The organism is Pluralibacter gergoviae ATCC 33028 = NBRC 105706 (genome assembly GCF_001598855.1).
GTDB classification, from domain to species: Bacteria; Pseudomonadota; Gammaproteobacteria; order Enterobacterales; family Enterobacteriaceae; genus Pluralibacter; species Pluralibacter gergoviae.
The window spans coordinates 1-55585 of the sequence record NZ_BCZS01000016.1 but is presented as its reverse complement, the minus strand read 5'-3'; the positions used below and the strand labels follow the sequence as shown (position 1 = coordinate 55585).

General features: G+C 59.3%; 54 protein-coding genes and 1 pseudogene (1 of these 55 cut by a window edge). 30 read left to right on the top strand and 25 right to left on the bottom strand.

The window, feature by feature from the left end; translation table 11 throughout:
* A protein-coding gene (locus ENGE1_RS16295) for an APC family permease (RefSeq protein WP_048273233.1) crosses the window boundary here: on the top strand, positions 1-765 show its 3' portion. The gene continues 714 nt to the left of window position 1, outside the view; only the last 765 of its 1479 coding nucleotides appear in the window; its start codon lies off the left edge, out of view; it ends in the stop codon at positions 763-765.
* A 15-nt stretch (positions 766-780) separates the two neighbouring features.
* On the opposite strand, the gene ENGE1_RS16290 is transcribed toward ENGE1_RS16295, so the two are convergent.
* Both ENGE1_RS16290 and ENGE1_RS16285 read right to left on the bottom strand, forming a co-directional pair.
* Positions 781-1461: a cache domain-containing protein gene (locus ENGE1_RS16290; protein WP_048254267.1), complete on the bottom strand. Its 681-nt coding sequence runs from the start codon at positions 1459-1461 to the stop codon at positions 781-783.
* Positions 1462-1476: 15 nt separating this feature from the next.
* Complete coding sequence (locus ENGE1_RS16285; protein WP_043083826.1) at positions 1477-2199, bottom strand: FadR/GntR family transcriptional regulator; 723 nt, start codon at positions 2197-2199, stop codon at positions 1477-1479.
* Between the two features lie 533 nt (positions 2200-2732).
* On the opposite strand from ENGE1_RS16285, the gene mdtJ reads away from it, so the two are divergent.
* From mdtJ to ENGE1_RS16270, 3 genes are all read left to right on the top strand, one after another.
* The gene (mdtJ, locus tag ENGE1_RS16280) at positions 2733-3095 is read left to right on the top strand and encodes a multidrug/spermidine efflux SMR transporter subunit MdtJ (RefSeq protein ID WP_043083828.1); all 363 of its coding nucleotides are present in this window, start codon (positions 2733-2735) and stop codon (positions 3093-3095) included.
* Positions 3082-3411 carry a multidrug/spermidine efflux SMR transporter subunit MdtI gene (gene mdtI, locus ENGE1_RS16275; protein ID WP_043083829.1) on the top strand — a complete coding sequence of 110 codons (330 nt, stop codon included), beginning with the start codon at positions 3082-3084 and terminating at the stop codon, positions 3409-3411. The genes mdtJ and mdtI overlap by 14 nt, the downstream gene beginning before the upstream one ends.
* A 108-nt stretch (positions 3412-3519) precedes the next feature.
* The gene (locus tag ENGE1_RS16270) at positions 3520-5712 is read left to right on the top strand and encodes a putative bifunctional diguanylate cyclase/phosphodiesterase (protein WP_048254268.1); all 2193 of its coding nucleotides are present in this window, start codon (positions 3520-3522) and stop codon (positions 5710-5712) included.
* On the opposite strand, the gene ENGE1_RS16265 is transcribed toward ENGE1_RS16270, so the two are convergent.
* The 3 genes from ENGE1_RS16265 to asr all read right to left on the bottom strand — a co-directional run bounded on the left by ENGE1_RS16265 (position 5669) and on the right by asr (position 7064).
* A complete protein-coding gene (locus ENGE1_RS16265) occupies positions 5669-6493 on the bottom strand; it encodes a trypsin-like serine peptidase (RefSeq protein ID WP_043083830.1) in 825 nt (274 codons plus the stop codon). The genes ENGE1_RS16270 and ENGE1_RS16265 overlap by 44 nt on opposite strands.
* Positions 6494-6594: 101 nt before the next feature.
* Positions 6595-6678 (bottom strand): small membrane protein YdgU, encoded by an 84-nt coding sequence (gene ydgU, locus ENGE1_RS29570; RefSeq protein ID WP_455657233.1) that lies wholly within the window; start codon positions 6676-6678, stop codon positions 6595-6597.
* A 74-nt stretch (positions 6679-6752) separates the two neighbouring features.
* A complete protein-coding gene (gene asr / locus ENGE1_RS16260; protein WP_043086585.1) occupies positions 6753-7064 on the bottom strand; it encodes an acid resistance repetitive basic protein Asr in 312 nt (103 codons plus the stop codon).
* Positions 7065-7535: 471 nt separating this feature from the next.
* Between asr and ENGE1_RS28510 the strand changes: the two genes are divergently transcribed.
* The 5 genes from ENGE1_RS28510 to hxsC are packed head-to-tail and all read left to right on the top strand — an operon-like array spanning position 7536 to position 11112.
* Entirely contained in the window at positions 7536-7853 is a 318-nt protein-coding gene (locus ENGE1_RS28510; RefSeq protein WP_127626262.1) for a hypothetical protein, read from the top strand.
* 42 nt (positions 7854-7895) lie between these two features.
* On the top strand, positions 7896-8240 hold the full coding sequence (gene hxsD / locus ENGE1_RS16250) for a His-Xaa-Ser system protein HxsD (protein ID WP_048254270.1): 345 nt from the start codon (positions 7896-7898) through the stop codon (positions 8238-8240).
* Positions 8241-8244: 4 nt separating this feature from the next.
* The gene (locus ENGE1_RS28505; protein ID WP_071198344.1) at positions 8245-8469 is read left to right on the top strand and encodes a hypothetical protein; all 225 of its coding nucleotides are present in this window, start codon (positions 8245-8247) and stop codon (positions 8467-8469) included.
* The gene (gene hxsB, locus ENGE1_RS16245; RefSeq protein WP_048254272.1) at positions 8459-9916 is read left to right on the top strand and encodes a His-Xaa-Ser system radical SAM maturase HxsB; all 1458 of its coding nucleotides are present in this window, start codon (positions 8459-8461) and stop codon (positions 9914-9916) included. The genes ENGE1_RS28505 and hxsB overlap by 11 nt, the downstream gene beginning before the upstream one ends.
* Entirely contained in the window at positions 9913-11112 is a 1200-nt protein-coding gene (gene hxsC, locus ENGE1_RS16240) for a His-Xaa-Ser system radical SAM maturase HxsC (protein WP_064360657.1), read from the top strand. The genes hxsB and hxsC overlap by 4 nt, the downstream gene beginning before the upstream one ends.
* Positions 11113-11164: 52 nt before the next feature.
* Here the strand turns inward: hxsC and ENGE1_RS16235 are convergent, their stop codons facing one another.
* Entirely contained in the window at positions 11165-12649 is a 1485-nt protein-coding gene (locus ENGE1_RS16235) for a carboxypeptidase M32 (protein WP_048254275.1), read from the bottom strand.
* A 105-nt stretch (positions 12650-12754) separates the two neighbouring features.
* Positions 12755-14020, bottom strand: a complete 1266-nt coding sequence (locus ENGE1_RS16230) for an MFS transporter (RefSeq protein ID WP_048254276.1) — start codon at positions 14018-14020, stop codon at positions 12755-12757.
* A gap of 106 nt (positions 14021-14126) precedes the next feature.
* On the opposite strand from ENGE1_RS16230, the gene ENGE1_RS16225 reads away from it, so the two are divergent.
* The 3 genes from ENGE1_RS16225 to bioD all read left to right on the top strand — a co-directional run bounded on the left by ENGE1_RS16225 (position 14127) and on the right by bioD (position 17180).
* Entirely contained in the window at positions 14127-15032 is a 906-nt protein-coding gene (locus ENGE1_RS16225; protein WP_043083842.1) for a LysR family transcriptional regulator, read from the top strand.
* A 117-nt stretch (positions 15033-15149) separates the two neighbouring features.
* Entirely contained in the window at positions 15150-16370 is a 1221-nt protein-coding gene (mlc, locus tag ENGE1_RS16220; protein ID WP_048254278.1) for a sugar metabolism global transcriptional regulator Mlc, read from the top strand.
* 126 nt (positions 16371-16496) lie between these two features.
* Entirely contained in the window at positions 16497-17180 is a 684-nt protein-coding gene (gene bioD, locus ENGE1_RS16215) for a dethiobiotin synthase (RefSeq protein ID WP_043083844.1), read from the top strand.
* Here the strand turns inward: bioD and clcB are convergent.
* From clcB to ENGE1_RS16175, 8 genes and pseudogenes are all read right to left on the bottom strand, one after another.
* Positions 17145-18440, bottom strand: a complete 1296-nt coding sequence (gene clcB / locus ENGE1_RS16210) for a voltage-gated ClC-type chloride channel ClcB (RefSeq protein WP_048254280.1) — start codon at positions 18438-18440, stop codon at positions 17145-17147. The two genes, bioD and clcB, sit on opposite strands and share 36 nt — an antisense overlap.
* Before the next feature lie 118 nt (positions 18441-18558).
* On the bottom strand, positions 18559-19707 hold the full coding sequence (gene osmV, locus ENGE1_RS16205; protein ID WP_043083848.1) for an osmoprotectant ABC transporter ATP-binding protein OsmV: 1149 nt from the start codon (positions 19705-19707) through the stop codon (positions 18559-18561).
* On the bottom strand, positions 19707-20354 hold the full coding sequence (osmW, locus tag ENGE1_RS16200) for an osmoprotectant ABC transporter permease OsmW (protein WP_043083850.1): 648 nt from the start codon (positions 20352-20354) through the stop codon (positions 19707-19709). The genes osmV and osmW overlap by 1 nt, the downstream gene beginning before the upstream one ends.
* A 9-nt stretch (positions 20355-20363) precedes the next feature.
* Positions 20364-21266, bottom strand: coding sequence for a glycine betaine ABC transporter substrate-binding protein (locus ENGE1_RS16195; RefSeq protein ID WP_048254281.1), 903 nt, complete (start codon positions 21264-21266; stop codon positions 20364-20366).
* A 19-nt stretch (positions 21267-21285) separates the two neighbouring features.
* Positions 21286-22008 (bottom strand): osmoprotectant ABC transporter permease OsmY, encoded by a 723-nt coding sequence (gene osmY / locus ENGE1_RS16190; protein WP_048254282.1) that lies wholly within the window; start codon positions 22006-22008, stop codon positions 21286-21288.
* Positions 22009-22320: 312 nt separating this feature from the next.
* Entirely contained in the window at positions 22321-22935 is a 615-nt protein-coding gene (gene dmsD / locus ENGE1_RS16185; protein WP_048273234.1) for a Tat proofreading chaperone DmsD, read from the bottom strand.
* Positions 22932-25309, bottom strand: a pseudogene (locus ENGE1_RS16180) (DmsA/YnfE/YnfF family dimethyl sulfoxide reductase). Before ENGE1_RS16180 ends, dmsD begins: the two are co-directional and overlap by 4 nt.
* Before the next feature lie 117 nt (positions 25310-25426).
* Entirely contained in the window at positions 25427-25678 is a 252-nt protein-coding gene (locus tag ENGE1_RS16175) for a DUF1161 domain-containing protein (RefSeq protein ID WP_043083859.1), read from the bottom strand.
* Between the two features lie 104 nt (positions 25679-25782).
* On the opposite strand from ENGE1_RS16175, the gene ENGE1_RS16170 reads away from it, so the two are divergent.
* Positions 25783-26493, top strand: coding sequence for a YnfC family lipoprotein (locus ENGE1_RS16170; protein WP_048254287.1), 711 nt, complete (start codon positions 25783-25785; stop codon positions 26491-26493).
* Here ENGE1_RS16170 and speG read toward each other — a convergent pair.
* The 3 genes from speG to ENGE1_RS16155 all read right to left on the bottom strand — a co-directional run bounded on the left by speG (position 26487) and on the right by ENGE1_RS16155 (position 27770).
* Positions 26487-27047: a spermidine N1-acetyltransferase gene (speG, locus tag ENGE1_RS16165; RefSeq protein WP_043083862.1), complete on the bottom strand. Its 561-nt coding sequence runs from the start codon at positions 27045-27047 to the stop codon at positions 26487-26489. The two genes, ENGE1_RS16170 and speG, sit on opposite strands and share 7 nt — an antisense overlap.
* A 53-nt stretch (positions 27048-27100) precedes the next feature.
* Complete coding sequence (locus ENGE1_RS16160; RefSeq protein WP_043083864.1) at positions 27101-27442, bottom strand: DUF1283 family protein; 342 nt, start codon at positions 27440-27442, stop codon at positions 27101-27103.
* Between the two features lie 118 nt (positions 27443-27560).
* Positions 27561-27770 carry a hypothetical protein gene (locus tag ENGE1_RS16155; RefSeq protein WP_048254289.1) on the bottom strand — a complete coding sequence of 70 codons (210 nt, stop codon included), beginning with the start codon at positions 27768-27770 and terminating at the stop codon, positions 27561-27563.
* Between the two features lie 97 nt (positions 27771-27867).
* On the opposite strand from ENGE1_RS16155, the gene ENGE1_RS16150 reads away from it, so the two are divergent.
* From ENGE1_RS16150 to ENGE1_RS16125, 7 genes are all read left to right on the top strand, one after another.
* Positions 27868-28194 (top strand): YnfA family protein, encoded by a 327-nt coding sequence (locus ENGE1_RS16150; RefSeq protein ID WP_043083867.1) that lies wholly within the window; start codon positions 27868-27870, stop codon positions 28192-28194.
* A 119-nt stretch (positions 28195-28313) separates the two neighbouring features.
* Entirely contained in the window at positions 28314-29597 is a 1284-nt protein-coding gene (locus tag ENGE1_RS16145) for an MFS transporter (protein WP_045288499.1), read from the top strand.
* A gap of 172 nt (positions 29598-29769) precedes the next feature.
* Positions 29770-30789 (top strand): Zn-dependent oxidoreductase, encoded by a 1020-nt coding sequence (locus ENGE1_RS16140; protein ID WP_048254290.1) that lies wholly within the window; start codon positions 29770-29772, stop codon positions 30787-30789.
* 36 nt (positions 30790-30825) lie between these two features.
* On the top strand, positions 30826-32205 hold the full coding sequence (locus ENGE1_RS16135) for an MFS transporter (RefSeq protein WP_048254292.1): 1380 nt from the start codon (positions 30826-30828) through the stop codon (positions 32203-32205).
* Between the two features lie 151 nt (positions 32206-32356).
* Positions 32357-33820 carry a mannitol dehydrogenase family protein gene (locus ENGE1_RS16130; protein ID WP_048254293.1) on the top strand — a complete coding sequence of 488 codons (1464 nt, stop codon included), beginning with the start codon at positions 32357-32359 and terminating at the stop codon, positions 33818-33820.
* Positions 33821-34531: 711 nt separating this feature from the next.
* Complete coding sequence (locus ENGE1_RS27075; protein WP_072065308.1) at positions 34532-35455, top strand: peptidoglycan-binding protein; 924 nt, start codon at positions 34532-34534, stop codon at positions 35453-35455.
* On the top strand, positions 35452-35913 hold the full coding sequence (locus ENGE1_RS16125) for a lysozyme inhibitor LprI family protein (RefSeq protein WP_043083880.1): 462 nt from the start codon (positions 35452-35454) through the stop codon (positions 35911-35913). The genes ENGE1_RS27075 and ENGE1_RS16125 overlap by 4 nt, the downstream gene beginning before the upstream one ends.
* 79 nt (positions 35914-35992) lie before the next feature.
* Here the strand turns inward: ENGE1_RS16125 and ENGE1_RS16120 are convergent, their stop codons facing one another.
* Entirely contained in the window at positions 35993-36406 is a 414-nt protein-coding gene (locus ENGE1_RS16120) for an FAD-dependent monooxygenase (RefSeq protein WP_048254295.1), read from the bottom strand.
* 190 nt (positions 36407-36596) lie between these two features.
* On the opposite strand from ENGE1_RS16120, the gene ENGE1_RS16115 reads away from it, so the two are divergent.
* The 8 genes from ENGE1_RS16115 (at position 36597) to ENGE1_RS16080 (ending at position 44883) form a co-directional block, all read left to right on the top strand.
* Positions 36597-37496: a LysR family transcriptional regulator gene (locus ENGE1_RS16115; protein ID WP_045288492.1), complete on the top strand. Its 900-nt coding sequence runs from the start codon at positions 36597-36599 to the stop codon at positions 37494-37496.
* A gap of 112 nt (positions 37497-37608) precedes the next feature.
* On the top strand, positions 37609-38766 hold the full coding sequence (locus tag ENGE1_RS16110) for an alpha/beta hydrolase family protein (protein ID WP_048254297.1): 1158 nt from the start codon (positions 37609-37611) through the stop codon (positions 38764-38766).
* A gap of 23 nt (positions 38767-38789) precedes the next feature.
* Positions 38790-39710 (top strand): VOC family protein, encoded by a 921-nt coding sequence (locus ENGE1_RS16105; protein ID WP_048254299.1) that lies wholly within the window; start codon positions 38790-38792, stop codon positions 39708-39710.
* Positions 39710-40081, top strand: coding sequence for a Rieske (2Fe-2S) protein (locus ENGE1_RS16100; RefSeq protein ID WP_048254300.1), 372 nt, complete (start codon positions 39710-39712; stop codon positions 40079-40081). The genes ENGE1_RS16105 and ENGE1_RS16100 overlap by 1 nt, the downstream gene beginning before the upstream one ends.
* Positions 40059-41042, top strand: coding sequence for a fumarylacetoacetate hydrolase family protein (locus ENGE1_RS16095; protein WP_043083889.1), 984 nt, complete (start codon positions 40059-40061; stop codon positions 41040-41042). Before ENGE1_RS16100 ends, ENGE1_RS16095 begins: the two co-directional genes overlap by 23 nt.
* Positions 41043-41055: 13 nt before the next feature.
* On the top strand, positions 41056-41847 hold the full coding sequence (locus tag ENGE1_RS16090; protein ID WP_043083891.1) for a cyclase family protein: 792 nt from the start codon (positions 41056-41058) through the stop codon (positions 41845-41847).
* Positions 41848-42077: 230 nt separating this feature from the next.
* Positions 42078-43280 carry an MFS transporter gene (locus ENGE1_RS16085; RefSeq protein WP_225823398.1) on the top strand — a complete coding sequence of 401 codons (1203 nt, stop codon included), beginning with the start codon at positions 42078-42080 and terminating at the stop codon, positions 43278-43280.
* Between the two features lie 292 nt (positions 43281-43572).
* Entirely contained in the window at positions 43573-44883 is a 1311-nt protein-coding gene (locus tag ENGE1_RS16080; RefSeq protein WP_053075602.1) for a carbohydrate porin, read from the top strand.
* Positions 44884-45012: 129 nt separating this feature from the next.
* On the opposite strand, the gene ENGE1_RS16075 is transcribed toward ENGE1_RS16080, so the two are convergent.
* Genes ENGE1_RS16075 through ENGE1_RS16065 form a run of 3 tightly spaced genes read right to left on the bottom strand, consistent with a single transcriptional unit; the run spans position 45013 to position 49167 of the window.
* Positions 45013-47457, bottom strand: a complete 2445-nt coding sequence (locus ENGE1_RS16075; protein WP_048254304.1) for a glycoside hydrolase family 3 protein — start codon at positions 47455-47457, stop codon at positions 45013-45015.
* A complete protein-coding gene (locus ENGE1_RS16070) occupies positions 47432-48052 on the bottom strand; it encodes an NADPH-dependent FMN reductase (protein ID WP_048254306.1) in 621 nt (206 codons plus the stop codon). Before ENGE1_RS16070 ends, ENGE1_RS16075 begins: the two co-directional genes overlap by 26 nt.
* A 20-nt stretch (positions 48053-48072) precedes the next feature.
* Entirely contained in the window at positions 48073-49167 is a 1095-nt protein-coding gene (locus tag ENGE1_RS16065) for an LLM class flavin-dependent oxidoreductase (RefSeq protein ID WP_048254308.1), read from the bottom strand.
* A 200-nt stretch (positions 49168-49367) separates the two neighbouring features.
* Here ENGE1_RS16065 and ENGE1_RS16060 point away from each other — a divergent pair, with 200 nt between their 5' ends.
* Positions 49368-50009, top strand: a complete 642-nt coding sequence (locus tag ENGE1_RS16060; RefSeq protein ID WP_048254309.1) for a TetR/AcrR family transcriptional regulator — start codon at positions 49368-49370, stop codon at positions 50007-50009.
* Positions 50010-50025: 16 nt separating this feature from the next.
* Here the strand turns inward: ENGE1_RS16060 and ENGE1_RS16055 are convergent, their stop codons facing one another.
* The 3 genes from ENGE1_RS16055 to ENGE1_RS16045 form a co-directional block, all read right to left on the bottom strand.
* Positions 50026-51267, bottom strand: coding sequence for an MFS transporter (locus ENGE1_RS16055; RefSeq protein ID WP_045288482.1), 1242 nt, complete (start codon positions 51265-51267; stop codon positions 50026-50028).
* Positions 51268-51513: 246 nt separating this feature from the next.
* Positions 51514-53013 carry a GMC oxidoreductase gene (locus tag ENGE1_RS16050; RefSeq protein WP_048254311.1) on the bottom strand — a complete coding sequence of 500 codons (1500 nt, stop codon included), beginning with the start codon at positions 53011-53013 and terminating at the stop codon, positions 51514-51516.
* 129 nt (positions 53014-53142) lie between these two features.
* Positions 53143-54603, bottom strand: a complete 1461-nt coding sequence (locus ENGE1_RS16045) for an MFS transporter (RefSeq protein WP_043083902.1) — start codon at positions 54601-54603, stop codon at positions 53143-53145.
* A gap of 223 nt (positions 54604-54826) precedes the next feature.
* Between ENGE1_RS16045 and ENGE1_RS16040 the strand changes: the two genes are divergently transcribed.
* Positions 54827-55585 (top strand): TIM barrel protein (locus tag ENGE1_RS16040; RefSeq protein ID WP_064360656.1); only part of this gene is annotated, 759 nt, incomplete at its 3' end.

Here is a 55585-nt window from a genome sequence, read left to right as displayed (position 1 = left end):
CAGAACCCGGGGCGCAAAATCCCGCTGGCGATGATCCTCAGCATCGTCTTCGGCGCCATTTCGGCGATTATTTCGGTGCTCGGCTATCTGCTGGCTTCGCCCAACCTGGTCAGCATCATTAACGGTAAAACCGCCGATCCGATCCCGACCATTCTCAATGAGGCGCTCGGCCCTACCGGGGCGACGGTGTTTATCGTGGTGGCGGTGATCGCCATGCTGTCGTGCATACTCTCCCTGCAGGCGGCGCTGAGCCGGCTGATTTTCTCCTTCTCCCGCGACCAGATGCTGCCCGGCAGCGCCTGGATGTCCACGCTTTCGAAAAACAGCGTGCCCGATAATGCGATGATCGTCAGCTGTCTGCTGCCGGTGCTGATCTGCGTCTGGGTCTGGTTCCAGCCGGATAACCTGGCGCGCATTACCGCCTTTGCGGTGATCGGCATCTATATCTCTTTCCAGATGGTGGTGCTGGCGGCGCTGCGCCAGCGGCTGAAGGGCTGGAAGCCGGCGGGCGAATGGAGCGTCGGCGGCTGGGGGATGCTGGTCAACCTGCTGGCGCTGGCCTACGGCGCGTGCGGCATCTGGCTGCTGGCGCAGCCGGCGGACAGCAGCAGCTTTATCGACCGCTGGACGGTGCTGGTGGGACTGGCGGTGGTGGTCGGCAGCGGATTGATCTATATGGCGCTGGCGCGGCCCTTCGGGCGCTCAAGCGCGCCGGAAAATGATGCAATTGAATATGCGCGCCGGCTGAGAGCGGGCCAGCCGTAGCGCGCCGCGTGAGGCTCAGGCCGCGTAAAGCCGGAAGTAGCTGTTGTGGAAAAGCGGCGCCGGCGGATCGGTTTCCAGCAGATCGCCGATGCGCCGCCGGGGGCAGGTCGTGACGATGATGCGCCCTTCGTGATTGGTCAGCACCACCGCCGGGGCATCCGCGCAGGCCAGCAGCTCCTGCTCCAGGCGGCTGACCAGGATATCGACGGCGGCAACGCCCAGAAACACGCCCCGCACACTGACCGGCGCGGCGCAGGTCAGCGTGTAGGCGGTATTGCAGATATAGTCCACGTAGGGGCCGTGGATCCACGCTTTACCTTCGCCCGGCGGCTGGCTGAACCAGGCGAAGGTGCGGAAGTCGAGGCGCTGCTGCGTCGCCTGGTCGAGCTCAAGGCTGGCCTGCTCATCGCCGCCCTCGCGGCGATACCACCACTCCAGCAGCCAGTACGAGGTGCTGTCGATGTGGCTGGCAAATCCGGCCCCTGAGCAGTAGTCGGTCTGGCTGAGAACGGTTTTAATATGCCGGCGCAGATAATTTTTTACCGCGCTTTGCAGGAACATATCCGGCGCGCACTCCGCCTGGCCCGCCGCCGTCTGCTCAATCTCCTGTGCCAGCAGGACGGTGGCGTTGACGATAGTGCGGGTAATGTCCTCGATTTTGCTGATTATCGCCCTGATGGCGTCGGGTGAGCTCACGTTGCCTCTGCTTCTCTACTGGCTGTGCTTTAATTTATTTTCAATAAGATACGATGTCAGGGCATCAATAAGGCGGGCGCTGATCTGTACCGCGAGGGGGGCATCGCGCGCGGCCAGCGCCTCCGTCAGCCGCGCATAATGGTCAACTACCTCGCGGTGTACTGCATCGCAGCGGTAAACATCGGCCGCCAGCGACGCCCACTCGGTTTGCAGCTGCAGCTCATGGCTTGCCAGCCGCGTCGAGTGCGAACAGGCCGCGAGGGTCAGCAGGCAGCGGAGGTCGGTCTGTGCTCTCAGCTCCGGTGTGACCGCGGCGGTAAACATGGCCACGCACTCGCGAAAGCGGGTAATATCCGCCACCGTCATGCGCCGCGCCGCCAGCCTTGCGCTGTGGCTGACGACCGCGCAGTGCATCTCGCCGAGATCGGCAAGATACTCGGTGCCAATTGCGTCGAGCGGGTGCAGGCCGTCGTTTTGCGCTCCGGCGTTTTCGCACACGAAGCTGCCCCCGTTGCGTCCGCGCACGGTGTGGATCAGGTTGTTTGCTCTTAACGTATTGAGGGCCTCACGAATCGTGATATGAGATACGCCCATCATTTTCGCCAGGTCGGCCTCGTTGGGGAGTTGCTCATGAGGTTCCAGCAGACCGGTAATGATGGCGTTGGACAAGCGCTGAACTATCTGATCTGAGCGGCTGATCTGACCGATAGGCGCAAAAATAACGGCATGAGTAATCATAGTTTTCTGTCAGTGTCTCCCTGAAACAGCCTTCATTCTTAACACAGGCAAGGGGCACAAGGCGAGGGGATATTAGCAAGATCCTCCATTCATCCGCGCAGGCTGATGTATATTCTGAGGACTCTAAACCGTTCCTGAACAATGTCAGAAATAATTTTGCGGTATACCGTATCGTGCTGATTAATTGTCCATTCTCATGCAACATCACATTCTGAGCGTAAAGAAGTGCAAATACTTTGAGTTCCCTTATTCACTGTGCCAGAATCTCGCTGTGTTTAACTACTGAGGACAATTTTCATCCGCAAAGATGGGAAGCAACAACGCGGATAATTGTAATTTTATGGACATGTTGTTCAGAACGCAGACCTTTTACCTGTTTTCCGTTTTTAACCTCTTTTTCCTCCCTTCTGGCGAGCGGCACTGGCGCACATCGCTTTAGTCCTTCTCCTTGCTGTATCCGATAAATAATTAATTACCTGATTTGCATAACTGTGCAAATCGCGACGGATTATATTCTCAGGCAGGAGAAGAATATGTTTTACTGGATTTTATTAGGACTGGCGATCGTTTCAGAAATTATTGGTACGCTCTCCATGAAATGGGCCAGCGTCAGCGGCGGTCACGCCGGAATGATATTAATGCTGACGATGATCGCCCTCTCTTATATATTTCTTTCATTCGCTGTTAAGAAAATTGCGCTCGGCGTGGCTTATGCGCTGTGGGAAGGGGTCGGTATTCTGCTGATCACCCTGTTCAGCGTCACGCTGTTCGATGAGCCGCTCACGCTGATGAAGGGGCTGGGACTGGCGACGCTGGTCGTCGGCATCGTGTTCATCAAGTACGGCACGCGCAAAACGGCGCCGGTAAAAGCCGAGGTGAACCATGCAGCAGTTTGAGTGGATTCACGGCGCCTGGCTGGCTGTCGCTATCGTGCTGGAGATCGTCGCCAATATTTTTCTTAAATTTTCCGACGGATTCCGTCGCAAAGTCTACGGCGTGCTGTCACTCGCCGCCGTGCTGGCGGCCTTCAGCGCGCTGTCGCAGGCGGTGAAGGGCATCGATCTTTCCGTGGCCTATGCGGTATGGGGCGGCTTCGGCGTTGCCGCCACGCTTGCGGCAGGCTGGGTGCTCTTCGGACAGCGCCTCAACCGCAAGGGCTGGCTGGGCGTTGGCCTGCTGATTGCCGGTATGGTGATGATTAAACTCGCATAATACCGTAACGCCGCCCGTATATAAGGGCGGCGAAATATCCTGACTGTATTACGCTAAGTATTATGAGTAAAACGGGCCGGGTATCAATTATGTGCGGAAGCGTGTGTCATGTTTAATCCCTCGCGCTGGCGAAATGTCGCTACGGCGAGGACGCTGTGCGTGATGCTCTTCATGGCGGGGCTGGGGCTGCTTGTCTCGATTATCTATCTGCTGTTTCTCTCCCAGAGTCTGCTCAGCAGCAAAATTAATGAAATGGATACCCACCGCACGGCGATGTCGGTGGACGGCGCTATTCAGAGTTCCGTCAGTCGGGTGATGACCTTGGTGGTGGATAACGCCATCTGGGACGACGCGGTCTACAAAACCTATCCGCCGAATCTCGACAGCCGCTGGCTGTACGATACCTGGGGCGCGGGCATCAAGATCAATAATCTGTACGACGGCACTTTTGTACTGGATGAGCATTTCAACATTATCTGGGGAGCCTTTCACAGTCTGCCCTACGCCGGGCGCGACCTCAGCTTCTTTGGCCGCGGCATACAGGCGCTTATCGGCAACAACGCCGCCGCGCTCGCCAGCGGGCAGAAAAACGTGGCCGGCATCACCCGCACGCAGGAGGGGATTGCCTTCGTCAGCATCGGACTTATTCGCCCGATGAACGGGCGGCTGCAGGTTAAAGACGCCACCCGCCGCTATTTGCTGATCACCCGCCACCTCAATCCACAGATCCTGCGCGAGCTGGGGGAGACGTTTCAGATAGACTCCCTGCATTTTACCGCCACCAATACCAGCCCCTACAGCATACCGCTGCGCAGCGCGGCGGGCGACGTTGTGGGCTACCTCAACTGGCAGCCGCGGCTGCCGGGCGCGAAGGCGGCCATTGCGGCATCGCCGCAAATTCGCAAAATAGTCATTCTCGCCGCCGCGCTGATCCTGCTGTTTATTCTGCTCAGTAGCCTGGGGCTCTATAAGCTGGCCCGCGGTGAAAAGCAGGCGCGGGCCAGCGCCCTGACCGACTGGCTGAGCCATTTGCCTAACCGCCGGGCCCTGCTGGAAAGGCTTGAGCAGGAGAGCGAGCGCGGCGCGACGTATATTAAAACGGTGGTGTTTATCGATCTTGATGGTTTTAAAGACGTGAATGATATTTACGGCCACGATACCGGCGATGCGCTGATCGTCCAGGTCGCCGGCGTGCTACAGACGCAGGTGCCGGAGGGCGGCATGCTGGTTCGCCTCGGCGGCGACGAATTTGCCATGACCGTCAGCGGCGCCGGGGCCGCAGAGCAGGCGCTGGCGTTTGCCCATCGCGCGCTGGAGAGCCTGACTGCGCCGATCCAGATTGGCTCGCGGACAATCTACATTAGCGCAAGCGTGGGGATCGCCAGCAGCAGCAGCGAGGGAGAAACCAGCTCCGAGCTGTTCCGGCGGGCCGATATCGCCATGTACCACTCTAAAATCAGCGGCAAGGGCCGCATTACCCAGTATGACGCCGAGCTGAATACCGCCAGAGAGCACCAGCTCAGCATTGAAAACGAGATCCGCCGCGGGCTTGAGCGGCAGGAGTTTGACGTCTGGTATCAGCCGATCGTTGACGCCCGCACGCTGGCGATGACCGGCGTTGAGGCTCTGGTGCGCTGGCCGCGCAGGCCGCAGGGCGAACTTAAGCCGGATGCCTTTATCCCTATTGCCGAGAGCAGCGGGCTTATTTATGCCCTGGGCCAGTTCGTTTTGCGCCGGGCCTGCGCCGATCTGCAGCCGCTGGGTAACGTGATGCTATCGGTGAATATTTCGCCGGCGCAGTTTCGCGATCCGGATTTTGAAAACAAGGTCGCCCAGGTACTGAGCGCCTGCGGATTTCCGCCCGGACGGCTGCAGCTGGAGGTGACGGAAAACTATGTGCTGGGAAGCCCGGAGCGCGCCAGCGCGGCGATCGCTAACCTCAAAGCGCAGGGGATCTCGGTGGCGCTTGACGACTTCGGCACCGGCTATTCAAGCATCGGCTACCTGCGCCAGCTGGCGTTTGACAGCATCAAAATAGATAAATCCCTTGCCGGGCTGGTGGACTGCGATGAACAGGCCACCGCGCTGGTGTGCGGCACGGTGCGCATCGCTTCGGCGCTTGGCATGTCGGCGGTGGCGGAAGGCGTGGAGACCGAAGAGCAGATGGTGCTGCTGCGCCAGGCCGGCTGCGACCGGCTACAGGGGTACCTGTTCAGCGAGCCGCTGCCGATAGCCGGTCTGATCCTGAAGATGCAGACTACTGGCTGGCCAGCGCCTGAAGCTTATCGCGAAAGCCGGTGACCGCGATGGCGCGGTTGTCGGCGCGCTGGCGGTCTTTGGCCGACGGCGCCGAGCTTTGCACGCCAATGACCTGCCACTGAGCGCCGGTTTTCAGCATCAGCGGCGAACCGCTGTCGCCGGGCAGCGTATCGCACTGGTGCGACAGCACCGAACTCTGCGCCCAGCCGGTGACGATGCAGTCGCTGTGGGTATAGAGCGAATCGAGATGGTCGATAGGATAGCCTGACTGGGTGACCTTGCGATCGGCGGCCTTCAGCGCGGCGGTGAGGGCCGCTTTATCGCCTTCAAACAGCGGTACCGGGGCGATACCGGTCGGCGGATAGCGCAGTACGATCAGCGCAAAGTCCCACGCGGCGGCGGCGGGCGGGACAATCCAGCCGTCGCCGTCCGGCTTCAGCCTGCGGCCCAGCGTCGGCTCGACCCGGCCTTCAATACCGTGAATTTCATAGCGCCAGACGCCTTTTTGCGACACAAAGCGCAGCGCCACCGCCTTATCGTCTTTGCCGCGCGGCGGCGTCAGCAGGCAGTGTCCTGCGGTCAGCGCCAGGTGGGGGGAAATCAGGGTTGCGGTGCAGAGGTTGCCGCTGGCGGTCTCCAGCTGGCCGATAGCGTCCCACGGGTGCTCGGTGGGATTGTTCACCTTAACGCGATCGTCGTGACCAAAAAACAGCGTCCTGATATCCTTCGCGCTGATCCCCGGATCATCGCCGCCGTCATCGGCGTGGGCGAGCGAAGTAAAGAGACATAGTGATCCCAGTAATACTGCTATCGTTCTGCGCATAACACTCTCTGGTGGGTAATTATGATTATAAAAAAGGTAACCCTGTGAGATTACTATAGACGGGATGAGTATAAAGTGGGAGTAAAATCAGCGAACTACGCTCAGTACAAAAAGAAGCGGGTGGCAACCAGGGCGCAGATAATCAGCAGTAGCAGGATGAGCTCAAATCGGTAACGACGCAGCATGATTGCTCTCCGGAAAAAACCGGCGCTTTATCAGCGCCGGTTTGTGATACAGGTCCGTACTCAGGTCAGCGAACTTATGCTGCCGGCTGAGCAGCCGGTTTTGCGGCTTCGTGCTTAACCGGTTTTTTGTGTGCTTTTTTAGCAGCCTGCGCTTTCTGAGCGGCGGCAGCCGGTTTAGCAGCGGCTTTCTTGGTGGTTTTGTGTTTTTTCGCAGCCTGTGCTTTCTGAGCCGGAGCCGCTTTTTTGTGTTTCTTAACGTGATGCTTAGCCGGTGCAGCGTGAGTTGCAGTTGCCGGTGCAGCAGCGGCGGCGGTAGTTTCAGCAGCGAAGGCGGCAGAAGAGAGACCCATAGCAGCGGCAACAACCAGAGCTAATACTTTTTTCATTGCGAATTCCTCGAAATTGGTTTCTTTGTTCAACCCCACTGCGGGGCCGTTGAAGAGACTATATGCCTGTCTTATCGGGGATTCCGTTGCTGATTGGTATCGGCGTGTAACGGTATGTACAAGGAGTTAATGGTGTTGCATGAGCGATCTCAGCGCTATCGTCAGTGATAAGGTGACGGCCGCGAGGGGGAGGGAACAAAAATAGGGTTTTCTATTAATAGAGTAATGTTGGCGATTTTTTATATCGTTTTTTATTGAAAAAATAGCATAGCAACTTGCGGTTATTAAAAATTTATCAAAAGCAGATTAACTAATTAATCTGGATGGTTTTAGCTTTTATGGCTGCTACTCTGCGTTACTATGACCTTGGTCAATTGTGCTCATAAATTATCCAGTGTGCAAAAAGATACTCAGTACTATGCTTTTATCGCAACGGCTTCGTTGTGGATAATTATCAAGTAAGGATAAATAATGAAGGAATTGCCTAAAGTAGCAAAAAAAACGCTGGGTGAAATATCAGGTAAAAGTGTCAAACCGGTTGTAGCTGGGCTTGTTGCTGGCGTTATTGCCGGCGTAAGTTCTCCTGCGATGGCTTCTACTGCCAGCGCTCAGCTCAACATGGTTTCTCCCTCTCAGAACGAAGTTCAGAAAGCGGGTGAGCATAGTAATGCGGCCCTGATCATGGAAAAGCCGTCGCTTGATGGGCAGGTTTTTGCTGCGCATTACAGCCACTCCAGCCATGCAAGTCACGCCAGTCACTACTCCTGCACTCCCGGTTCGACCTGCTAAAAAAAGGCCAGCAGCAGCGCTGGCCATTCTGTGAGGTAGTAAATGAATACTGTAACGCAAGGGCAAAACAGTTTGGGAGATTTTTTCATGCTTCCACTCAATAAGACGCTGTATAGCACAGATGTGATAATGAAAACATGCTATGGTTTTACTGACGATTATTTTATTCATCTAATAAAAACCTCGGAAGAGCAGGTCGCGGTCTTTTTTTATTCTAAGGAAGATAGTGACTCAGTTGCCATGATTAATCAGGCCGTGAAGGATTTTATGCATAACCTTCATGAAAATCAAATGCGAGAAATTATTTACAAGGAAACTCATGTACTGCATGAGGAAATTGTGCGTAAAGCATTTGCGCCTGCTGTATTTTTAAAGTCATCGGTGTAGGACAATGAAAGTAATACTCGATGGCGATTTTTATACTTATTCTGCAATTGAGAATATGGCGAATCAGTTTTCTGAATACATTACGGTAGAGGTTAGCCTCGCAGAAGGAATCGTGTTGCAAATGAACGTGCATGATGCTTACAAACTGCAGCGTAACGTCATCATCAATACCTTTCTTAATAATGTTCTGGAGTTAAGCATACAGGAGCATCTTGAAGATGAGCGTTGAGTTCCTGCCAAAAGAAGCGTTCAGCGCAGACCATTATCAGTTACTGCCATTTCGTTTTAGCCAGCTTTCCCGCGAGAAATACTTCCTGTCAACCGATTATGGCGAGTGGCTTTGTTTAGATAGCGCTCAACTGAACTCCCTCATTAAAAAAGAAAAGATAAGTGATCTGGACCTTTACTATGAGCTTAAAGCGAAGCACATTATTGCAGATAATGTCACTGAAGCGCATCTGACACACCTGGCTTCGCGCTATCGCACCAAAAAGGCGTTTCTTGAAAACTTCTCGCAGTTGCACATTTTTGTGCTGACTATCCGCTGTAATAACTCCTGTATCTACTGTCAGGCATCGCGCAAAAGTTGCCAGTCTGAAGCGGTACGTTACGATATGAGCCCTGAAATCCTGGAGAAGAGCATCGAACTGTTTCTCTCTATGCCGTCAGATAAGCTTACGCTTGAATTTCAGGGAGGAGAATCGACGCTCAATATGCCTCTCATTCGTCAGGCGGTAGCGTTAGTCAATCAGAGAAAGAACGATAAAGATATTCAATTTGTCGTCTGTACCAATCTTTGCGATCTCAACGATGACGATCTTGATTTTCTCATTGCGCATGCGTTTTCGCTGAGTACCTCTCTGGATGGACCTGAATCTCTCCATGATGCAAATCGTAAATTTGGCAAAACCGGGGCATGGAAAGCGCTTACGCAGTCGCTTGATAAAATTCGCCAGCGTAATGCCTTTGCGCAGGTAAGTGCGCTGATGACGACCACCCGACAAAGCTTGACGATGCATCGGGAAATCATTGATGAGTATGTCAGGCTTGGCTTTCGCAGCATTTTCATTCGCGAGCTCAATCCCTACGGCTTTGCACATAAGTATTTTCATAAAATTGGCTATACCACTGCGCAGTTTCTTGAGTTTTATGAAAAATGCCTCGATTACATTCTTACCCTCAATCATCAGGGCACCGTGTTTCGTGAATCGTACGCAGCCTTAATAATGAAAAAGTTGATGACGCCCTGGTCTACCGGATTTGTCGACCTCCAGTCTCCTTGCGGTTCCGGATTTGGTGTAACTTTATACAACTACGATGGCAATATTTACCCCAGCGATGAAAGCAGAATGATGGCAGAAATGGGTGACCATCACTTCAGGATGGGAAATATTTTTACCCACAACCCTGAGGCCCTATTTTTTGGTCCGGTAATGCAGGAGCTTGCGGCAGCAGGCGTCAATGATGCGCTGCCCGTTTGCGCTGACTGCGCATTTGCGCCTTATTGCGGTGCCGATCCGGTACGTCGTTATCAGGTGACAGGGTCGGTGTATGGTCGTCCCGGTGAGGATGATTTTTGTATTAAGAATCGCGGGATAATAAGTCTGGTGATTAAAAAACTTACCGAAGGCGATAGTCAGACCAGGCAATTATTGATGCAATGGGGGCTACAATGATTCCGGCTCAGGACACACTTTTTCTATCGGTCCATGCGCGCGAGGTCCTTCATTTCGACGTACCGCTATTTGGGAGAGTCGCAACATCCATCGGGTCCCTTTCCAGTGGCGGAATTCTCTCGCTTTGCGGCAAGCAGGATGATGTGCTGCCAGAGGCATATCAGGCTGCAGCCATAATTTGCGCCGCCGATGATCCCAGACTCGACGTCCTCAAAGCACAGAATCGCATACCGCTGATCGTGGTCGAAAGGGATGCGATCTTCAGCGACGGTGACGTTATTACCATCAGCCCGCGCGGACGCATACATCGTCTCTTTCGCGCACTTTCGCGCAATAATGCTTTGCTGGTCACGGAGGACTGCAACAATCTGTGCGTGATGTGTCCGCAGCCGCCGAAGCCAGAGTCTGCTGCCCGGCATGCGGTGAATGAACAGCGGATTGTACAGACGCTGGATTTGATTGACGATCTGCATTTTCCCGACTCACTTTGCCTTACGGGCGGCGAACCGACGATGCTTGGCGACGGGCTGATTCGCATTGTAGAGAAGATCAAAAACCGTGCCCCCCGGACACTAATCCACCTCCTTACTAACGGACGAGCGCTGTGCGATACGACCTATACGCAGCGTTTAGCCTGCGCCGGCGGCGATCAATTGCTCGCTGGAATTCCGTTATTCGGGCACGTGGCTGATATCCATGATTACGTAGTGCAGCGTCAGGGGGCGTTCGAGCAAACGATGGCAGGTCTGCTCAACTGCTTCAGATATGGGATTGATGTCGAACTCCGCATCGTGTTACAGAAAGATACCGTTCAGCATTTAACTGCATTGGCTGAGTTTATTGCCCATAATCTTTTTTTTGTTAAGCATGTGGCGCTGATGGGGATGGAAAACATGGGCTTCGCCAGGCTCAATAGAGATCGTGTTTTCATCGACCCATGGGACTATAGAGATGAACTCTCGCAGGCCATCAATTTATTCGCGCTTTATGGTGTAGATGTCCGGGTGTTTAATCTGCCGCTTTGTGTCGTTAATAGCGATACGCGACGCTATTGTGCGCAAAGCATCAGTGATTTTAAAAATGTCTGGCATCCGCAATGTGCCCGCTGTAGAAAACGGGAAATATGCTGCGGTTTTTTTAATTCAACAACGGAAAAGTTTTTTTTGACTCACCACATACGTCCGTTTACCGCATGAACAGTGCGCGCGGATCTGGCCGATATGGGCCAGATCCGCTGACGCAAGCAAGTTATAAATAGCGCGCCGTCAAATGCTGACGGAAATAATCGCTGTTGAGCTCCTCGCCGGTGGCCATGGTCAGCAGTTCGGCGGTGGTGAAGCGGCTGCCGTGCTGCCAGATATTCTGCCTCAGCCAGTTGAACAGCGGGCTGAAGTTCCCGGCGTTCAGATGGGCGTCGAGATCGGGCAACGCCCGGCGGGCGGCGCTGAACAGCTGGGCGGCGTACATGGCGCCCAGCGTGTACGACGGGAAGTAGCCGAAGCCGCCGTCGGTCCAGTGGATATCCTGCATACAGCCGTTCTGATAATTTCCGGCGGTCGAGAGGCCGAGATACTGCTGCATCTTCTCATCCCACAGGCCGGGGATATCCTCCACCTCAATATCGCCGTCGATCAGCGCCCGCTCAATCTCATAGCGCAGGATGACGTGCGCCGGATAGCTCACTTCATCGGCATCGACGCGGATGTAGCCCGGCTTGACGCGCTGGCTCCAGGCAACGAAGTTGTCGAGGGTGAACGCCGGCTGGTCGCCGAAGCGCTGGCGGATGGCGGGCAGCAGGTGCTGCAGAAACGCCGGGCTACGGCCGAGCTGCATCTCAAAGAACAGGCTCTGGGATTCGTGGACGCCCATCGAGCGGGCGTGGCCAACCGGCTGTCCGGCCCACTGCGGGGGCAGGTTCTGCTCGTAGCGGGCGTGGCCGGTTTCGTGGATCACGCCGAACAGGGCGCTCAGCACGTCGTCTTCGTTATAGCGGGTGGTGATGCGCACATCTTCGGGCACGCCGCCGCAGAAGGGATGGGCGCTGATGTCGAGGCGGCCGCGATCGAAATCAAAGCCGAGCAGGCCCATGGCGTGCAGCCCGAGATCGCGCTGCTTCTCGGTCGGGAACGGACCCTGCGGGTCGAGACAGGGGCGCGAGGCCTGCTTATCGACCACCTCCTGCAGCAGGGAGGGCAGCCAGCGTTTCAGATCGGCGAACAGCACGTCGAGGCGGGCGCCGGTCATCCCCGGCTCGTAGATATCCAGCAGCGCGTCGTAGCGCGAACAGCCTTTGGCTTCGGCGCGGATCGCCGCTTCTTCCCGGCTGAGTCTGACCACTTCCTTCAGATTCGGCGCAAAACCCTGCCAGTCGTTATTTTTACGCTGGCTGCGCCAGGCGTGTTCGCAGCGGTTACCGGCCAGCGATTTGGCTTCCACCAGGCTTTCCGGCAGCAGGGCGGCCTGATCGTAGGCGCGCCGCATCTCGCGCAGGTTGGCGCGCTCGTCTTCGCTGAGGTCTTCCTGCTGTGCGGCCTCGATCCACGCGCCGACCTTTTTATCGGTCAGCAGCTGATGTTGCAGCACCCCAAGCTCCGCCAGCGCTTCGCCGCGGGCGCGGCTGCCGCCCGGCGGCATCATGGTGGCCATGTCCCAGCCGGCGATGGCGGAGAGGTGCGAAAAGCGCGACAGGCGTTGAAAGGTGCGGACCAGCTGCGGGTAGGCGTGTTTTTCCATAGAACATTATCCCGGTTAAATGAGGAAAGTGGCTGACGGTTGTTGTACCACGAGACGGCGAGGAAGGCGATTGGCCCGTCTCAGCGACGGGCCGCAGGAGGAGACTTAGCGCAGGCGGAAGTGCAGCGCGCGTCCGGTGAGGAGCGCCAGCAGCAGCAGGGCGGCGATAAAGCCGCCGACGCCGTTCCAGCCCCACTGGTGCCAGAAGACGCCGCCCAGCGTCCCGGCAACACTTGAGCCGAGGTAGTAGCTGAACAGATAGAGCGACGACGCCTGGCCGCGCGCGCGGCGGGCGCGGGGGCCTATCCAGCTGCTGGCGACCGAGTGGGCCGCAAAGAAGCCCGCTGAGAACAGCAGCATGCCGGCAAAAATCAGCCACAGCGAAGAGAACAGCGTCATCAGCAGACCGAGCAGCATGACGCCGGTAAACATCAGCATCACCGGGCCGCGGCCGTAGCGCTGGCTGAGGATACCCGCCTTCGGTGAACTCCAGGTGCCGGTGAGGTAGGCGACGGAGAGCAGGCCTACCACCGCCTGGCTCAGATGCCACGGCGAGAGCATCAGCCGGTAGCCAATGTAGTTAAACAGCGTCACGAAGGCGCCCATCAGCAGAAAGCCTTCGGCGAACAGCAGCGGCAGACCGCGATCGCGCCAGTGGATGCGGAAGTTGATAAACAGCGATTTTGGCCGCAGGGAGGCGGCGCGGAAGTGCTTCGATTCCGGCAAAATGCGCCAGAACATCAGCGCGGCGGCGAGGGCGAAAAAGCCGATGACCGCCACCGCCGCGCGCCAGCCGAAGAAGTCGGTGAACACCCCGGAGAGCAGGCGTCCGCTCATGCCGCCGATCGAGTTGCCGCTGATGTAGAGGCCCATTGAAAAAGCGACAAAGCTCGGGTGGATCTCCTCGCTCAGGTAGGTCATGCCCACCGCCGCCACGCCGCTCAGCGACAGGCCTGTTAGCGCGCGCATAATCAGGATGCCGTGCCAGCTGGTCATCATGGTCGACAGCAGCGTGCAGCAGGAGGCCAGCAGCAGCGCCGTGACCATCACCTGCTTGCGGCCAATCGCATCCGACAGCGGACCGGTGAACAGCAGGCCCACCGCCAGCATGCCGGTAGCGATAGAGAGCGAGATACTGGCGCTGGCGGGCGAAACCCCGAACTCGTGGGAGAGGACCGGCAGTATCGGCTGAACGCAGTAGAGCAGGGCGAAGGTCGCCAGCCCCGCCGTAAAGAGCGCCAGGGTGACGCGTATAAACTGAGGAGTACCGCGTTTGATAAAAGGCTGAACGCCGGAGCGTCCGACGGGGGATGTCTCTGTATCGCTGACGTCTGCTGTCGGCACGTTGTCAACGGTGGTAGTACGACTCACGGTAGGGTCCTTGGCTGAAAAATAAAACATGGGTCACATAATTAGCCTATGTGAAGGCCATTATTCTGTCTAATATATTACTAATCTTAAATGATACTTTAAAAATATGAATATCGAACTTCGCCATCTGCGCTACTTTATTGCGGTTGCCGAGGAGCTGCATTTCGGCCGCGCCGCCGCCCGGCTCAGCATCTCGCAGCCGCCGCTGAGCCAGCAGATCCAGATCCTCGAACAGCAGGTCGGGGCGCGCCTCTTCGCCCGCACCAACCGCAGCGTCAGTCTGACCCCGGCCGGAGAGCAGTTCCTTATCGACAGCCGGCAGATCCTTGCCCGCGTCGAAGAGGCGGCGGCGCGGGCGGCGCGCCTGCACCAGGGGGAAACCGGCGAACTGCGGCTCGGTTTTACCTCCTCGGCGCCCTTTATTCGCGCAGTTTCTGTGACCCTGTCACGTTTTCGCCGCCAGTATCCCGATGTGCATATCCACACCCTGGAGAGCAGCACCCGCGAACAGATAGCCCCGCTGAGCGAGGGGCGCCTTGATTTGGGCCTGATGCGCAAAACCGCGCTGCCCGAAACGCTGATGCACAGGGTGATCCGCCATGAACCGCTGCTGGCCACCGTGCACCGCGATCATCCGCTGGCGGAGCGGGCCTCGGTCACCCTCGGCGAACTGGTGGCCGAACCGCTGGTTTTTTTCGATCCCCACGGCGGGACCGGACTGTATGACGATATCCTGGGGCTGCTGCGGCCCCACGGCACGCCCGTCATCGCCCAGGAGGTGGGCGAGGCGATGACCATTCTCGGCCTCGTTTCGGCGGGGCTGGGCATTTCGATTCTGCCGGCCTCTTTTATGCGCGTGCAGCTCAACGAGGTCCGCTGGCTGCCGATTGCCGACAAAGAGGCGGTGTCAGAAATGTGGCTGGTGTGGTCGAAACATCACGAGCTGAGCCAGGCGGCGCTGCGCTTTCGCGAACAGCTGCTGCTGGCGGCAACCGTCGATATTTTCGAATGAAAATCGGGAAAAATTGTGCAGTAAATCACAAGCCTAAGTAAAAGTTTGACGATTTATAACGAAGTGCTTCACCATAGGGAAGTTTATTTCGAAGCGCGAAAATAAAGGGAGCCCGCAGTGGGAGCAGAGAGCCAGCCAGGACATATCGATCAGATCAAACAGACCAATGCCGGCGCGGTTTATCGGCTCATCGATCAGCTGGGGCCCATTTCTCGCATCGATCTTTCCCGACTTGCCCAGCTGGCCCCCGCCAGTATTACCAAAATCGTGCGCGAAATGCTCGAGGCGCACCTGGTTCAGGAAACGGAGATCCAGGAGCCGGGCAGCCGGGGGCGACCGGCGGTGGGGCTGATGGTGGAGACCGATGCCTGGCACTACCTGTCGCTGCGCATCAGCCGGGGAGAGATCAATCTCGCCCTGCGCGACCTCAGCAGCAAGCTGGTGGTCGAAGAGCAGCTGCCGCTGGCGCTTGAGGACGAGACGCCTTTTCTGCAGCGCATCATCGGCATGATTGATGCGTTCTTTATTCGCCACCAGCATCGGCTGGAGCGCCTCACCGCGATTGCCATCACGCTGCCGGGCATTATTGACACCGAGCGCGGCACCATCCACCGCATGCCGTTCTATGACGACGTCGTCGACGTGCCGCTGGGCGAAACGCTGGCCTCGCGCACCGGCGTACCGGTCTATCTGCAGCACGATATCAGTGCCTGGACCATGACCGAGGCGATGTTTGGCGCCTCCCGCGGCGCGCGCGACGTGATTCAGGTGGTGATTGACCACAACGTCGGCGCCGGGGTTATCACCGACGGGCGCCTGCTGCACGCGGGCAGCAGCAGTCTGGTGGAAATCGGCCATACTCAGGTCGATCCCTACGGCAAGCGCTGCTACTGCGGCAACCACGGCTGCCTGGAAACCATCGCCAGCGTGGAGAGCGTGCTGGCGCTGACGCAGCTGCGCATGAAGCAGTCGATGAGTTCGATGCTGCACCAGCAGCCGCTGACGGTCGAGTGGCTGTGCGAGGCGGCGCTGAAGGGCGATCTGCTGGCGCGGGATATCATCAGCAGCGTCGGCGATCACGTCGGGCGCATCCTGGCGATCATGGTGAATTTATTCAATCCGCAAAAAATCCTGATCGGCTCGCCGTTTACCCAGGCCGCCGATATTCTCTTTCCCGCCATCAGCGCCTGCATCAATCAGCAGTCGCTTCCCGCCTACAGCCGGCACATCGTGGTCGAGAAAACCCAGTTCCTTAACCGCGGCACGATGACCGGCGCGGCGCTGGTAAAGGATGCCCTCTATAACGGATCGCTGCTGATCAGACTGTTACAGGGTTAACAAATTTTCATTGCTAACGTAAAAATTGCGCTACCTCAAGCTGGCTATTCAGTTCATCGCGTAAAATTCTGACGCTCGGGATAATCACACTAGTTAATGTTCTTTGCGGCAAATTTGGAGTCAGTCATGCTTAAGCGTTTTTTTATTACGGGAACGGATACCTCGGTAGGTAAGACGGTGGTGTCGCGCGCGATGCTGCAGGCGCTGTCCGCCGAAGGCAGAAGCGTGGCGGGCTACAAGCCGGTGGCTAAAGGCAGTAAAGAGACGCCGGAAGGACTGCGTAATAAAGACGCGCTGGTGCTGCAAAGCGTCGCCAGCATTGAGCTGCCCTACAGCGCCGTCAATCCTATCGCGCTCAGCGAAGAGGAGAGCAGCGTGGCCCACAGCAGCCCCGTTGATTATACCTTGCTGTCGGCAGGCCTTGCCGCGCTGGAAGGTCAGGTAGAGCACGTGGTGGTTGAAGGCACCGGCGGCTGGCGGAGCCTGATGAACGACATGCGCCCGCTGTCGGAGTGGGTGGTGCAGGAGCGCCTGCCGGTCGTGCTGGTGGTCGGCATTCAGGAAGGGTGCATTAACCACGCCCTGCTGACCTCGCAGGCCATTGCCAGCGACGGCCTGCCGCTGGTGGGCTGGGTGGCGAACCGCATTAATCCCGGCCTTGCCCACTACGCCGAAATTATCGACGTTCTCAGTAAAAAGCTGCCGTGCCCGCTGGTGGGCGAGCTTCCCTATCTGCCGCGCGCCGAACAGCGCGAGCTGAGCCGCTATATTAATCTAGCGGCGCTCCGCGATGTGCTGCCGGTAAATTGAGTCGCTGCGCAGCGTCTGCGACAGCGCTGACGCCACGACGCAGGCAATAAGCAGTCCGGGCAGCAGCGCATACTGTCCGGTCATCTCACAGATCATGAGCGTTGACATGATTGGCGCATGCGTCGTTGCCGCGAGCAGTGTCGCCATTCCGGTCAGCCCCATCAGCAGAACCATCGCATCGCCGCCGGGCAGCCAGATGCCCCAGATGCGGGCAAACAGCATACCCGTCGCCATCCCCAGAAACAGCGTCGGCGTAAATACGCCGCCCGGCGCGCCCGAACCGCTGCTGGCCAGCACTGCCAGAAGTTTACAGATAAATACCCCCGCAATCAGGCTAAACAGCGGCGGTGCCAGCAGAGAGTGCTGCACAACGCTGTAGCCGTTGCCCCACACCGTCGGCGTGATAATGGACAGGCCGCCGACGATCGCGCCTCCCAGCGCCAGCTGCAGCGGCGGCGAGAGCCTGAGCCGTAAAAAGAGAGCGTGACTGCCCGCCATCAGCCAGATAAGCGCCGGGCCGCACAGGCCCGCCAGCAGGCCGGTTAACAGCATCAGCGCGTAATCGCGGGCGTCGGGCGCGGCGCTTAAGTGCACGCTGTACAGCGGCGCGGTGTCGCCGCTGAGCAACTGCGTCACCAGCAGCGACACCACAGCAGCCACCACGACCGGGCCCAGCGAGGCCAGCATCAGGAAACCGAAGAGGATTTCGGCGATAAACAGGCTGCCGGCGAGGGGGGCATGATAGGCGCTGGCCATCCCGGCGGCGGCTCCGCAGGCGATCCACTGCTTGCACTCTGACGCCGGCGCAAAGCGCCGGGCAAAAAGGGCGGCGGCAAGGGAGGCCAGCAGAATCATCGCCCCTTCGCGGCCGATGGCGCTGCCGCTGGCGACCACCAGCAGTGAGGCGGCGGATTTTACCAGGCTTGCCGGATAATCGAACCTGCCTTCTTCGGTCTCCAGCGCCTCCATATAGTCCGTTGGCGCGTGGGGGCGCTGGCGGGTGTAGCGCTGCCAGCCCCAGAGCAGGGCTCCGGCGGCAAGGCCGCCCAGCGCGGGCGTGAGCGCCCGCCGCCACCAGGGCAGGCATGCAGCGGCGTTGACCAGGCTACGACTGTCGTCGCCCAGCAGAAGCCACTCCAGAGAGTACATGGCGTGGCGGAAAAGCGCGACCGCCAGCGCGGCGAGGACGCCGATAAGGGTGGCGATGAACAGTCGCCGAAACAGGGTCTGTAGATCGGGAGAGGCGTGAATACGATGCATGGAAGCCGCTGTTCTGCAAAAGAATGCAGATATTATACATAATGCGCGGATGGAGAAATGATGCGGGTCATTGTTCCCGCGTCTGCCGCCAGGCCGGCGGCAGACGCAAAGGAGGGCGTTACTCCGACGCGTGAATATTCAGCGCCCGGCGGGTGCGGCCGGAGCTGAGATAGTCGGCGATATAGTCCTGCGAGATCTCGCCGTTATAGCGTCCATCCTCATCGACAATCGGCATCCAGCTGGTGTTGCTCTCATACAGCCGGGAGAGCACCACGCGCAGGTTATCCTCGGCCTTGCCGGTGATGCGGAACGGGTGCAGCAGATCGTCGCAGCTGCCGGTGGCGTCGCGGGCTTCCCGGCGCTTAACGTAGCCCAGCGGCTTGCCGTCGCCGTCCACCACGGTGATGGCGCGGATATCGTTATCGTCCATGGTGGCGAAGGCTTCCCGCAGGGGCGTATCACGCCTGACGGTAATGGTCGGCTGCCGATCGGTCACGTCGCCGGCGGTCACCAGCAGCAGGCGCTTAAGGGTGCGGTCCTGGCCGACAAACGAGCCGACGAATTCGTTGGCCGGTTTCGCCAGCAGTTCGTCGGGGCTGGCGCACTGGACGATGCGCCCCTGGCGGAACACCGCAATGCGGTCCCCGAGCTTCAGCGCCTCGTCAATATCGTGGCTGACCAGCATCACCGTTTTCTTCAGCTTGCGCTGCATATCGAGGAACTGGTTCTGGATCACCTCGCGGTTAATCGGGTCCACCGCGCCAAACGGCTCATCCATCAGCAGCACCGGCGGATCCGCCGCCAGGGCGCGGATCACGCCGATGCGCTGCTGCTGGCCGCCGGACATCTCTTTCGGGTAGCGGTGAAGAAACTTCTTCGGATCCAGGGCCACCATATCCATCAGCTCTTCGGCCCGGCGCTTGCAACGCGCCTTGTCCCAGCCGAGCATGCGCGGCACGACGGTAATGTTCTCTTCGATGGTCATGTTCGGGAACAGGCCGATCTGCTGGATGACGTAGCCAATGTTGCGGCGCAGCGTCACGGTATCCATCCCGCTGGTGTCTTCGCCGTTAATCAGAATTTTGCCGCCGGACGCCGGGATCAGGCGGTTAATCATCTTCAGCGTGGTGGTCTTACCGCAGCCCGACGGCCCCAGCAGGACGCACATCTCGCCCTCGGGGACGGTCAGGCTGACGTTGTCCACGGCGTTAAAAGTCTGGCCGTTTTTTTGCGTAAATTGTTTGGTCAGATTTTCCAGTTTTATCATTATCGGATCCCCTTAGGTGTCAGGATAATCTGCAGGCGGTGCAGCAGCGCGTCGAGCACAATAGCCAGCAGACAAATCATTAGCGCGCCGGCAATCAGCAGGCGAATATCGCTGCCGCCGATGCCGTTAAGCAGCAGCAGGCCGAGACCGCCGGCGCCGATCACCGCCGCGATCGCCATCACGCCGATGTTCATCACCACGGCGGTGCGCACGCCGCCGAAAATCACCGGCAGCGCCATCGGGATTTCCACCCAGCGCAGGCGCTGCCAGAAGGTCATGCCGATCCCGCGTCCCGCCTCGCGCAGGCCGGGCGGCAGGCTATCGAGCGCGATAAAGGTATTGCGCACGATGGGCAGCAGCGAGTAGAGAAACACGGCGGTGATCGCCGGCAGGGCGCCGATACCCTGACCGATCAGCGAGAACAGCGGGATCATCAGGCCAAACAGGGCGATAGACGGCACCGTCAGCAGCAGCGTGGTCAGGCCCAGCACCGGCGTCGCCAGCCACTTGTGGCGCACGATAATTACGCCGAGCGGTACGCCGATAACAATCGCCAGGCCGACGGCCAGCAGCACCAGCCACAGGTGCTGCCAGGTGAGGGTGGCCAGATAACTCCAGTTATCAATCATGTAGTGAATCGTATCCACGGGCTCTCCTTATAGCAGATGCTTGCTGCGCAGAAAGTCGCGGGCGACCTGCTGGGGCGTCTGATGATCGATATCGACGCGCTTGTTCAGCTCGGCGATAACGTCGTTATTTAACAAGCCGGAGAGGGTGTCCAGCGCCTCTTCCAGGCCGGGATTGGCCTCCAGCGTATCTTTGCGCACTACCGGCGTCACCGCGTAGCTCGGGAAGAAGCCCTTGTCGTCCTCCAGCACCTTCAGGTCGAAACCTTTCACCCGGCCGTCGGTAGTGTAGATAAGCCCGGCGTCAACGAAGCCGTCGCGGATAGCGTTGTACACCAGACCCGGGTCCATCTGGCGGATCTGCGGGCGGTCCAGCGGCATATTGTAGGCCTGCTGGAACGGCTTGAGGCCGTCGCTGCGCCCGGCAAACTCCAGGTCAAGACCGAGCATCCAGTTGTGCTTCGGATCGGTCCGGCGAATATGTTCGACTTTGGCCACCATTTCCGACATGGTGTTGATGTGCTCCGCCTCGGCGCGCTTGCGCTGCATGGCGAAAGCGTAGGTGTTGTTCATATCCGCTGGCTTAAGCCAGACCAGATCGTGCTTAGCATCCAGCTTTTTCACCGTCTCGTAGGTCTGCTCGGGCGTCATGCGCTCTTTGATGTGGTTAAAGATAATCAGCGACGTGCCGGTGTACTCCCAGGTCATATCAACCTGTTTGTTAATCATGGCGTTGCGGGAAATCACTGTCGCAATATTGGTTTTCGGTTCTACCTGAAAACCCTTCTTGCGCAGGTACTGTACGGTCATCGCCGATAAAATATGCTGTTCGGTAAAGCTTTTGGTCGCCAGAATCAGCGGCGCGGCCTGTGCCTGTCCGGCAAGCAGGGCCGCAGCGGCGGCGGCGACAAACAGACGGGTAAGTCGTCTCATTCCATCCTCCTGACGGTGATTAATCTGCGGTGTGCGGGCTGAGCCAGCGGCCGAGGCCCGCCAGCAGCGTATCGAGGATCAGGGCGAACAGGGCGGTGGCCACCGCGCCGAGGATCAGGGTCGGGAAGTCGTTGAGGTAAATTCCCGGGAAGATAAGTTCGCCGTAGCTGCTGGCGCCGATAAGAAATGCCAGCGGGGCGGTGCCGACGTTGATCGCCGTGGCGATGCGGATGCCGGAGAGCATTACCGGCCAGGCGTTCGGCAGCTCCACCTGCCACAGCCGCTGCGTTTTGGTCATGCCGATACCGTTCGCCGCCTCCAGCAGCGAGTCCGGCACCGAGCGCAGCCCGGCGTAGGTGTTGCGCACGATGGGCAGCAGCGAGGCGAGAAACAGCGCCACGATAGCCGGCTTATCGCCGATGCCGACGATCACCATGGCCAGCGCCAGGACCGCCAGCGGCGGCAGGGTGTTGCCGACGTTAAAGATCTGCATCACGTATTCCGCGATGCCCTTCGCCGCCGGGCGGCTGAGCAGGATACCGCTCGGGATGCCCACCAGCAGGGCAAAGAACATCGAGCTGAACACCAGCATCAGATGCTGTTTACCCAGATAGATGAGATCGACTTTGCGGGCGGCGAGAGTATCCAGACCGATGCCCCAGGCGAGCAGGGCAAGGACGGCGGCTATCGCGGTGATAAACAGCAGCGCGCGGGTCAATAAAGAGTAGTGTGATGGTTGCATTGCAGTGTGCTCCCTGTCATTGCTTGTTATAGCGGTCATGCAAAAGGTCATGCAAAAAAAGAACCGCCTGTTGTTATGCCTGATTCCGGCAGGGTGTTAAAAGCTATAGCAAGCGTTGGGAGAGGGATCCACCGCAGCGGACAATTTGTTACCAACGTCAAGAGGTGTAAATAAGGTGTTACGCCTTATGTCATAACGGCTGGTGGGGTTTTTACAAGAATATTCTTAAACTGCAGAAGTAAAAGTGACGTTGTCACCTATAAAGAGTTTATAGGTGACTGAAATTTAAGTTAAGTTGTTTTAACGGCCCGATCAGGGCCAGATTTTCTTTTCCGCCACCGGCATCAGCAGGCGGGTCTTCCAGGCGGCGAGGGTATCTTCCGCCAGCAGGCCGAGCGCGCGGTAGAAGGGATGGCCGGCGCCGGCGGTGAACTGCCGCAAAAAGTGGCCGCACCACGGCAGCAGATGCCACGCCAGCAGCTCCTGCCAGCGCGCCGCCTGGCCGCTCTCCAGCAGCCAGGCGCTCAGCAGCAGCAGCAGGCCGAAATGATCCTCCGGCTCGTTCTGCCCGCTGTCGAAGGCGATACCGCTCTCGCGCAGCCACTGGCGCAGGGCGAGGGTTGAATCGCCGAACAGCACCTTTTCCCGGTCCAGCCACACCGAGCCCCAGGGCGGAGCGGGAAGCGCGTAGGGGCCAACGAACAGGCGCTGCCAGGCCGCCGCCAGCGGCTCATCGTCGGCGGTCTGAAACCCGGCGACAACCTGCGGGCGGTACGGCAGCGCAGACGGCCACTGCGCCTGCCAGCTGCCGTCCTGAAACGCCGCCGCCAGCGGGGCCGCCGCCGCGCTCTGCGGCGGATTGACAAACAGCGCGCCGAGCACCCGGGCGCTGAGGATAATATCGCTGTCGGTAAGCTGCTCGGTCATGACACTTTCTCGATTTCTACCAGGTTGGTGTGCTGAGGATTGCCTTTCGCCAGCGGCGACGGGCGGTGGGTGGTCAGGGTGTTAATGCAGGCGCCGCGGTCAATGCGGTCGCCGTCCATGGCGGCATCGTGCCACGCGCCCTGGCCCATGGCGGTCACGCCCGGCATGATGCGCGGCGTGACTTTCGCCGCGATGCGCAGCTCGCCGCGGCCGTTGAACACTCGCACCGTGTCGCCGTTGGCGATGCCCCGGCGCTGCGCGTCCAGCGGGTTGATCCACACCTCCTGGCGGCAGGCGGCCTGCAGTACGTCAACGTTGCCGTAGCTGGAGTGGGTCCGCGCCTTATAGTGGAAGCCGAACAGCTGCAGGGGGAATTTTTCGCGCAGCGCATCGTCCCAGCCTTCAAAGGTGGAGGCGTACACCGGCAGCGGGCTGATGGTGTCGCTGCTCTCAAGCTGCCAGCTGGCGGCGATTTCCGCCAGACGGGCCGAGTAGATCTCGATTTTCCCCGACGGCGTTTTCAGCGGGTTAGCCTGCGGATCGTCGCGGAATGCCTTATAGGCGACGAAGTGGCCGTTGGGATCTTTACGCTTGTAGATGCCCATCGCCTTAAGCTGTTCGTAGGTCGGCAGTTCAGGGTCTCTGGCGCGCATTTTGGCGTACAGGTACTGCAGCCACTCGGCCTGGCTGCGCCCTTCGGTAAAGCGCTGGTGGACGTCGCCGCCGAGGCGGGCTGGATAAAAATCAGATAGCCCATGTTGCCCGCGTAGTCGTTGGGGATGATGTCCTCCTGCTCGACGGTCATCAGGTCCGGCAGCAGCAGGTCGGCGTACTTCGCCGAGGAGGTCATAAAGTTCTCGATCACCACGATGGTTTCGCACTTGCTGTCGTCCTGCAGAATCTCGTGAGTGCGGTTGATGTCCGAGTGCTGATTAATGATGGTGTTCCCGGCGTAGTTCCAGATGAACTTGATGGGCACGTCCAGCTTCTCTTTGCCGCGCACGCCGTCGCGCAGGGCGGTCATTTCCGGCCCGCGCTCGATGGCGTCGGTCCAGGTGAAGCAGGAAATCGCCGTTTTTACCGGATTATCCAGTACCGGCATACGTTCGATGGTAATCGTATAGGTGGACTCGCGCGCGCCGCTGTTGCCGCCGCTGACGCCGACGTTGCCGGTGAGGATCGGCAGCATGGCGATGGCGCGGGCGCTCAGTTCGCCGTTGGCCTGGCGCTGCGGTCCCCAGCCCTGGCAGATGTAGGCCGGTTTGGCGGTGCCGATTTCGCGTGCCAGCTTGATAATTTTGTCCGCTGGAATACCGGTAATGCGCGACGCCCACTGCGGCGTTTTCGCCGTGGCGTCATCGCCCTGACCGAGGATCCAGGCCTTGTAGTGGCCGTTGGCCGGCGCGCCCGCCGGCAGGGTCTTCTCGTCGTAGCCGACGCAGTATTTATCGAGGAAGGGCTGGTCGACGAGGTTTTCGGTAATCAGTACCCAGGCGATGCCCGCCACCAGCGCGGCGTCGGTGCCGGGGCGGATCGGCACCCACTCATCTTCGCGGCCGGCGGCGGTATCGGTGTAGCGCGGGTCAATGACGATCATCCGCGCGTTAGAGCGTTCGCGCGCCTGCTCCAGGTAGTAAGTGATGCCGCCGCCGCTCATGCGGGTTTCCGCCGGGTTGTTGCCGAACATCACCACCAGCCTGCTGTTTTCGATGTCCGAGGTGCTGTTGCCGTCGTTGCTGCCGTAGGTGTAGGGCATCGCGCAGGCGATTTGCGCCGTGCTGTAGGTGCCGTACTGATTCAGCGAGCCGCCGTAGCAGTTCATCAGGCGGCGCACCAGCGAAGCCGACGGCGACGAGCGGGTAATGTTGCCGCCGACGATGCCGGAGGTGTAGTTGATGTACACCGCTTCATTACCGTATTGGCTGACGGTCTTTTTCAGCCGATCGGCCAGCATGTCGAGCGCCTCGTCCCAGCTGATGCGCTCGAATTTACCTTCGCCGCGCTTGCCGACGCGCTTCATCGGGTAGTTGAGGCGCTCCGGGTGGTTAATGCGGCGGCGAATAGAGCGGCCGCGCAGGCAGGCGCGCACCTGGTGGTTGCCGTAATGGTCCTCGCCGGTATTGTCGGTCTCAACCCAGTACACGGAATCATCGCGCACGTGCAGGCGCAGGGCGCAGCGGCTGCCGCAGTTGACGGAGCAGGCGCCCCAGACCACGTTATCCGCAGGCTGGACGGCGTCCTGCACGGCAGCGGCGGCGCTTTTCACGGCAAAGGGCAGCGAAATACCGGCAGCGGCGAGGGCCAGCGAGCCGGCGGCAGAGGATTTTATCAGGGTGCGGCGGCTGATCCCGCCGGGGTGTTCATGTTCGGACATCGCTCACTCCATCATTGTTGTTATCTACTACTGACGGGCGAGGAGGTTACTTCAATCGGAGTAGCGGGATATTATCTCCGGTCAAGCCGGAGAGGATATCCCGCGCTTAGGGCAGACTTATTGATCGTCGCTTCCGCGGACGTAGAGAATTTTATAGGTGTCGTTAGCGCAGTGGCCTACCACCTGGGCGCCCGCGCGGTCGGTCTGGTCGCCGGGGACGATATCCAGCGTAAACCCGGACTCCGGCAGGCCGTTATTGACAATCTTCTGCGAAATCTGATCCTTCACCCGCTCACAGGACTCCGGGGCGGCAAGGGCCGGTACGGCGATCGCGATCGGCAGGGCAAACAGCCACGGCATCTTGTTCATAAGCGTCTCCTTAGCATCCATTGACAGTAAAAAGCATAACAGAATTAGAATAACCCACTGAGTTTGCCCTATGATTGAGAAAAATCTTTATTGAAGGGATGAGGATGAAGAGCCTGTTTTGCCTGCTGCCGGCAGCGCTGCTGCTGAGCGCCTGCGACGATAATAGCCGACCGGTCGCCTATACGCCTGAAATGGCCAGCTTCTCGAACGAGTTCGATTTCGACCCGCTGCGCGGGCCGGTGAAGGACTTCAGCCAGACGCTGATCAACGAAAAGGGCGAAGTGACTAAGCGGGTCAGCGCCCGCCTCTCGGAAGAGGGCTGCTTCGACCTGCTCGATCTGCACGACGTGGAGAACAACACCGGGGCCACGCTGCTGCTCGACGCCAACTACTATATCGACGCCAACAGCCAGGAGAAGCGCATCCTGCTGCAGGGCAAGTGCCAGCTGGCGGGGATTGAGAGCATCGGCCTGAAGTGGGAAACCAACGACGGCGGCTTTATCGTCGCGGCGCGCGGCAAAGCGCTGCAGATAGACTACCGCTACGACGCCGAAGGCTATCCGCTGGGCAAAACGTCGGTGGCCGGGGGCGATAAGCTTGAGGTTTACTCGACGCCGTCAAAGGATGCCCGCAAAAAGCTGGACTACGTAGGGACCACCTCCCTTAACGGCAAGGTGGTCGGCAAGGTGACCCAGGCCTGCGACTATGACCGTCACGATAACCCGGTCAGCTGCGAGCTGCAGGTCGAGGACGACAGCGTTACGCCGGCGCTGAGCCAGCGCTACACCATTAAAAACAACATCGACTACTACTGAGCCGTCGGCTTCAGCAGCGTGTGGCCGCCGGTCTTGTGCTGTTCCAGATACTGGTGCTGGAACAGGCACATGCGGATGGTGTTGCGGTACTCGCCGTTGATAAAGAACTCGTGGATAAGCTCGCCCTCGACCTGAAAGCCGAGTTTGCGGTAGATGTGCATCGCCTTGACGTTCTCTTTATCGACGATCAGATAGAGTTTATAGAGGTTGAGTACCGTAAAGCCGTAGTCCATCGCCAGCAGCGCGGCCCGGGTGGCCAGGCCTTTGCCCTGATACTCCGGGGAGATGATAATCTGGAACTCCGCCCGGCGGTGGACGTGGTTGATTTCGACCAGCTCCACCAGCCCGGCGCTGCCGCCGTCGCACTCGATAACGAAGCGGCGTTCGCTCTGATCGTGAATGTGCTTATCGTAGAGATCGGAAAGTTCGACGAAGGCCTCGTAGGGCTCCTCAAACCAGTAGCGCATTACGCTGGCGTTATTGTCGAGCTGGTGAACGAAGCGCAGATCCTCGCGCTCAAGCGGGCGCAGCCTGACGGTATAAGCGTCTGCCATGTTATGTCCTGTTTTTTATAAAAGCAGGGCGCCGGTTGGCGCCCCGAGGTGTTTTACGGGATCAGCGGCCTGCCGGTGCGGCGGTCGAGGCAGCGCAGGGTGTTCGGTTCCCAGTAGGCGTTCATATTGGCGCTCTTGTCGCATTTATCGCGGGTATCAAAGGCGGTATCGGCCTTGTCCCACTCTTTTTCGACGCGAGTATTCACCTTATTACGAAGCGAACGGGTGTCGTTCCACTGTTCCTTATCCATTGCAGCATTTTGCCTGCTCTGCGCGCTGTCGCCGGACTCGATAACCAGCCGGTCGGACTGGGCGGATGCGCCCGCAGTGTATACGGCAGCACCCAGCACCAGCATTGCCGTCAGGCAGACGCGTTTGCTCAGGGTTACTTTCATAGCTGTTTCCTTTTGGGTAGTTAATACGGTAGACCCGGCTGAGAAGTCTACTACAACTCTCTCAGCGGGAGTACCCGGCGCCGGTATTATTGCCCGGCGGCCCTCAACGCGGCGTAAATCAGGCGCTAAACGACGTCTTGTAGAGGCGGACGGCCTCGTTGATGTCCTGGGTTTTGACGAAATGCACCCATTCGCCGTTGTTCAGCACGTCGTAGCCTTCGCGGTTATAGCGAAAAATCAGGGTCGCGCCGCGAAAGCGAACCACTCTTTCCCTGACGCCGATTCCCTGGCGCCTGAGTACGACCTGCGCCATTCTGTCGATGCTCATTGTTTGCGCTCCAGTCAGTGGTAAACAACGATAGTCCCACAGATAAGATTAATTTATCCTGAGACACTTGCCCGTTCTTAACCTTAATTGTTATCCGATGCTGAAAATGAGTGCGTTATTCTTTGCCACCGCCCTGTGCGAGATTATCGGCTGCTATTTGCCCTGGCTGTGGCTCAAGCGCGGCGCGTCCGCCTGGCTGCTGATCCCCGCCGCCGCGGCGCTGATGCTGTTTGTCTGGCTGCTCACCCTGCACCCCGCCGCCAGCGGCAGGGTCTATGCCGCCTACGGCGGCGTCTATGTCTGCACCGCGCTGCTGTGGCTGCGCGTGGTCGACGGCGAACGGCTGACGGTTTATGACTGGGGCGGGGCTGCGGTGGCGCTGTGCGGGATGCTGATCATCGCCGCCGGCTGGGGGCGCGCCTGAACCGTAATGTTATAAAAGTGTGATCGCTGATGCTATTCTCGTAGCGCGCTCTTGTATGGTAGTACTCCAGTTTTATAGTGAAGTGACACATCCATCACATCCTGACTCTGGAGTCTTTTATGGCAACTGACGCAATCGCGGACGCGCCTCTGCACAAATCGGCGCGCATCCGCAGGGTGCAGACGATCACCCTGACGCTGCTGTTTATCGCCGGGATCGTCAACTTTCTCGACCGCTCTTCGTTAAGCGTCGCCGGCGAAGCCATTCGCGGCGAACTGGGGCTCTCGGCGACGGAATTTGGCGTCCTGCTGTCGGCGTTCTCCCTCTCTTACGGCCTTTCTCAGCTGCCCGCCGGGATCCTGCTCGACCGCTTCGGGCCGCGCGTTGTGCTCGGGGCGGGACTGATCTTCTGGTCGGCGATGCAGGCCCTGACCGGGGTGGTGAACTCCTTCAGCCACTTTATCTGGCTGCGCATCGGCCTTGGGATCGGCGAGGCGCCGTTTATGCCCGCCGGGGTGAAGTCGATCAACGACTGGTACGCCGAAAAAGCGCGCGGCACGGCGCTGGGCGTTTTTAACTCCTCGACGGTCATCGGCCAGGCCATTGCGCCGCCGGCGCTGGTGGTGATGCAGCTGGCGTGGGGCTGGCGCACCATGTTTGTGGTCATCGGCCTGGCGGGTATCGTAGTGGGCCTGTGCTGGTTTGCCTGGTACCGGAACCGGGCGCAGTTTGCCCTCAGCGATGATGAGCAGCGCTATCTCTCGGCGCCGAAAACGGCTCGCCCCCGGCTCGCCTTCGGCGAATGGCTGGCGCTGTTTAAGCAGCGCACCACCTGGGGCATGATCCTCGGTTTCTCCGGCGTGAACTACACCGGCTGGCTCTATATCGCCTGGCTTCCCGGCTATCTGCAGGCGCAGCAGGGCTTCAGCCTCGCCAAAACCGGCTGGGTTGCGGCGATCCCGTTTCTGGCGGCGGCGGTGGGCATGTGGGTCAACGGCGCGCTGGTTGATGCCCTGGCGCGCAGGGGCTACGACCTGGCGAAGACCCGCAAAGCGGCCATTGTCGCCGGTCTGATGCTCTCCGCGCTGGGCACCCTGCTGGTGGTGCAGTCCACCACGCCGGTGCAGGCGGTGGCCTTTATTTCGATGGCGCTGTTCTGCGTCCACTTTGCCGGCACCTCCGCCTGGGGGCTGGTACAGGTGATGGTCTCCGAAGGCAAGGTCGCGTCGGTGGCGGCGATCCAGAACTTCGGCAGCTTCGTGTTTGCCTCCTTCGCGCCCATCGTCACCGGCTGGGTAGTGGACACCACCGGCTCCTTTAACCTCGCCCTGACCATCGCGGCGGCGGTAACCTTTACCGGCGCGCTCTGCTATCTGTTTATTGTTAAGTCGCGGATCGCGTAAACTCCCTGGCCGGGCGCGCTGCGCCCGGCTGAATCCATCCCCGTGAAACTTTACCCGCCCTGTTAACTATTTTTGTGATCTGTTAAGACTTTCCGCCTTCATATACTTGTATGGTAGATGGCGTGACGCTAAAGTCCCCGCATCAATAACGTGATGTAAGGATAACGGCGTCATGAAAAGCATTGTTATACAGCAGCCCAATCAGCTGGTCATTGAAGAGCGGCCGCTTCCGGCGCCCGCGAAGGGTGAGGTGCGGGTGAAGGTCAGGCTGGCGGGGATCTGCGGTTCCGACAGCCACATCTACCGCGGACACAACCCTTTCGCCAGATACCCGCGAGTCATCGGCCATGAGTTTTTCGGCGTCATTGACGCCGTGGGCGAGGGCGTCAGCCCGGAGCGGATTGGCCAGCGGGTCAGCGTCGATCCGGTGATCAGCTGCGGCCACTGCTATCCGTGCTCCATCGGCCGGCCCAATGTCTGCACCTCGCTTGTGGTGCTCGGCGTCCACCGCGACGGCGGGTTCAGCGAATACGCCACCGCGCCGGAAGCTAACGCCTGGCCGATCCCCGACAGCATCGAAGACCGCCACGCGGTGATGGTCGAACCCTTCACCATCGCCGCCAACGTTACCGGGCACCTGCAACCCACCGCCGACGATATCGCGCTGATCTACGGCTCGGGGCCGATGGGCCTGGTGACCGTCCAGGCACTGAAGGGCGTTTACGGCGTGAAGCAGGTCATTGTGGTGGACCGCATCAATGAGCGGCTGGCGATGGCCGAGCGCTGCGGGGCCGACCTGGCCTTTAACAATGCCGATACGCCGGTTCAGGCGCTCCTTGACGAGAAGGGCATTCGCCCGACGCTTATCGTCGATGCCGCCTGCCACCCGTCGATTCTGCAGGAGGCGGTCAGCGTTGCTTCGCCCGCGGGGCGCATTCTGCTGATGGGCTTCTCCAGCGAACCGTCGCAGGTAGTGCAGCAGGGCATTACCGGCAAAGAGCTGACCCTCTACTCTTCGCGCCTCAACGCCCGCAAGTTCCCCGTGGTGATCGACTGGCTGGAGAGGGGGCTTATCGACCCCGACAAGCTGGTGACCCATACCTTCGACTATCGGCGGGTTGAAGAAGCCATAACCCTGTTTGAGAAAGACCAGAAGCAGTGCTGCAAGGTGCTGCTGACGTTTGAAAAATAACAATACGCCTCTTACCTACAGAGAAAGGATATGGATATGACGCAACAACAACCCGAGCGCAGCACCAAGGATTTGGTGCGTGCTGCGGTGTCCGGCTGGCTGGGTACTGCCCTTGAGTTCATGGATTTTCAGCTCTACTCCCTCGGCGCGGCGCTGGTGTTTCACGAAATCTTCTTCCCGGAGCAGTCGGCGGCGATGGCGCTGATCCTGGCGATGGGCACCTACGGCGCGGGCTATATCGCGCGCATCGTCGGGGCCTGGTTCTTCGGCAAGATGGGCGACAGCATCGGCCGCAAGCGGGTGCTGTTTATCACCATCACCATGATGGGCATCTGCACCACGCTTATCGGCGTTCTGCCGACCTACGCGCAGATCGGCATCTTTGCGCCGGTGCTGCTGGTCACCCTGCGCATCGTGCAGGGCCTGGGCGCCGGGGCGGAGATCTCCGGCGCGGGCACCATGCTCGCCGAGTACGCCCCGAAAGGTAAACGCGGCATTATTTCGTCACTGGTGGCGATGGGCACCAACTGCGGCACCCTGAGCGCCACCGCTATCTGGGCAATCATGTTCTTCGCCCTCGACCGCGAATCGCTGATCGCCTGGGGCTGGCGCGTGCCGTTCCTCGCCAGCGTCGTGGTGATGCTCTTCGCCATCTGGCTGCGTATGAACCTCAAGGAGAGCCCGGTCTTTGAGAAAGTGAGCGATAAAGAAGAGGGCGCGGCGGCGGCCGCTATGGCAGAAGAGAACTCACTGGGGGCGATGTTCCGCAGCAAATCCTTCTGGCTGGCCACCGGCCTGCGCTTCGGCCAGGCGGGCAACTCGGGGCTGATCCAGACCTTCCTCGCCGGCTACCTGGTGCAGACGCTGCTGTTCGACAAGGCGATCCCGACCGATGCGCTGATGATAAGCTCCATTCTCGGCTTCCTGACCATTCCGCTGCTCGGCTGGCTGTCGGATAAATATGGCCGCCGCCTGCCGTACATCATTATCAGCATTTCGGCAGCCCTGCTGGCCTGGCCGATGCTGTCGCTGATCGTTGATACCGGCTACAGCGTCGGCACCATCATGGCGTCGATCATCATTATCCACAACGTCGGCGTACTGGGCCTGTTTGCGCTGGAAAACATCACCATGGCGGAGATGTTCGGCTCCCGCAACCGCTTCACCCGCATGGCCATCTCGAAAGAGATGGGCGGTCTGATTGCCGTCGGCTTCGGCCCGGTGCTGGCGGGGATCTTCTGCAACATGACCGACAGCTGGTGGCCGATTGCCGCCATGATGATCGCCTACTCGCTAATTGGCCTGATCTCCGCTATCGCCATGCCGGAAGTGTGCGACCGCGATCTGAGCCTGCCGCAGGACGCCGCGGAACCGCAGACGGCGGCCGAAAGCCGCCGCGCCGCGCAGTACAGCTAACCTGCCTGAATGTGTGACACCGGAAGGGTGTCACACAACTTTCAATTCATGTCATACCAATCAGCCAAAAATTAACATACATCAATATCTCTGCCCGCCCGGCGAGTATTCTTGTATGGCAATGAATGTCCCCTTTAGCGAGTCCAATAAAATGCAAAACACGCTGTTAACGGCTAAGGCCACTCTTCCGAACTACGACCGCACTAAACTCCAGTCCCGCATCGTACACCTCGGGTTTGGCGCATTCCACCGCGCCCACCAGGCGGTATTCACCGATATTCTGGCCGCTGAGCACGGCAGCGACTGGGGCTATACCGAAGTTAACCTGATCGGCGGCGAACAGCAGATCGCCGATCTTAAGCAGCAGGACAACCTCTATACCGTCGCTGAAATGTCCGCCGACGCGTGGATCGCCCGCGTGGTTGGCGTCGTCACCGACGCGCTGCACGCCCAGGTTGACGGCCTGGAGGCCGTGCTGGCGAAAATGTGCGAACCGCAGGTGGCCATTGTTTCCCTGACCATCACCGAAAAAGGCTACTGCCACGAACCGGCCACCGGCAGGCTGAACATGGCGCACCCGATGATCGTTGCCGATCTGCAGAACCCGCATCAGCCCACCTCTGCCGTTGGCGTTATCGTTGAAGCCCTGGCCCGCCGTAAGGCCGCAGGGCTGCCGGCATTTACCGTGATGTCCTGCGACAACATGCCGGAAAACGGCCACGTGATGCGCAACGTCGTCACCGCTTACGCCACCGCGCTCGACGCCGAACTGGCGGCGTGGATCGCCGACAACGTCACCTTCCCGTCAACCATGGTTGACCGCATCGTCCCGGCGGTTACCGCCGAGACGCTCGACAAAATTGAATCCATCACCGGCGTGCGCGACCCGGCGGGCGTTGCCTGCGAACCGTTCCGCCAGTGGGTTATCGAAGACAGCTTCGTCGCCGGCCGCCCCGCGTGGGAAAAAGCGGGCGCCGAGCTGGTGGCCGACGTCATCCCGTTCGAAGAGATGAAGCTGCGTATGCTCAACGGCAGCCACTCCTTCCTTGCCTACCTCGGCTATCTGGCGGGCTACCCGCACATCAACGACTGCATGGCTGACGACAACTACCGCCGCGCCGCCCGCGCGCTGATGCTCAACGAGCAGGCGCCGACCCTGAAGGTAAAGGGCGTCGATCTCGCCCGCTACGCCGACCTGCTGATCGACCGCTACAGCAATCCGGCTCTGCGCCACCGCACCTGGCAGATCGCCATGGACGGCAGCCAGAAGCTGCCGCAGCGGATGCTCGATTCCGTGCGCTGGCACCTGGCCCACGGCAGCGACTTCCCGCTGCTGGCCCTCGGCGTTGCCGGCTGGATGCGCTACGTTGACGGCGTCGACGAGCAGGGCAAGGCAATTGAAATCGCCGACCCGCTGCTGAGCACCATCCAGGCGGCAGTGCAGGGCAGCGAGCAGGGCGACGCCCGCGTGAAGGCGCTGCTGGGCATTGAGGCGATTTTTGGCAAGGAACTGCCGCAGGATGCGCGCTTTGTTGAGCGGGTGACTGAGGCTTACCGCGCGCTGCTGGAGAAAGGGGCCAAGGCGGCCGTGGCGGAGGCGGCGGCGAAGCTTTGATTAAGGGCGTGCCGCTTCATTAGGGGCGGCGTTGCCCTTTTGCCGGGCGGCGCTTCGCTTGCACCGGCCTACAAATACCCGTTTTTAAACGTATTGCAGCCTTCATGTCGGCCCGGCAAGCGCAGCGCCGCCGGGCATTTTGGCTGAGATTAGCGCTTTTGCCACCTATTAAACACCTATCTGCTTTCTGTCGTGTCACTTACAGGCCATAAAAGTATTTGCCTGGCAGTGACGATGAGCATCATCCCACCGAGTACCCATAAAATGACGGAACTGCGTCGCCGTCAGCGAACACCAGATCTTTTTGCATAGACTCCACGTATATATCAGTAATGCGATATTTGCAGTTACGCCCAAGCCCAGTGCGTCCAGAATCTCAGGATTCGTGCAATTTTACATCATGCTAATTTCCGCGTTAACCACAGCAATGCAGATGGAACATCCTTGATGTGAGTGATAAATAAAGAAGTATTAAGAATATTCTAATGGCGGTGGTTGCATTAGGGGGAGGATGATCAGGAACGTGTAGCCGAACTTCTACCAATGATCCGAACCCGCATTTTCATAACGATAAGTGCTTCATGCTAAACTTCTGATTACACGATCGGGAGTTTTCTTGGTAGCGGGGCTGATCTATTTTAGTTGTCCGCTTAAAGAAAAAATGACAAAATTATGACATTGAAGTTGGAAAAATAAGGAAATAGAGGATATATGCCACATCATAATCCACGGATATACAGAATAAAAGGGTCAGTAGGAAATTGTGGCTCCAACAACCCTGATGACGTTAAAACAATACAGAAAATGATAAACGGCGCTGGATATCAGATTTCTACTGGTAGAACTGTGGCGGTTAATGGCGTGTGTAATCCGGAAACCGAACAGGCTATTATCTGGTATCAACGCCTGCTGATACTCTCTCCAACCGGGATTGTTCATCCAGTCGATAGCGCATTTATGGATGCCCTGGAAAATGCATATACTCCCCACTGGAGACCAAAGCATACTTCAGGCTCTCTCCGTGTAAGGGAGGGGCAGGTAACTTTTGATTCTGAAGGTATTGATTATATCACTGCAGTAGAACCTTTCAGGCAGCAAAGCTATCCGAGCTTTTCACGGATACTGCATTGGCCACCTAAATTTTCATCCGGCGTCACCCTGGGGCGTGGATACGATATGGGAAATCGCAGTGCGGGCGAAATATATGCAACACTCCGATTGGCAGGTATTGAAGAGTATAAAGCAGTTCTATGCTCAAAGGCATCGCATCTTAAAGGTTGTCAAGCCGGGCAGTTTGTGAAAGTTTATGGGCCTCTTGTTGGTGAAATTACGCACGATCAACAAATAAGGCTTTTTGAAATTGTATACAGAGAAAAGCTTGATTACGCGAAAGGTGTATACTCACGAAATTCACGTCGTATTCACGAACCACTTACATGGTCTAAACTGGATAAAGTAATACGAGATGTTTTTGTCGATACAATTTATCAAGGAAACAGGACAGCGCCAGAGATGGTAAAAATAATGGCGAGTGGTGGGAGTAAAAATAAAATTATTGATTATCTGAAAAATGATCCTATTTTAAGTGCCGACAGCCGCAGAAATGATATTAGGATAAGGAGTTTAAGCAAATGAGTAAACTTTTTGCACAAATCGTATTTTTTTTAGCTTGTCCTGCAATAGTTATCAATGCCTATGCAGATTCAATATCGAACAGTATCGTTAGAAATAAAGATATTGAACTATGCGTCAAAAAAAATGGGAGTATTGATAGTGAATGTTTAAGTTCAGTGAGCAAGAAAACTGAAAATGAGTTAAACCAGGAGTATCAAAATAAATTGAAGGAAATATCGAGTTACGATTACAGTCAGTGGTGGATGGGGCAAAAAAAACAACGCGAAGAAATGAAGGAGTCATTTATTCGTAGCCAAACACTATGGGACAAGTATCGTGAGGAATACTGTAAGTCGGCCAGCACAGGAGGGGAAGGCGTTGATGGTTACAGTTTAATCGTGCTGAGCTGTCAGACCAATATGGCGATAAGACGTATTGAGGAAATTAAAATGGTTCATCCAGATCTTTCAGATGGCTAAATGCTTGCTGTAGAGGCTTCATAGATTCTCGTTTATATCATTATTAAGTTAATTACGCCGCCGCTTTACCGGCGCATGGCTAGCACCGGACCAGCAACGAACTGCATAAATACTCCCCGGTGGTTATCCTCGCGCCCGCCTCAGCCGCCGCGGCGCAGAGGACGTTATGCAAAGCCAGACGCGAGATCCCCACATTGGCCGGAAACGCTTCCCCTGCCAGCCGCTGCCCGGAGAAAGATGCCAGCGGCTGTCCGTTCAGGGTGTACAGGGAGATTTGCTCAAACGCCCACGCGGCGCTGAGATAGCGCTCAAGTACGCCAAGACGCTGCATCTCGCGCACGACGTTGTTCTGCTGGATAATCCCCACCCCGTACACCTTCCACTCTGGCTCTATTTCGACCAGATCAACCGCCATCCCCGCTTTGCGCAGGGCGATGGCCGTACACAGCCCGCTAATGCCGCAGCCGACGATCAGAACCTTATTTATTTTCATCGCGTTTTCACCTTCAGCCACAGAATGGGTAAGGGTAAGCAGCCCGGCCCGGCGCTGACTAATCGTGATAAAGGATGATCTTCATCGCAAAATTCGATATCGCTTTTTTAAATAGTAAATAACTAGTTTCAAAAATGTTAAATAAATACACGCACTGAATGAGTTGATACCGATATCCGGTGGAGGAGTTATGCGTTACCAGCATCTGGATCTGAATTTATTAGTGGCGCTGGATGTCCTGCTGGATGAGCACAATATTACCCGCGCCGCCGGGCGCCTGCACATGACCCAATCGGCAACCAGCGGCGTGCTGAACCGGCTCAGAAACTACTTTGAGGACGATCTCCTGACCCAGGTCGGGCGAAAAATGATGCCGACGCCGCTGGCAAGAGAGCTTAAGGAGCCTGTCAGGGAGGTGCTGCTCAAAATCCAGACCTCAATTGCCCGGCGGCCTGTGGATGAGCCGGCCACCAGCAAGCGCCATTTTCGTATTATGGCTTCCGACTACGTGATTAACGTGGTGCTCAAAGACGCCCTGCAGATTGTTCATCAGCAGGCGCCGAATATGACCTTCGAGTTTCTCTCCCCCGACCGGCAGTCCACCGGCATGCTCAACCGCGGCGAGCTGGATATGATCGTGGCGCCGGAGCCGTTTATGGCCGAGGGGCATCCTGCCGATTTGCTGTTTGAAGAGCAGTTTGTCTGCATGGCGTGGGAGCAAAATGCGCGAATTGGCGATACCCTGACTCTGGATGACTGGCAGCGGCTTGGCCACGTAGCCGTGGTGTTTGGCCGCGAGCGGCAGCCGGGGCTGGAGGAGAGGCTGGTCGCCGAATCAGGGCTGTGTCGGCGGCTGGAAGTGGTTGCCTACAGCTACCACTCCCTGCCGCAGCTGCTGATTGGCACCGATCGGATAGCCACGCTGCACCGCCGGCTGGCGGAGCAGTACCGGGCGATGCTGCCGCTGAAAATCTATCCGATGCCGGTGGCGCTGCCCGCCATGCGTGAGTTTATCGGCTGGCACCGCAGCCTGGATAATGATGCGATTTTCAGCTGGCTCAAGGAGAAGATTGTCGCCAGCGCGGGCTAGCGCTGGCAGGTATTTCCCCCCTCAATACCTCACATCCTGAGACGTGATTGGTGGCCCGCAGGCGCTTATGTGACAGTGCGGGCTGTACGATTGAACGTTGAAGGATAACCCTATGTTTCGCTATTTCCCTAAAAACTATGTCTGGAACCTGTCGGTCGACCTGTCGATCGAGATGGGTGCCCGCATCGGTGAAATCGAAGAGATGTGCGCGCCGCTGCTTGCGGCCTCTGAGCATCCGGATGCCGACGGCACGCGTGCGTTTCGGGACAGCTGGTCAAAGATGGCCGATAAATTATGCCGCCTTGCGGCAGAAGATGAGGCCCGGGGGCGGCTGCTCTCCGCCGGTGAAAAATACCTGCGGGCGGCAAATTACTACCTCACCTGCGAACGTCTGCAGGCCCAGGGAGCCGAAGGGCGCAAAGCGCTCTACAAACGCTTTCTCGACGTTTTCGCCGCCGGACTACACCACTCCAGGGCCAACTGCCAGCGGGTCGAAATTCCCTACGGAGACAAAACACTCGCGGGGTTATATGTGCGCGCCGAAGGAGTCAGCGGCCCGGCGCCGCTGCTGCTGCAGGTAAACGGCCTCGACTCCACCAAAGAGATGAAATACCTCGTTGGCCTGCCGCAGTGGCTGGCTAAACGCGGTGTCTCATCGCTGGTGGTTGATCAGCCGGGTACCGGCGAAGCGCTGCGACTGCACAATATGAAGGCCCGTTTTGACAGCGAGCACTGGGCGTCGCGTATCGTTGACTGGCTTGAACAGCAGCCCGACGTGGATGCGAGCCGCATTGGTATGGAGGGCGTCTCCCTCGGGGGCTACTACTGCCCGCGCGCCGTGGCTTTCGAGCCGCGCTTTGCCTGCGGCGTGGTATGGGGCGCGAATCACGACTGGCGCGATGTCCAGAAGCGCCGCCTGGAGCGTGAAGGCGACTTCCCGGTGCCGCACTACTGGGACCACGTCCGCTGGGTATGGGGAGGGGAGGACATTCCTGCCTTTATGCGTATCGCGGAAGATGTCCATCTTGACGGCGTTCTTGACCGCATCCGGGTACCGTTTCTCGTTACTCACGGTGAAAAAGATTCGCAGATCCCGCTTAAGTGGGCGCACCGCACTTACGAGCAGCTGGTCAACAGCCCGCGCCGGGATCTGAAAATTTTTACCGACCTTGAAGGGGGCGTCCAGCACTCCAGCTTTGATAACTCCATTAACGCCGGCCAGTTCATCGCGGACTGGGTAGCGGAAACCCTCGGTGGCCGGGTGGCCTGAAGCGCAGCATAAGGTAGATAGTTATGAATATTCTTGGACCTGATTACCTGGTATTTGGCGTCGACGATCTCGCCGGCTGCCGGCAGTTCTTGACAGACTATGGTCTTATCGAAGGGGAGAACCACTTTTTCTCCGCCCTCGACGGTACCGGCGTGGTGCTGCGCGAGCGTGACGACCCGGCGCTTCCCCCGGCGCTGGCCAGCGGCAGCCAGCTGCGGGAGACGGTCTACGGCGTGGCGGATGCCGCAACGCTTGAGGCGATCGCCGAAGAGCTGAGCCGGGATCGCGAGGTGAAGCTCGGCAGCGACGGCGTGCTGCGCAGCGTAGACGATGCGGGCTTTGCCATCGGGTTTCGCGTCACTCAGCGGCAGCCTATCGCGCTGGACGGCGAGAAAATCAACGCGCCGGGCGATAAGCCGGGCCGCGGGGTTAACCAGACCGGTGCCAGCCCCGCCATGCCGGCGGCGCCCCGTACGCTGTCGCACGTGGTCTATTTTGTGCCGGATGCCGCGCGGGCAGAGGGATTTTACCAGCGTCTGGGTTTTGTCTGCACCGACCGCTTTACCCACGTCGGACCGTTTCTGCGCCCGGCGGGTACCCTCGATCACCACACGCTGTTTCTGATCCAGGCTCCGCCGTTTATGACCGGCATTGAGCATTTTACCTTCCATCTGGGCGGGCCGACGGAGCTGATGCTGGCCGGGACGCGCTTTCTGGAGAAAGGGTATCAGTCTTTCTGGGGGCCGGGCCGCCATCAGTTGGGCTCGAACTGGTTCTGGTATTTCAACAGTCCGCTGGGCTGCCACATTGAATATGATGCCGATATGGATCTGCATGATGACAGCTGGCAGCCGCGTGAGGCGATGCCCGGGGCCGATAACTCCCAGTACTTCCTGCTCGCCTCGCGCGAAAAATGGGCGCCGGGTCCGGACAACGCCCGCTGATGGGCCGCGTCGCAACGCGCCTCTGCCGGGCAGATAGCCTCGCAGAGGCGCAGGCGCAGGGCTTTGATCCTGAAGGGGCAGGGCAGGCAACGGTCATTGCCTTGCGCTATCGGGGAGATATTTATCTCTGGCGCAACCGCTGCCCGCACCTCGACACGCCGATGAACTGGCGGGAAAACGCTTTTCTTAACGCCCGCGGTGACCTGCTGGTCTGCTTCGCGCACGGGGCGCTGTTTGAGCCAGACAGCGGGCGCTGCATTCAGGGCGCCTGTCTGGGACAGCGGCTAACGCCGCTGAAGTGGGCGGTAGACGGTCAGGGATGGCTGATTTTACGGGAGAGCATAAACGATGAAATTGGCAACGTGGGATAACGGCGAGCGCGACGGCCGTCTGGTGGTGATCTCACAGGATTTACGGCAGATGGCCGATGCAGGCGATATCGCCCCCACTCTGCAGCAGGCGCTGGAACGGTCGGCGGAGACGTGGCCAGCCCTTGCGGCCCGCTATCAGGCCCTGAATGAGAACCGCTGCGCCAGCGCGCAGCCCTGCGATCTGCGGCAGCTTATGGCGCCGCTGCCGCGCGCGTGGCAGTGGCTGGATGGCTCCGCATTTCTCAGCCACAGCGCGCGTATGCAGCAGGCGTTCAGTTTACCGCCCATTGCCGGGATAGAGAGCATCCCGCTGATGTATCAGGGCTGCGGGGACGATTTTCTGGGCCCTTACGCAGAGATCCCCTACGGCACCGACGAGGACGGCCTCGATTTTGAAGGCGAGTTTGCGGTGATTGTCGATGAGGTGGAGCGGGGGTGTACTCCCCGGGACGCTCTGGCGCGGGTGCGGCTGATTGTGCAGCTTAACGACATCAGTATGCGGACGTATGCCCCCCGCGAGCTGCAAACGGGCTTTGGCTTCATTCATGCCAAACCCTCCTCCGCCTTTGCGCCGGTAGCGGTCACACCCGATGAGCTGGGCAGGGCGTGGATCGATGGGCGAGTGGATCTGCCCCTGCGGGTGTTGCGCAACGGCAGGCTGGTGGGGTGCCAGGAGGGGGGCGAAATGCATTTTAACTTTGGCGAGCTGATTGCCCACGCGGCGAAAACCCGGCGTTTGCGCGCCGGAACCGTGGTGGGATCGGGAACCGTCTCGGGTGAGAACGCCGCGCGCGGCGCCAGCTGTATTGCCGAGCTGAGGGCCATTGAAATGCTAGCCCACGGTCAGCCGCAGACGCCATTCTTACAGCCGGGGGAGCGGGTGGTGATGGAGGCCCGCACCCCGGATGACAAACCGCTTTTTGGCGCGCTGGACCAAACCGTTGCCGCGCCCGTCAGATAAACAGGAGTCACCGATGATGAACCTTTTAGCCGGACGCCGGCTGGTCGATCTGTCCGTCACGCTGGATAACAACCCCTACACGGATCCGCCGCCGCTGCTGCCGAAAATAGAGTATATGGATCACCAGCAGGGCTGGCCGGAAATGGCGGCGATGTTCCCCGGGCTGGAAAAGCACCAGATGCCCGGCGAAGAGGCATGGGCCTCTGAGCGGCTGACCGTAACGCCCCACAACGGCACCCATATGGATGCGCCGTGGCACTATAGCTCCACCACTAACGGCGGTGAGCCAGCCTTCGGCATCGATGAGCTGCCCCTGGAGTGGTGTCTGCGTCCCGGCGTGCGCCTCGACTTTCGCGACGCGCCGGATGGCGCCATTCTGCAGCCGGACGATCTCCGACGGGCGCTCGCGCGCATCGGCTATACCCTGTCGCCGCTGGATATCGTACTGATCAATACCGCCGCGGGGGCACGCTACGGCCAGCCGGACTACCTCCAGCGCGGCTGCGGTATCGGCAGAGAGGCGACGCTCTGGCTGCTGGAGCAGGGCGTGCGGGTCGTGGGCACCGATGCCTGGAGCTGGGATGCGCCGTTCAGCTACACCCGGGAGCGCTTTCTGGCCAGCGGTGATGCCGGGCTTATCTGGGAGGGGCATAAAGCCGGGCGCGATATTGCTTACGGGCAGATGGAAAAGCTCAGCAACCTCGACAAACTCCCCGACTCGGGCTTCTGGGTAAGCTGTTTTCCCTACAAGATCCAGCGAGGCTCTGCGGGGTTCATTCGCGCCGTGGCTATTGTCGAGGATTGATCCCGGACGGGGCGATATGCCCCATTTCATTGTTAAATGTATGTGAATTATTAGTATTAATTGTGATAAAAATCGCAGTCGCCGCTTCGGGCTTGCGGTAGTCTGAAACAGGATAAATAGCATCAATCGTTATCCGTCGACATTGTCAGCCGCCAATGTCTTTTTTATCAGCAAAAAATAGAACTGTAATTCATATTCTAGAAATGGGCGTAAAGCGAGTGAGGGTGATGATGCAAAAAGTTTCAGCAGTCCCGCAGCAGGCGGGGGCCGTTCAGGCCATTTTACTCATGCTGGCGGCGCTGCTGCCGATAATGGGCACCCTGACCATGATCCCCGTTATGCCGCTGCTGTTTCAGCATTTTTCATCGCAGGCCTATTCCCGGTGGCTGGTGCCGATGATTATCACCCTGCCTTCCGTCAGCATGGCGCTTCTGGCGCCATTCGCCGGAATGGCGGGGGATCGCTGGAGCCGCCGCCGTCTGCTGATTATTGCCACCGGCGCCTACGCGGCATTTGGTTTGCTGCCCATGATGCTGGAGAGTCTGCACGCCATTCTGTGGGCGCGCCTGATGATGGGGATTGCCGATGCGTTTATCCTGACGGCGGCTAATTCCCTGATCGGCGACTATTTCGTCGGCGAGGCGCGCAGCCGCTGGCTGGCTATCCAGAGCGGCGCGGGGGCGGTAATGTCTACCCTGGTGATCCTCTGCGCCGGTCTGCTCGGCGACTTCGGATGGAGCGGCCCTATCTATCTCTATGCTCTGGCGATCCCGGTTTTTTTCGGCCTCTGTTTTTTCACCCGCGAGCCGGCGACTTACCGGACGCAGGCCGAAAACGTGCAAGAGGCCTCGGGGCCGTTTCCGCGGCAGCGAATGGCGGGGATCTGCGCCATAACGCTGGTCAGCGCCATTCTCTACTTTATTGAGCCGCTGCAGATTAGCCAGGTGTTTAACCAGCTTGGTATCCGTTCCAGCAGTCATATCGGCATCGCTACCGCCGTAGCCGGGATCGGCGTACCGCTGGGGGCGCTGCTGTTTCGCAGGCTGTCTAAACTGTGGCCCGCCAGACAGCTGCTGGTTTTCTATCTCGTGTTTGGCTTCGGCCTGCTGTTTATTGCCGTTGCCCGTAATCCTTTTTCCGGCGTGCTTGCCGCATTTGTGGCCCAGATTGGCAACGGCCTGCTGATTCCGCTGATGCTGGCTTGGGTTATCCGGGCGATCCCTGCCGGGCACCGGGCGACAGGAATGGGTATCTGGCATACGTTTTTTTTCCTCGGGATGTTTATCAGTCCTCTGCTGGTCACCGGCATGAATACTGTTACCGGCAATTTACAGTCAACCCTGCTGCTCTTTTCAATATTAACTATGGCCATTGCCGCGGGAATATTTCTGGTATTTAATCTCGCGAATATTAAAAAGGTACAGGCACATTAATTTTATTTTCTGATGCCGCCGTAACTTGCCGTTTGGCGCAGGTTACGGCAATAGAGTCTTACGTTGTACGCGGGTGCTTAATTTATTCAAATCGTCCGTTATTTAATATTAACGGTGCGTATCTTATTGTTTATTCCGCCCCGGCGGATGAGGAGTGCGATGGCTGAATAGTGCAGTTTATATTCTCGCTATTAGGTTTAATTTTCTATTAATAACATATCACGCAATGATGAATATTTCATTTTTGCTATATGGTGCTTTTACCTGCAAAAAATAATAAAGAGGGTTTGTTATGACTTTACGCTGTACCCAACCTACAAAGAAAATGATCTTTATTCCCTCAGCGATAACGCTGGCGCTTTTTTCCGGCTCGGCCCTGGCGGGGAGCTGGACCTGTGAGCAACTGGACAAACTCAATACCCGTTCTCAACAGGTGGTCACGCCGTCGTCAATCTGCGAATCGCTGGTCGGTGATGCGGGGGGCTTTCGCAGCGCGCTCGCGGACAACGGCTGGGGCGTTCAGCTGAGCTTCAGCCCGAATATGCTCTACGATCTCAAAGGCCATTCGCATCACCCGCAGCAGTACTCCGGGCAGAATTTTACCTGGTCACAGAGCACCTCCCTGGATATTACCTATGATTTAAGCCGAATCGGATTTAGTAAAGATGCGCAATTAACGATTTCGCCCCTCTGGTCGACGTCAAACTATAATGACGGCTATCCCCGGGTGCACAATATCGCCAACCTGGCAATTAATCAGCCTTTCTTTGACGGACAGCTGGAGTTGCAATACGGTTATTATCCGCTGATTCGCCAATTTTACGGTATGGTTTTGGGGGGCAACTCCTCCTCTGCCGCACTCGGCCCGACCAGCGTTATTCCGGTTCAGGTAGGGATCAGCCTTAATGCGCCCACGCCGACCTTTTCGGTAATTACCCGCGACAGCGACAAGAAGTTTTATAATAACTTTGCCGTTAGCCGCAGTATGTCGCCCGGAGGTTTTCTGGAAGATATTAAACAGAACCCTTATGGCCTGAAGTGGCACGTTGACGGAGCCAATCCGATCCTGGTGGATGAGTTTGGTTTCAAGCAGCAGGCGGGCGAGAATCAGCGTTCCATCTGGTTCCGTGCGGGAGGGATCTATAATACCACCCACTACAGCTATTATGATAAAACCGGCACCAGCAACAGTAACTATGGCTTTTATGTGGCTAACACCGTGCAGCTGACCCAGCCGCAGAAAGGGGCGCCGTCCGGCCTCTATCTTGATACCAAAGCAGACTACGCGCCGGACGATCGCAATGCTTACACCGGCGATGTGCAGGTAACGCTGTTTGATATCGGTCTGTTTCCGGGCCGCCCGCGGGACATGACCTCTTTGGGCTACACCCGCTCCTTTATCAGCCATAAATTCCGCGATTACGTCGGGGAAGCGAACCTCAGCGCGCCGAAAAGCATCAATGCGCTCTCCCTCTCACACGCTTTCCGCCTGACCCGCGGCATCTACTGGATCAACGGTGTGACCTGGCAGGATAACCCTAACCTGGTCCCGAAACATGAGTCCGCCGTACTCTGGCAGTCCACCATGTACCTGAACTTCTGATAAGCGGTGCAGGCTTTTACGCCCGACGGCCTGCGCCGTCGGGCTTTTGTTTTGTCATGCATATCGGGAGCGATAAACGATAAAAAGCGGCCAGGCCCGGAGGCGCTGACCGCAGTGGCGGAAGAACGGTCAGGCGCGCTGTACGACCTGTCCGTCTGGTTGAAGGGTGAAGTCGAGGGTGGCGATGATGTTATCGCTGGCGAAGCCCACCCGCAGCTGATAGTCGCCGTAAACCGTGGCCCAACAATGGTTGGTGGCTTGCCAGCGCCGCATTGCGTCAGCGGGGAGCGCGATGCTGAGCGGCTGGCGGCCGCTGGCGCTAACCGTGCAGGCCGCAAAGGCGGCGAGGATCGCTCCGTCGTTCCCCGGCCCGCTGAGATAGAGCTGAACAACGGCTTTCCCGTCCCGGGATGAGCGATTCTCCAGGCAGCAGTTAACCCGCAGATTTTGCGCATCCTCGCCAACCAGCGTAGCCTGGCTGAGCGCTATCTCTGCATAGCCCATCCCCGAGCCCAGCGCCCAGGCCGGCGCGGTGCCTTTGGCGGCAAATCCGCGCCAGCCGACCTGCTGGCGTTCGCGATAGTAGAGGTTACCGTTAGTGTCAGGAGTCAGATTACGCACGCTGTAATCCTCCAGACGATGGGCAAAGGTCACCGGCAGGCGGCCCCCTGGTTCCCGATCGCCGGCGATAACCGCCGCCAGCGCCGGGCCGAACTCCTGCCCCGGATACCAGGCGACGACGATCGCGGCGGCGTCACGCAGACAATCGGTGTCCACCGGATGGGCGACGTTTAGCACCACTGTCGTGCGCGGATTCTCCGCGCAGACCGCCCGAATTAACGCGACCTGATGTGCCGGCAGGGCGGTGGCGTCACGATCCACGCTCTCCAGACCGGCATCCGAGGTTTCGCCGATAACCAGCACGACGCTATCGGCCTCGCGGGCCTGCTCCAGCGCCTGCTGCAGCAGATCGAGGGGTTGGGGCGGCTGACAGCCGAACCAGATGCCGTGGGCAATGCTCTTGCCGATAGACATCGTCGCCGCAAAACTGACCGTCTCTCCCGCCTGCAGCGGGAGCGTCACCTCGTTACTGGGGGCCTGCATCAGCTTGCCCATAATATCGCCTTCCAGCGCCTCGCCGTTGAAGGTTGCCGCCGGGCTGTCGTTGATGCTCAGGGTCACGGCCCCGGTGCCGCCAATCCAGAAGCGATAGCGGCCGTCCGCGGGGGCGACGAACCTGCTGCGAACAACAATCTCCGCCCGGTCCTCAAGGCCCAGCATGTCTCCCACCCCGGGCATATCGCGAAACCAGATCAGCGATGAGGCATTACGCACCTCGTGAGCGAGGGTTTCGCCCCGGGCGTTGAGGAAGGTGACATCCAGTCCCGGCCTGTCGTCTGCCGCGCGCAGCGGCAGGGCGTGCAGAGGGGGGATTCGGTAGTCGCTCTCCACGCCCTGTGCGTAGCTGACGCTGACGCCTTCTGCGGCAAAGCGTGCGCGCAGGGCCTCAAGGGGGGAGACCAGGCCGGGCATCAGAGCGACGCGGGCGAAAGTCCCTCCCTGAAAGCAGGGCGCGGTGGCGTTGGGGCCGATGACGGCGACGCGCTGCCCCTTCTGCGGGCGCAGGGGCAGGGTGCCCCCGGCGTTTTTCAGCAGCACAAAGCCCGCGGCGGCGGCCTCCTCCAGCGTATTCAGGCGCTGCCGCTGAGCGGCAGCGCTGGCATCGTAGCGCGGGGAGTGGCTGACGCGCTCGGCAAAGCGGGCCAGCCGGGCTGCTGCGTCGTCCAGCCGCTCGGCCTCTTCCTGAGAGCCGGTCAGAGTCGGGAGTAGCTTTTCGCCCATATGCCGGGCGGGGCCGGGCATCTCCAGATCCAGCCCGGCGTGGAAGCTGGCAAGGCCATTCTGGGTGCCGAACCAGTCGGACATCACCAGTCCGTCCCACGCCAGCTCCTGCTTCAGCCAGCCGCTGATGGCCTGCTGGTGCTGGGCGCAGTAGGTGCCGTTGACCCGGTTATAGGCGGTGAGCATCCCCCATGCCCCCCGGCGGGCAGTGACCTCAAACGGCCAGAAGTAGACTTCCCGCAGCGTCGCCTCATCCACCTCGACGTTCATACCCCGGCGGTCCGTTTCCGAATCGTTGCAGACAAGGTGTTTGACCACGCAGCCCACGCCCTGACGCTGAACGCCTGCCACCCAGGCAGCGCCCAGGGTGGCAATATGGCGGGGATCCTCGCCGAACAGCTCAAACGCGCGGCCCGCGAGCGGGCTGCGCATCAGGTTGAGGTTGGGAGCCAGCACGGCCTGAACTCCGGTACGCTGCGCCTCCTGACCAATCACTTCGCCGACGCGGCTCACCAGGTCGCTGTCCCAGCTTGCGCCCAGCGCAAGCCCGCAGGGGCTAAGCAGCGCGACGTCGCGCTCATCAACCCGGCCCCCGGTGATGCCCATCGGGCCATCGGAAAGCGTGACGGAGCCAATCTGTGTTCCGGGGATCGGATGGGTAGACCACATCCCCAGTCCGGCGGTCAGCCTGGCTTTCTCTTCGACGTTAAGCGACAGACTGAGCGCAGTCATCGGCGGCTCTCCTTGTCAGTGACGGGGCCGTAAAGCTCAGCACCTGTTCTGCAACGGTTTCCAGGGCGCGCTGGACGGCGACATCGGTGCAGTTACCCTCTTTATCAAACAGCGATACGCCGGCAGTGTTGAGGGTTGCCCCCAGCGGCGTTGGCCAGCCGCGCAGGGCGTGGACGATGGCGCGCAGGGCGGCGAGCGTGGTATTGCACCCCTGCCAGCCCGCGGCGGTGATGATGCAGCCGACGGCCCGGCCGTCGAGGTAGACCCGGCTGTCACCGCGCAGGTCTTCCAGCAGGTCGATGGCGTTTTTCACCAGCCCGGAGACGCCGCCGTGATAGCCGGGGGAGGCGATCAGGATCCCGTCCGCCTGGCGTACGGCGTCAACAAACGCCAGTTCCTGCGGCGTGCGGGTGGTCACTTCCGGGTTGAAGGCAGGCAGGGCGGCCAGCTCTTTGCCGCCAAACAGCCGGGTATTGGCCCCCCGGCTGCGGGCGTGGGCCAGCGCGGTGGTCAGAGCACGTTCAGTACTGGAGCCGGGGCGGGTAGTGCCCCCGATCCCGACGATGAAAGGGGGGCGAGTTGCGTGTCGTGTCATGATATCTCTCCGGGAACGGGTTAGCGGAAGCGCGGCAGAATTTTATCTGCAAACAGGGACATGGACTGCCGGGTCAACTGCAGGCGCTGCTCGGTGAGCGGACCGGTGGTAAAGCCCATCAGAACGTTGCCGATCCCCAGCTGTTGATGGCGTTCCAGCTCCTCGGCGACGGTTTCCGGGCTACCGTACAGGCACCAGGTTTTGAGCCACTCTTCGCTGAAGCAGTCCGGGTGCCGGTGCAGGGAGACGCCGCTGAACTCTTCGGCCCGCTTGTTGTATTCGTACTCGCGCTCGATGGCCTGCTGATACCAGCCCATAATCTGGAGTACCTCTTCCCGGGCCTGCTCGTCTGTCGGGGCAATGTGGACGCACTGCCAGGTGTGGGTGGTCCACGAGAGACAGTATTTGATCACCTCCTCACTGTGTCCGGCATTCAGCAGCGCGTCGCGGTAGCGAGTGAAGTAGTGGGTCAATTGGCCGAAAGGATCGCTGCTGGCCGGGATGGGCGGGGTAAAGGCCGGGATAAACGCCGGCCAGCCGTTGTCGGCCGCGCGCTGCATGCTGCTTTCCCGCAGGGCGACGGGCATGATGCGGTTGAACGGCTTCTGCCATGCGGTGGGTACGATGCGCTGGACGACGGCGCCCTTGTAGTGAGAGGTTTCGAAAATGATCGGATCGTCCTCGATCTTTTTGTCCCACAGTTTGAGAACCAAATCGAGGTTCTCCTGCAGCAGGTTTGACGCTTCTTTATAGTTCACTCCGAAGCCAATCATCTCCTCCGGGGTGGTGCCGCTGCCGATACCAACCAGTAGCCGCCCCTCGGTGAGCTGATCCAGCAGGTTAACACGTTCGGCAAAGCGCACCGGATGGTGCAGGGGGACGGTGGTGACTGACATCCCGAAGTGAACCTTTTTCAGCTGTCCCGCGAGATAGGCGGCAAAGATAAAGGGATCGCTCGACATCGGGGCATAGCCGGTGAAGTGGTGGTCGGGCATAAAAACGGCATCAAACCCCAGCGCCTCCGCCTGACGGGCGTGGTCGATAAGGGACTGCATGACAAACCGATCCTGCTCTGGCGCAGTGGAACGTCCGACGAGAAAGGCAGAGAAACGCATAGCAACTCCTGATGGTTGGGTAAGGTGGTTGTTGTTATCAAATAGAACTAGAATTATAATTCTATTTAATCACAAAGGAATGACGTTCATCACATTTTTGCAACAACTTGCCGGTGATAGTTTCCCGCGTAATTTGCAGGGCAGGAGACAACTGCAATACACTGCAACCGTCTTTCATGGAATAACAGGTGACAACCGCAATGAGCGAACGATCGGCCATACGCCAGCCTAAACAGGACCGCAGCCGGATTGCACTGGAGCGTCTGATGACGGCCAGCCGGGAAATTTTATCAGAGGGCACCTTTGAGCTGCTGACCATTGCTGAAATCAGCCGCCGCTCGGGGGTCTCCGTCGGCTCCATCTACGCCCGCTTTGGGGGAAAAGAGGATCTTTTTGTCGCGGTGATGGCCGAGGTGATGCAGGAGCTGGACGCCGAGTGGCAGCAACTGGTGGAGCGCCTTCAGGCACAGAATCTGCCGCTGCGGGAGAAGCTGCCCGCGCTGATGGATGTCCAGGCGGAGTATCTGCACCGCCACGCCGGGATCCTGCGGCCGTTTATGGCCCGGGCCGACGATGAGCGGGTAGCCAGTATCGGTAAAGCGGCCTATCTGAAAAATGAGCAGACTTTTATTCAGCTGCTGCTGGATTCTGCGGCGGAAATCCGCCACCCCCGCCCCGAGCACGCGGCCCGCTTCTGCTTTACCGTTGCCTACGCCTCGCTGGCCCGATTTCTGGGGCTTGGCTCGGCGGTAGAGGCATCGGGAGAGGGGGACTGGGAGCAGCTCAAGCGCGACCTTGGTCTGATGTGCCTGAGCTTTCTGATAGCCCCCGTCGCGTCATAGCGGACGGGTGGGCCGGTTACTCCGCGAGCTGCCAGGCGCTGGCGTCCCTCTGCTGGCGCAGCCGGTGGCTGTGACGTGAGAAGGTGTAAAGGAAGAGGGCGGCGGCCAGCACCAGGGCGATGCAGCCCAGGCCCGTAAAGGCCGCCAGAATATCATTCTGCTCATGCGCCCTGATCAGGCCGACGATAATCGGGCTGACAAACATCCCGGCGAAAAATGCCCCTGACCAGGCGCCCATAGCCCGGCCGCAGTAGGCCGGGGGAATGAGCGATCCCACCCAGTAAATCATGGCGCTGATCGCCATCCCGGCCCCCAGCTGCTGAATCGCCGAGCCGAGGCCCATCAGGGTATCGCTGCGCGAGGCGCCGATAATCAGCATTCCAACGCCCATCAGACACATCATCAGCGCCAGCACGCGCTCCGGCGTCAGACCGCGGGAGGCCAGGCCAAAAAGCAGCGATCCGAACGGCACCGCAAGGCTGACCAGCGACATAATCAGGCCAATCCGCTGGGGGCTGGCGTCCGGCAGGGTATGAAAGGCGTTGGCACCGTTGATGGTGTAGACATAGTAGATGATGGCACTGATAAACGTCAGCACCGTTAGGGCGATGACCCGCGACCACGGGAAGGCGCTGCTCGCCCCGGTAACCTGCTGCGGCCGGTGGGTTTTGGCCGGCTCGTACATCCAGAAATACATGGCGATAAATAGCGCAAAGGCGGCGAAGTAGATAGCGAACGCGCCATTCCAGCGCAGGGCGGTCAGATAGCCCGATCCGGCCAGCACCAGTACCGCCATCGCCGGACCAATCACTCCCTGCACCGTCAGCCAGAAGCGGCGCTGCTTATCATCGAAGTAATCCAGCAGCATGGTATTGGCGAGGGTAAGCACCACCGCCTCCGCCAGACCGACGCCGAGGCGGCTGCAGAAGATCAGCGTCAGGGAGGATAAACAGAGCGGCAAAGTGCCGCAGACGCCGTACAGCAGCGTGGCGCAGAGCAGCAGCTTGCGGCGGCCAACTCTGTCCGCCAGCCAGCCGCTGAAGGGGCCGGTGACGGCAATGACCAGCCCCGGAGCGGTCAGCATCAGCGGTACCAGAGTTTCGGCCCAGCGCACCCCCGAGAAGTGCTGAATCAGGGTGGGGACGGCGGGGGCCAGAGAGACGATGGCCAGTATAGGCAGAAAAGCTGTCAGGGCGATAATAATGCCCTGCGCCGCGCCGGCCTGCGGCGCTTCGGGCTGATTAGCGATGTTGCTCACGACGTTCTCCTTTTATCACCCGGTCCACCAGTCGTCGGTGGCTGAGCGGTTTTTATATGCAGGTTAGGAATACAGGTGGGCGTCGGATCGACCCCGGGTCCAGAGTAGGGCCGTGTACAGAGGGGTGAAAAATTGTGATTACCTATGGCATGTATCGCGAATCAAAATACCCTGAATAAAACAGGGGATTGCGGACAGTAAAAACGCTGCCGAAGCAGCGTCAGGGGAGGATCAACGCGGGGCGGGTTACAGCAGGCGCGCGCTAATGTCATCCGCGGCGAGAATGGCCAGCGCGACGCTGGTCGGGGTCGGGTTGCAGGCGGTGGCGGTCGGAATGGCGCCGTTGCCCCCCACGTACAGATTGCTGAAGCCCCAGACCCGCGAATCGGGCGAGGCCACGCTGGTGCCGTCATCCACAGGCCCAATCCGGCAGCTGCCCTGATAGTGCAGTGAGGTTCCCGCCGGTAAGACGATGGCTTCCCCGCCCCGGGCCACGTTGCCCAGCGCCGCCCCTACCTGCTGCACTACCTCCTGCGCCAGCGCCAGGCGTTGGCGATCGCCCTCGGTCAGCTGATAGTGAAGAGTCATCTCCGGCAGCCCGACGGCATCGTTTTTGTCGCTGAACAGAATCCGATCCTCTTTGCGCAGCTCCTTGGCAAGGAACAGGCCGAGGCCCACTACCGGCTTGCCCGGCGCCTCGCCTGGCTGACTGAACGCAATGGGGGAGGTGTCCATCTGCATTAGCTGACCGTGAAATGGAAAGTCCGGCTCGTGGAAGGGGAGCCAGGTCACGCCGGAGATATTATCCCGCCCGTCGGCGCCTGTCGCGCTGTGGGGCGGCGCTACCGGTGGGGCATCGACCTCGATCAGGGCGATAACCTGGGGCTGGTCGTTCAGCCAGCGTCCGAGCGCCTGCGGGCGGATGCCGGAGGCGTAGAGCAACTGCGGGGTCCGCAGCGCATCGGCGGCGACGATCACCACCCGGGCCTCGACTCGGTACGTTTCACCGGTGCGCAGATTGCGCAGCTCTGCTCCCGTCGCTGCGGCGCCGTCGTGGAGGATGCCGGTGCACAGCGTGGCGGTGCGGATCTCCACCCCGCGCTGCTGACGCGTCTCCTCTTCGGCCAGATCGCCCAGTACCGCATCCACCCCCGACCAGCGGGGTTTGCCTTCAGGGGTAGGCCGACAGGCCAGGGGCATCGGCTGCGCCTGCCGTTCTGGCGGACGGCCGTCGGCGAAACGGGCGTTGAGCGAGGCGACAATCTGCCGGCTGAGAGCCGTCTGCGGGAACCCTTCACGGGTCACCTGCAGATAGGCCTCCGCGGACGCGAAGGCGGCATCCATTTTTTGCGGATCAATAAAGGGGATCACCTCACTGTCTCCCGGCCTGGGGCAGGCGCATGTCCAGTGGATGCCCATTCCGCCGAGATTGCTGGAGAGCGCGGCGGCGGGCATCGCCCCATCAGGGCGGGTCGGATCGAGGAGGTGCGTACCCGGTCGGGCAATCAGCGCGCCCACGGGGAGGTCGGACGGCAGCGTCGCCAGCGGGAACTGGCGCGCACGGGCGTAGGCGGCGTCGCGTTCGGCGGGGGCCAGATTGCGGATATTGACACCGGTCTGCGGCGTCAGCGCCTCACCTGCCTCCACCACCAGCACGCGCGCGCGGCGACGTTCGGTGATCCGTCGCGCAAAAGCGCAGCCTACCGGGCCGCTGCCAATAATCAGTACATCAACCTTCTCGTTCATAGTCATCCTTACGCTTTCTCATTATTCGGGCCGGGCCCGCTGCAGGTGTACAGACTTCATTAGGTACTACAACTTCGCCCTCCGGATAAATGGAACATCGCGATGGCTGCTATCCGAAGGCGCGATAGCTCAGGTTTTTTTCTCTTCCGGGCGCAGCACTGACGCGGGTAACCAGCGGCTCAGGGCGGCGATAACCAGCAGTACCGCGATATCAAGCGCCAGCAGAGTAATAAACGCCGGGTGCCAGGCGCCCGGCCCCGAGGCGCTTTTGGCCAGATAGAAGCCGCCGAGGGTCGCCATGCCCAGCGCGGCACCAAATTGCTGGCCGGTACGGAACAGCCCCGAGGCTGCCCCCGCATGGGCAACGCGGGTTGCCGCCATCGCAAAGGCGGGGAGCGGGGCAGAGATCAGCCCCATCCCGCAGCCGCAGAGACTGAACCCCACCCCGAGGGCGACCAGCCGCATCACCGTCATGCCCCCGGAGATCCCATACCCCATCAGCAGCAGCCCGCAGACCTGGACGACGACACCCACCAGGGTGATGTTACGCCCAAGCCGGGGCGAGAGGCGGCGTCCGGCGACGGTAATCGAGAACATTGCCCCCAGCGCGAAGGGAATATGCATCAGCGCAGTCTGAAACGGAGTGAACCCCAGCCCGGTTTGCAGGGCCAGGGCGGTGGCAAGCAGCAGTGAGGCAGTGGCAACCTGATAGAGCAGCGTGATGCTGAATCCGGCGCGATAAAAGCCGTCGCGCAGCACCTCCGGGGGAAGCAGCAGCGGCTTACCGCTTTTTTCCCGGGCCAGCAGATAGCGCGCCAGCCCGCAGAGGGTGATTATCGCCAGCACCGGCAGGGAGAAGGACCAGGCGGGCCAGCCGAGGGCGGGCATCTCAATCAGCGTCAGCAGGATGGCGCCGCCGCCGATAATCGCCAGCAGGGTGCCGAGCAGATCGATTCCTTTTGCCTCCGGGCTTTTGACCGCGGGCAGCACGCGCCACGCCAGCATTATCGCCACAATAATGATCGGCACGTTAATTAAAAAAATGGGGCGCCAGCTCAGGCCAAAGAGGTTACTTTCAATGATGGCCCCGCCGAGGATCGGCCCGAGAATACCGGCGGCCCCGCCCAGCAGGCCGAAGATGCTCATTACCCGAAAACGCTCGTGCGGGGGATAGAGCACCTGCACCAGAGAGAGAATCTGCGGCCCCATCATCGCCCCGCTGATCCCCTGAAAAATGCGCATCGCGATCAGCATCTCCGGACTGGTGGCCAGCCCGCAGCCCGCGGAGGCTACGCCAAACGCCGTCAGTCCGCAGATGAATAGCCGCCGGTAGCCGCAGAGATCTCCCAGCCGACCGCCGGTCAGCAGAAGCACGGAAAAAAAGAACAGATATCCGGTCATCACCCACTCGATCTGCCGTGGGCTGGCGGCCAGGCTGTGCTGCAGAACGGGAATGGCGACGTTGAGAATAGAGACATCGACGATCTCCAGTACCATGGCGATGGACACCACGATCGTTGCCAGCGTTCTTTGCCGCTCAGCGGCGTCCGGCGAAGGACAGGAAGATGACGCCGAAGCGTTGTTTAACATGATGTACCTTCAGGTTTGGTTAAAAATCTGTTAAATGATGTTGACATTTTGTATCGCTAAACGATTAGAATTAGAGCGTCCGTTCTTGTTATCGCCGATGGCGCACTGATGTCGGCGATAATCCGGGGCGCATGAGACGGCGGCGGTGCCGTCTCATAATAGAATAAGAGTTCTTGTTCTAATTTATCGGATTCATATCGATAAGTCGATAAGAGGAGGTTGGATGTATCTGTCCCCGTGCATTGAATGGCTTTTTCGTGAGGAGCATCCCGATTTTTGCGACCGCGTCCGCGCGGCGAAGCGCGCTGGTTTCAGCCACGTTGAGTTTCACCTGTGGCGCGACAAGCCGCTGGAGGCGCTGGCCGGGGTACTTGACGAGACGGGCGTTACCTTGTCGAGTTTCGTGGTCGAACCGCGCCGCAGCCTGGTCGATCCGGCAGAGCATGCCGGGTTTCTCGCGGCGCTGGATGACAGTCTCACCGCTGCGCGGCGGTTGGGAAGCCCGCCGCTGGTGGTGGCTTCAGGTTTCCGGCGGGAGGATGCCAGTTTTGACGAGCAAAAAGCGTTGGCTATCGGGGTGCTGCGACAGGCGGCATCCCGCGCCGAAGCGGCGGGCATTACGCTGCTGCTGGAACCGCTGAATACCCGCATCGATCATCCCGGCATGTTTCTCGACGACACCCGCGTCGCGCTGGACATCATCGAGGCAGTGGACAGCCCGCGTCTCAGGCTGCTGTTTGACGCCTACCACTCTGCGGTCATGGAAGAGGAGATGGAAGCCGCGTTAGGCGGCCGGACTCACCTGCTGGGTCATGTACAAATTGCCCAGGTACCCACCCGCGCCGAGCCGGAGGCGGAAAAAGGGGAGTGGAGGCTGCTGCTGGACCGTCTGCGGGCGTTAGGCTACGACGGAGCGATTGGTCTTGAATATAAACCCTCTCTGCCTGCGGAGATTTCTCTCGCCCGCGCGCGTGAGGCCATG

What these genes read in the sequence shown, in the direction of transcription:
- ENGE1_RS16285 (WP_043083826.1), bottom strand. Translation starts at nt 2,199, where the DNA reads ATGATTACTCATGCCGTTATTTTTGCGCCTATCGGTCAGATCAGCCGC.
- mdtJ (WP_043083828.1), top strand. Translation starts at nt 2,733, where the DNA reads ATGTTTTACTGGATTTTATTAGGACTGGCGATCGTTTCAGAAATTATT.
- mdtI (WP_043083829.1), top strand. Translation starts at nt 3,082, where the DNA reads ATGCAGCAGTTTGAGTGGATTCACGGCGCCTGGCTGGCTGTCGCTATC.
- ENGE1_RS16270 (WP_048254268.1), top strand. Translation starts at nt 3,520, where the DNA reads ATGTTTAATCCCTCGCGCTGGCGAAATGTCGCTACGGCGAGGACGCTG.
- ENGE1_RS16265 (WP_043083830.1), bottom strand. Translation starts at nt 6,493, where the DNA reads ATGCGCAGAACGATAGCAGTATTACTGGGATCACTATGTCTCTTTACT.
- ydgU (WP_455657233.1), bottom strand. Translation starts at nt 6,678, where the DNA reads ATGCTGCGTCGTTACCGATTTGAGCTCATCCTGCTACTGCTGATTATC.
- asr (WP_043086585.1), bottom strand. Translation starts at nt 7,064, where the DNA reads ATGAAAAAAGTATTAGCTCTGGTTGTTGCCGCTGCTATGGGTCTCTCT.
- ENGE1_RS28510 (WP_127626262.1), top strand. Translation starts at nt 7,536, where the DNA reads ATGAAGGAATTGCCTAAAGTAGCAAAAAAAACGCTGGGTGAAATATCA.
- hxsD (WP_048254270.1), top strand. Translation starts at nt 7,896, where the DNA reads ATGAATACTGTAACGCAAGGGCAAAACAGTTTGGGAGATTTTTTCATG.
- ENGE1_RS28505 (WP_071198344.1), top strand. Translation starts at nt 8,245, where the DNA reads ATGAAAGTAATACTCGATGGCGATTTTTATACTTATTCTGCAATTGAG.
- hxsB (WP_048254272.1), top strand. Translation starts at nt 8,459, where the DNA reads ATGAGCGTTGAGTTCCTGCCAAAAGAAGCGTTCAGCGCAGACCATTAT.
- hxsC (WP_064360657.1), top strand. Translation starts at nt 9,913, where the DNA reads ATGATTCCGGCTCAGGACACACTTTTTCTATCGGTCCATGCGCGCGAG.
- ENGE1_RS16235 (WP_048254275.1), bottom strand. Translation starts at nt 12,649, where the DNA reads ATGGAAAAACACGCCTACCCGCAGCTGGTCCGCACCTTTCAACGCCTG.
- ENGE1_RS16225 (WP_043083842.1), top strand. Translation starts at nt 14,127, where the DNA reads ATGAATATCGAACTTCGCCATCTGCGCTACTTTATTGCGGTTGCCGAG.
- bioD (WP_043083844.1), top strand. Translation starts at nt 16,497, where the DNA reads ATGCTTAAGCGTTTTTTTATTACGGGAACGGATACCTCGGTAGGTAAG.
- clcB (WP_048254280.1), bottom strand. Translation starts at nt 18,440, where the DNA reads ATGCATCGTATTCACGCCTCTCCCGATCTACAGACCCTGTTTCGGCGA.
- osmV (WP_043083848.1), bottom strand. Translation starts at nt 19,707, where the DNA reads ATGATAAAACTGGAAAATCTGACCAAACAATTTACGCAAAAAAACGGC.
- ENGE1_RS16195 (WP_048254281.1), bottom strand. Translation starts at nt 21,266, where the DNA reads ATGAGACGACTTACCCGTCTGTTTGTCGCCGCCGCCGCTGCGGCCCTG.
- osmY (WP_048254282.1), bottom strand. Translation starts at nt 22,008, where the DNA reads ATGCAACCATCACACTACTCTTTATTGACCCGCGCGCTGCTGTTTATC.
- dmsD (WP_048273234.1), bottom strand. Translation starts at nt 22,935, where the DNA reads ATGACCGAGCAGCTTACCGACAGCGATATTATCCTCAGCGCCCGGGTG.
- ENGE1_RS16175 (WP_043083859.1), bottom strand. Translation starts at nt 25,678, where the DNA reads ATGAACAAGATGCCGTGGCTGTTTGCCCTGCCGATCGCGATCGCCGTA.
- ENGE1_RS16170 (WP_048254287.1), top strand. Translation starts at nt 25,783, where the DNA reads ATGAAGAGCCTGTTTTGCCTGCTGCCGGCAGCGCTGCTGCTGAGCGCC.
- speG (WP_043083862.1), bottom strand. Translation starts at nt 27,047, where the DNA reads ATGGCAGACGCTTATACCGTCAGGCTGCGCCCGCTTGAGCGCGAGGAT.
- ENGE1_RS16160 (WP_043083864.1), bottom strand. Translation starts at nt 27,442, where the DNA reads ATGAAAGTAACCCTGAGCAAACGCGTCTGCCTGACGGCAATGCTGGTG.
- ENGE1_RS16155 (WP_048254289.1), bottom strand. Translation starts at nt 27,770, where the DNA reads ATGAGCATCGACAGAATGGCGCAGGTCGTACTCAGGCGCCAGGGAATC.
- ENGE1_RS16150 (WP_043083867.1), top strand. Translation starts at nt 27,868, where the DNA reads ATGCTGAAAATGAGTGCGTTATTCTTTGCCACCGCCCTGTGCGAGATT.
- ENGE1_RS16145 (WP_045288499.1), top strand. Translation starts at nt 28,314, where the DNA reads ATGGCAACTGACGCAATCGCGGACGCGCCTCTGCACAAATCGGCGCGC.
- ENGE1_RS16140 (WP_048254290.1), top strand. Translation starts at nt 29,770, where the DNA reads ATGAAAAGCATTGTTATACAGCAGCCCAATCAGCTGGTCATTGAAGAG.
- ENGE1_RS16135 (WP_048254292.1), top strand. Translation starts at nt 30,826, where the DNA reads ATGACGCAACAACAACCCGAGCGCAGCACCAAGGATTTGGTGCGTGCT.
- ENGE1_RS16130 (WP_048254293.1), top strand. Translation starts at nt 32,357, where the DNA reads ATGCAAAACACGCTGTTAACGGCTAAGGCCACTCTTCCGAACTACGAC.
- ENGE1_RS27075 (WP_072065308.1), top strand. Translation starts at nt 34,532, where the DNA reads ATGCCACATCATAATCCACGGATATACAGAATAAAAGGGTCAGTAGGA.
- ENGE1_RS16125 (WP_043083880.1), top strand. Translation starts at nt 35,452, where the DNA reads ATGAGTAAACTTTTTGCACAAATCGTATTTTTTTTAGCTTGTCCTGCA.
- ENGE1_RS16120 (WP_048254295.1), bottom strand. Translation starts at nt 36,406, where the DNA reads ATGAAAATAAATAAGGTTCTGATCGTCGGCTGCGGCATTAGCGGGCTG.
- ENGE1_RS16115 (WP_045288492.1), top strand. Translation starts at nt 36,597, where the DNA reads ATGCGTTACCAGCATCTGGATCTGAATTTATTAGTGGCGCTGGATGTC.
- ENGE1_RS16110 (WP_048254297.1), top strand. Translation starts at nt 37,609, where the DNA reads ATGTTTCGCTATTTCCCTAAAAACTATGTCTGGAACCTGTCGGTCGAC.
- ENGE1_RS16105 (WP_048254299.1), top strand. Translation starts at nt 38,790, where the DNA reads ATGAATATTCTTGGACCTGATTACCTGGTATTTGGCGTCGACGATCTC.
- ENGE1_RS16100 (WP_048254300.1), top strand. Translation starts at nt 39,710, where the DNA reads ATGGGCCGCGTCGCAACGCGCCTCTGCCGGGCAGATAGCCTCGCAGAG.
- ENGE1_RS16095 (WP_043083889.1), top strand. Translation starts at nt 40,059, where the DNA reads ATGAAATTGGCAACGTGGGATAACGGCGAGCGCGACGGCCGTCTGGTG.
- ENGE1_RS16090 (WP_043083891.1), top strand. Translation starts at nt 41,056, where the DNA reads ATGATGAACCTTTTAGCCGGACGCCGGCTGGTCGATCTGTCCGTCACG.
- ENGE1_RS16085 (WP_225823398.1), top strand. Translation starts at nt 42,078, where the DNA reads ATGCAAAAAGTTTCAGCAGTCCCGCAGCAGGCGGGGGCCGTTCAGGCC.
- ENGE1_RS16080 (WP_053075602.1), top strand. Translation starts at nt 43,573, where the DNA reads ATGACTTTACGCTGTACCCAACCTACAAAGAAAATGATCTTTATTCCC.
- ENGE1_RS16075 (WP_048254304.1), bottom strand. Translation starts at nt 47,457, where the DNA reads ATGACTGCGCTCAGTCTGTCGCTTAACGTCGAAGAGAAAGCCAGGCTG.
- ENGE1_RS16070 (WP_048254306.1), bottom strand. Translation starts at nt 48,052, where the DNA reads ATGACACGACACGCAACTCGCCCCCCTTTCATCGTCGGGATCGGGGGC.
- ENGE1_RS16065 (WP_048254308.1), bottom strand. Translation starts at nt 49,167, where the DNA reads ATGCGTTTCTCTGCCTTTCTCGTCGGACGTTCCACTGCGCCAGAGCAG.
- ENGE1_RS16060 (WP_048254309.1), top strand. Translation starts at nt 49,368, where the DNA reads ATGAGCGAACGATCGGCCATACGCCAGCCTAAACAGGACCGCAGCCGG.
- ENGE1_RS16050 (WP_048254311.1), bottom strand. Translation starts at nt 53,013, where the DNA reads ATGAACGAGAAGGTTGATGTACTGATTATTGGCAGCGGCCCGGTAGGC.
- ENGE1_RS16045 (WP_043083902.1), bottom strand. Translation starts at nt 54,603, where the DNA reads ATGTTAAACAACGCTTCGGCGTCATCTTCCTGTCCTTCGCCGGACGCC.